The organism is Methylobacterium ajmalii, from assembly GCF_016613415.1.
Taxonomy (GTDB): domain Bacteria; phylum Pseudomonadota; class Alphaproteobacteria; order Rhizobiales; family Beijerinckiaceae; genus Methylobacterium; species Methylobacterium ajmalii.
The window spans coordinates 1-56599 of the sequence record NZ_JACWCT010000118.1 but is presented as its reverse complement, the minus strand read 5'-3'; the positions used below and the strand labels follow the sequence as shown (position 1 = coordinate 56599).

Annotated in this window: 51 protein-coding genes (1 of these 51 cut by a window edge); 33 read left to right on the top strand and 18 right to left on the bottom strand. The window is 72.0% G+C overall.

The features are described 5' to 3' along the window. Positions 1 to 919 carry the 5' portion of a CaiB/BaiF CoA transferase family protein gene (locus tag HPY23_RS22160; RefSeq protein WP_091889079.1) on the bottom strand. 206 nt of this gene lie to the left of the window's left edge, so only the first 919 of its 1125 coding nucleotides appear in the window; the start codon lies at positions 917 to 919; its stop codon lies off the left edge, out of view. Between the two features lie 213 nt (positions 920 to 1132). Between HPY23_RS22160 and HPY23_RS22155 the strand changes: the two genes are divergently transcribed. The 3 genes from HPY23_RS22155 to HPY23_RS22145 all read left to right on the top strand — a co-directional run bounded on the left by HPY23_RS22155 (position 1133) and on the right by HPY23_RS22145 (position 5899). Beyond that, positions 1133 to 1894 (top strand): SDR family NAD(P)-dependent oxidoreductase, encoded by a 762-nt coding sequence (locus HPY23_RS22155; RefSeq protein WP_091889077.1) that lies wholly within the window; start codon positions 1133 to 1135, stop codon positions 1892 to 1894. A gap of 126 nt (positions 1895 to 2020) precedes the next feature. After that, positions 2021 to 3151, top strand: a complete 1131-nt coding sequence (locus HPY23_RS22150) for an acyl-CoA dehydrogenase family protein (RefSeq protein ID WP_091889075.1) — start codon at positions 2021 to 2023, stop codon at positions 3149 to 3151. Between the two features lie 150 nt (positions 3152 to 3301). Next, positions 3302 to 5899, top strand: coding sequence for a sensor domain-containing phosphodiesterase (locus HPY23_RS22145; protein WP_091889073.1), 2598 nt, complete (start codon positions 3302 to 3304; stop codon positions 5897 to 5899). Here the strand turns inward: HPY23_RS22145 and HPY23_RS22140 are convergent. Together HPY23_RS22140 and HPY23_RS22135 are read right to left on the bottom strand one after the other, a co-directional pair. Then, a complete protein-coding gene (locus tag HPY23_RS22140; RefSeq protein WP_060850226.1) occupies positions 5862 to 6212 on the bottom strand; it encodes a hydroxyisourate hydrolase in 351 nt (116 codons plus the stop codon). The genes HPY23_RS22145 and HPY23_RS22140 overlap by 38 nt on opposite strands. Further along, a complete protein-coding gene (locus HPY23_RS22135; protein WP_091889071.1) occupies positions 6209 to 7612 on the bottom strand; it encodes an amidase in 1404 nt (467 codons plus the stop codon). The genes HPY23_RS22140 and HPY23_RS22135 overlap by 4 nt, the downstream gene beginning before the upstream one ends. Positions 7613 to 7720: 108 nt before the next feature. Between HPY23_RS22135 and HPY23_RS22130 the strand changes: the two genes are divergently transcribed. From HPY23_RS22130 to HPY23_RS22100, 7 genes are all read left to right on the top strand, one after another. Then, positions 7721 to 8830 carry an ABC transporter ATP-binding protein gene (locus HPY23_RS22130; protein ID WP_244537647.1) on the top strand — a complete coding sequence of 370 codons (1110 nt, stop codon included), beginning with the start codon at positions 7721 to 7723 and terminating at the stop codon, positions 8828 to 8830. A 26-nt stretch (positions 8831 to 8856) separates the two neighbouring features. Continuing rightward, complete coding sequence (locus HPY23_RS22125) at positions 8857 to 9900, top strand: ABC transporter substrate-binding protein (protein ID WP_060850228.1); 1044 nt, start codon at positions 8857 to 8859, stop codon at positions 9898 to 9900. A gap of 3 nt (positions 9901 to 9903) precedes the next feature. Beyond that, complete coding sequence (locus HPY23_RS22120) at positions 9904 to 10758, top strand: ABC transporter permease (protein WP_060850229.1); 855 nt, start codon at positions 9904 to 9906, stop codon at positions 10756 to 10758. A gap of 11 nt (positions 10759 to 10769) precedes the next feature. Beyond that, positions 10770 to 11582 (top strand): ABC transporter permease, encoded by an 813-nt coding sequence (locus HPY23_RS22115; protein WP_091889089.1) that lies wholly within the window; start codon positions 10770 to 10772, stop codon positions 11580 to 11582. A 50-nt stretch (positions 11583 to 11632) separates the two neighbouring features. Then, complete coding sequence (locus HPY23_RS22110; RefSeq protein ID WP_060850231.1) at positions 11633 to 12331, top strand: GntR family transcriptional regulator; 699 nt, start codon at positions 11633 to 11635, stop codon at positions 12329 to 12331. After that, positions 12328 to 12987: an aspartate racemase/maleate isomerase family protein gene (locus HPY23_RS22105; RefSeq protein WP_091889067.1), complete on the top strand. Its 660-nt coding sequence runs from the start codon at positions 12328 to 12330 to the stop codon at positions 12985 to 12987. Before HPY23_RS22110 ends, HPY23_RS22105 begins: the two co-directional genes overlap by 4 nt. Before the next feature lie 276 nt (positions 12988 to 13263). Continuing rightward, entirely contained in the window at positions 13264 to 14406 is a 1143-nt protein-coding gene (locus tag HPY23_RS22100) for an iron-containing alcohol dehydrogenase (RefSeq protein WP_091889065.1), read from the top strand. Between the two features lie 51 nt (positions 14407 to 14457). On the opposite strand, the gene msrB is transcribed toward HPY23_RS22100, so the two are convergent. From msrB to HPY23_RS22085, 3 genes are all read right to left on the bottom strand, one after another. Next, positions 14458 to 14856 (bottom strand): peptide-methionine (R)-S-oxide reductase MsrB, encoded by a 399-nt coding sequence (gene msrB, locus HPY23_RS22095; RefSeq protein WP_091889087.1) that lies wholly within the window; start codon positions 14854 to 14856, stop codon positions 14458 to 14460. 144 nt (positions 14857 to 15000) lie between these two features. Further along, positions 15001 to 16161 (bottom strand): YihY/virulence factor BrkB family protein, encoded by a 1161-nt coding sequence (locus tag HPY23_RS22090; RefSeq protein WP_060850234.1) that lies wholly within the window; start codon positions 16159 to 16161, stop codon positions 15001 to 15003. Positions 16162 to 16292: 131 nt separating this feature from the next. After that, positions 16293 to 16946 carry a GntR family transcriptional regulator gene (locus HPY23_RS22085; RefSeq protein ID WP_060850886.1) on the bottom strand — a complete coding sequence of 218 codons (654 nt, stop codon included), beginning with the start codon at positions 16944 to 16946 and terminating at the stop codon, positions 16293 to 16295. 206 nt (positions 16947 to 17152) lie between these two features. Between HPY23_RS22085 and dctP the strand changes: the two genes are divergently transcribed. From dctP to HPY23_RS22055, 6 genes are all read left to right on the top strand, one after another. Next, the gene (dctP, locus tag HPY23_RS22080) at positions 17153 to 18172 is read left to right on the top strand and encodes a TRAP transporter substrate-binding protein DctP (RefSeq protein ID WP_091889063.1); all 1020 of its coding nucleotides are present in this window, start codon (positions 17153 to 17155) and stop codon (positions 18170 to 18172) included. Then, entirely contained in the window at positions 18169 to 18819 is a 651-nt protein-coding gene (locus HPY23_RS22075) for a TRAP transporter small permease (RefSeq protein WP_091889061.1), read from the top strand. The genes dctP and HPY23_RS22075 overlap by 4 nt, the downstream gene beginning before the upstream one ends. Beyond that, a complete protein-coding gene (locus HPY23_RS22070; protein ID WP_060850237.1) occupies positions 18816 to 20168 on the top strand; it encodes a TRAP transporter large permease in 1353 nt (450 codons plus the stop codon). Before HPY23_RS22075 ends, HPY23_RS22070 begins: the two co-directional genes overlap by 4 nt. 157 nt (positions 20169 to 20325) lie before the next feature. Then, on the top strand, positions 20326 to 21732 hold the full coding sequence (locus HPY23_RS22065; protein ID WP_091889059.1) for a malonyl-CoA decarboxylase: 1407 nt from the start codon (positions 20326 to 20328) through the stop codon (positions 21730 to 21732). A gap of 160 nt (positions 21733 to 21892) precedes the next feature. Further along, entirely contained in the window at positions 21893 to 23416 is a 1524-nt protein-coding gene (locus HPY23_RS22060; RefSeq protein ID WP_091889057.1) for a malonate--CoA ligase, read from the top strand. 134 nt (positions 23417 to 23550) lie between these two features. Continuing rightward, the gene (locus HPY23_RS22055) at positions 23551 to 24402 is read left to right on the top strand and encodes a PhzF family phenazine biosynthesis protein (protein ID WP_091889055.1); all 852 of its coding nucleotides are present in this window, start codon (positions 23551 to 23553) and stop codon (positions 24400 to 24402) included. Here the strand turns inward: HPY23_RS22055 and HPY23_RS22050 are convergent. Further along, on the bottom strand, positions 24386 to 25495 hold the full coding sequence (locus HPY23_RS22050) for a branched-chain amino acid ABC transporter substrate-binding protein (protein ID WP_060850241.1): 1110 nt from the start codon (positions 25493 to 25495) through the stop codon (positions 24386 to 24388). The genes HPY23_RS22055 and HPY23_RS22050 overlap by 17 nt on opposite strands. 264 nt (positions 25496 to 25759) lie before the next feature. Here HPY23_RS22050 and HPY23_RS22045 point away from each other — a divergent pair, with 264 nt between their 5' ends. Further along, entirely contained in the window at positions 25760 to 26728 is a 969-nt protein-coding gene (locus HPY23_RS22045) for a D-2-hydroxyacid dehydrogenase family protein (protein WP_091889053.1), read from the top strand. 38 nt (positions 26729 to 26766) lie between these two features. Here the strand turns inward: HPY23_RS22045 and HPY23_RS22040 are convergent, their stop codons facing one another. Beyond that, on the bottom strand, positions 26767 to 27936 hold the full coding sequence (locus HPY23_RS22040; RefSeq protein ID WP_060850243.1) for a polysaccharide biosynthesis/export family protein: 1170 nt from the start codon (positions 27934 to 27936) through the stop codon (positions 26767 to 26769). A 263-nt stretch (positions 27937 to 28199) separates the two neighbouring features. Between HPY23_RS22040 and HPY23_RS22035 the strand changes: the two genes are divergently transcribed. Beyond that, positions 28200 to 29468: a lipase family protein gene (locus HPY23_RS22035; RefSeq protein ID WP_091889051.1), complete on the top strand. Its 1269-nt coding sequence runs from the start codon at positions 28200 to 28202 to the stop codon at positions 29466 to 29468. Positions 29469 to 29480: 12 nt separating this feature from the next. Then, a complete protein-coding gene (locus HPY23_RS22030; protein ID WP_091889049.1) occupies positions 29481 to 30293 on the top strand; it encodes a Cof-type HAD-IIB family hydrolase in 813 nt (270 codons plus the stop codon). 158 nt (positions 30294 to 30451) lie between these two features. On the opposite strand, the gene HPY23_RS22025 is transcribed toward HPY23_RS22030, so the two are convergent. Both HPY23_RS22025 and HPY23_RS22020 read right to left on the bottom strand, forming a co-directional pair. Then, positions 30452 to 30841: a hypothetical protein gene (locus tag HPY23_RS22025; RefSeq protein WP_139235010.1), complete on the bottom strand. Its 390-nt coding sequence runs from the start codon at positions 30839 to 30841 to the stop codon at positions 30452 to 30454. Positions 30842 to 31281: 440 nt separating this feature from the next. Beyond that, positions 31282 to 31860, bottom strand: coding sequence for a tyrosine phosphatase family protein (locus HPY23_RS22020; protein WP_060850247.1), 579 nt, complete (start codon positions 31858 to 31860; stop codon positions 31282 to 31284). 267 nt (positions 31861 to 32127) lie between these two features. On the opposite strand from HPY23_RS22020, the gene HPY23_RS22015 reads away from it, so the two are divergent. Further along, the gene (locus HPY23_RS22015) at positions 32128 to 33213 is read left to right on the top strand and encodes a TRAP transporter substrate-binding protein (RefSeq protein WP_060850248.1); all 1086 of its coding nucleotides are present in this window, start codon (positions 32128 to 32130) and stop codon (positions 33211 to 33213) included. 16 nt (positions 33214 to 33229) lie between these two features. Here HPY23_RS22015 and HPY23_RS22010 read toward each other — a convergent pair whose 3' ends face one another. Then, on the bottom strand, positions 33230 to 33421 hold the full coding sequence (locus HPY23_RS22010; protein WP_048429329.1) for a hypothetical protein: 192 nt from the start codon (positions 33419 to 33421) through the stop codon (positions 33230 to 33232). A 383-nt stretch (positions 33422 to 33804) separates the two neighbouring features. On the opposite strand from HPY23_RS22010, the gene HPY23_RS22005 reads away from it, so the two are divergent. From HPY23_RS22005 to HPY23_RS21985, 5 genes are all read left to right on the top strand, one after another. After that, positions 33805 to 35193, top strand: coding sequence for a deoxyribodipyrimidine photo-lyase (locus tag HPY23_RS22005; protein ID WP_091889045.1), 1389 nt, complete (start codon positions 33805 to 33807; stop codon positions 35191 to 35193). 52 nt (positions 35194 to 35245) lie between these two features. Next, positions 35246 to 35950 (top strand): tRNA (guanosine(37)-N1)-methyltransferase TrmD, encoded by a 705-nt coding sequence (gene trmD / locus HPY23_RS22000; protein WP_091889043.1) that lies wholly within the window; start codon positions 35246 to 35248, stop codon positions 35948 to 35950. Between the two features lie 145 nt (positions 35951 to 36095). Then, on the top strand, positions 36096 to 36887 hold the full coding sequence (locus tag HPY23_RS21995; protein ID WP_060850251.1) for a Crp/Fnr family transcriptional regulator: 792 nt from the start codon (positions 36096 to 36098) through the stop codon (positions 36885 to 36887). Beyond that, positions 36874 to 37155 (top strand): hypothetical protein, encoded by a 282-nt coding sequence (locus HPY23_RS21990; RefSeq protein ID WP_139235009.1) that lies wholly within the window; start codon positions 36874 to 36876, stop codon positions 37153 to 37155. Before HPY23_RS21995 ends, HPY23_RS21990 begins: the two co-directional genes overlap by 14 nt. An 80-nt stretch (positions 37156 to 37235) precedes the next feature. After that, positions 37236 to 38069: an ABC transporter substrate-binding protein gene (locus tag HPY23_RS21985; protein ID WP_407942760.1), complete on the top strand. Its 834-nt coding sequence runs from the start codon at positions 37236 to 37238 to the stop codon at positions 38067 to 38069. Here the strand turns inward: HPY23_RS21985 and HPY23_RS21980 are convergent, their stop codons facing one another. Beyond that, a complete protein-coding gene (locus tag HPY23_RS21980; RefSeq protein ID WP_091889041.1) occupies positions 38070 to 38774 on the bottom strand; it encodes an ABC transporter permease in 705 nt (234 codons plus the stop codon). 158 nt (positions 38775 to 38932) lie between these two features. Here HPY23_RS21980 and HPY23_RS21975 point away from each other — a divergent pair, with 158 nt between their 5' ends. The 3 genes from HPY23_RS21975 (at position 38933) to mtnA (ending at position 43285) form a co-directional block, all read left to right on the top strand. Beyond that, positions 38933 to 40108 carry a phosphoserine transaminase gene (locus HPY23_RS21975; protein WP_091889039.1) on the top strand — a complete coding sequence of 392 codons (1176 nt, stop codon included), beginning with the start codon at positions 38933 to 38935 and terminating at the stop codon, positions 40106 to 40108. 395 nt (positions 40109 to 40503) lie between these two features. Continuing rightward, entirely contained in the window at positions 40504 to 42102 is a 1599-nt protein-coding gene (serA, locus tag HPY23_RS21970; RefSeq protein WP_091889037.1) for a phosphoglycerate dehydrogenase, read from the top strand. A gap of 85 nt (positions 42103 to 42187) precedes the next feature. Next, on the top strand, positions 42188 to 43285 hold the full coding sequence (gene mtnA / locus HPY23_RS21965) for an S-methyl-5-thioribose-1-phosphate isomerase (RefSeq protein ID WP_091889035.1): 1098 nt from the start codon (positions 42188 to 42190) through the stop codon (positions 43283 to 43285). Positions 43286 to 43391: 106 nt separating this feature from the next. Here the strand turns inward: mtnA and HPY23_RS21960 are convergent, their stop codons facing one another. Beyond that, positions 43392 to 44504, bottom strand: a complete 1113-nt coding sequence (locus HPY23_RS21960) for a PA0069 family radical SAM protein (protein WP_091889033.1) — start codon at positions 44502 to 44504, stop codon at positions 43392 to 43394. Positions 44505 to 44623: 119 nt separating this feature from the next. Between HPY23_RS21960 and HPY23_RS21955 the strand changes: the two genes are divergently transcribed. Next, positions 44624 to 45139, top strand: a complete 516-nt coding sequence (locus HPY23_RS21955) for a hypothetical protein (protein WP_091889030.1) — start codon at positions 44624 to 44626, stop codon at positions 45137 to 45139. Here HPY23_RS21955 and moaB read toward each other — a convergent pair. From moaB to HPY23_RS21940, 3 genes are all read right to left on the bottom strand, one after another. Further along, a complete protein-coding gene (gene moaB, locus HPY23_RS21950) occupies positions 45105 to 45731 on the bottom strand; it encodes a molybdenum cofactor biosynthesis protein B (protein WP_091889028.1) in 627 nt (208 codons plus the stop codon). The two genes, HPY23_RS21955 and moaB, sit on opposite strands and share 35 nt — an antisense overlap. Beyond that, a complete protein-coding gene (ypfJ, locus tag HPY23_RS21945; protein ID WP_060850260.1) occupies positions 45731 to 46639 on the bottom strand; it encodes a KPN_02809 family neutral zinc metallopeptidase in 909 nt (302 codons plus the stop codon). Before ypfJ ends, moaB begins: the two co-directional genes overlap by 1 nt. A gap of 120 nt (positions 46640 to 46759) precedes the next feature. Further along, complete coding sequence (locus HPY23_RS21940) at positions 46760 to 47746, bottom strand: uracil-DNA glycosylase family protein (RefSeq protein ID WP_091889026.1); 987 nt, start codon at positions 47744 to 47746, stop codon at positions 46760 to 46762. Positions 47747 to 47941: 195 nt separating this feature from the next. Here HPY23_RS21940 and HPY23_RS21935 point away from each other — a divergent pair, with 195 nt between their 5' ends. After that, positions 47942 to 49606, top strand: a complete 1665-nt coding sequence (locus HPY23_RS21935) for an electron transfer flavoprotein-ubiquinone oxidoreductase (protein WP_060850262.1) — start codon at positions 47942 to 47944, stop codon at positions 49604 to 49606. A 103-nt stretch (positions 49607 to 49709) separates the two neighbouring features. Here the strand turns inward: HPY23_RS21935 and HPY23_RS32710 are convergent, their stop codons facing one another. Then, positions 49710 to 51767 (bottom strand): methyl-accepting chemotaxis protein, encoded by a 2058-nt coding sequence (locus HPY23_RS32710; protein ID WP_091889024.1) that lies wholly within the window; start codon positions 51765 to 51767, stop codon positions 49710 to 49712. Between the two features lie 260 nt (positions 51768 to 52027). On the opposite strand from HPY23_RS32710, the gene HPY23_RS21925 reads away from it, so the two are divergent. Next, the gene (locus tag HPY23_RS21925) at positions 52028 to 53893 is read left to right on the top strand and encodes a tetratricopeptide repeat protein (protein ID WP_244533625.1); all 1866 of its coding nucleotides are present in this window, start codon (positions 52028 to 52030) and stop codon (positions 53891 to 53893) included. A 101-nt stretch (positions 53894 to 53994) separates the two neighbouring features. Next, complete coding sequence (locus HPY23_RS21920; RefSeq protein ID WP_091889022.1) at positions 53995 to 54882, top strand: 4-(cytidine 5'-diphospho)-2-C-methyl-D-erythritol kinase; 888 nt, start codon at positions 53995 to 53997, stop codon at positions 54880 to 54882. 112 nt (positions 54883 to 54994) lie between these two features. Here HPY23_RS21920 and HPY23_RS21915 read toward each other — a convergent pair whose 3' ends face one another. After that, positions 54995 to 56023: a polyprenyl synthetase family protein gene (locus HPY23_RS21915; protein WP_060850265.1), complete on the bottom strand. Its 1029-nt coding sequence runs from the start codon at positions 56021 to 56023 to the stop codon at positions 54995 to 54997. Positions 56024 to 56226: 203 nt separating this feature from the next. Here HPY23_RS21915 and HPY23_RS21910 point away from each other — a divergent pair, with 203 nt between their 5' ends. Continuing rightward, entirely contained in the window at positions 56227 to 56460 is a 234-nt protein-coding gene (locus HPY23_RS21910; RefSeq protein ID WP_060850889.1) for a putative signal transducing protein, read from the top strand. Positions 56461 to 56599: the final 139 nt, after the last annotated feature.

Sequence of the window (56599 nt, the reverse complement as noted above, 5' to 3'; positions counted from 1 at the left end):
CGCAGGAATCCGTTCCTTCGAGAAGCCGGCACCACTCGTCCCGCGTCCGACCGGCGAACAGGATCTCGAGCTTGCGCCGCAGGACCGGCCACATCGCCGGATCGTCGCGCCGGTCGAAATCGGGGTCGGCGTCGAGGCCCGTCAGGCGGCGAAAGAGGGCGTAGAACTGCGGCTCGAGCGGCCCGAGGGCGACGTGGTGTCCGTCGCTGCAGGCATAGGTGCGGTACCAGGGCGCGCCGCCATCGAGGAGGTTGGCTTCGCGCCGGTCGCTCCAGCGACCCTGCGAGGCGAGCTCGGAGAACATCGCCATCAGGGACGCGGCCCCGTCGCAGATCGCGGCGTCGACCACCTGGCCCCGCCCGGTCCGCCCGGCCGAGAGCAGGCCGGCGAGAATCCCGGCGACGAGATAGAGCGCGCCGCCGCCGTAATCGCCGACGAGATTGAGCGGCGGCACCGGCCGTTCCTCGGGACCGATCGCCGCCAGCGCACCGGTCACCGCCAGATAGGTGATGTCGTGCCCCGCCGCCTTGGCGAGGGGGCCGTCCTGGCCCCAGCCGGTCATGCGGCCGTAGACGAGGCGCGGGTTGCGGGCGAGGACCGCGTCGGGCCCGAGACCGAGCCGCTCCATCACGCCGGGGCGAAACCCCTCGATCAGGGCGTCGGCCCGGGAGAGTAGCGCCAGGGTGCCGGCGAGGTCGTCCGGGTCCTTGATATCCACCGTCACGGTCGGGCGGCCCCGCGCCACCACGTTCCTGGAATAGGGGTCGGCGCCGCCGGGCCGATCGAGCCGGACGATGTCGGCGCCCATGTCGGCGAGCAGCATCGCCGCGAAGGGTCCTGGACCGATCCCGGCGAACTCGACGATGCGCAGGCCCGCGAGCGGTCCGCCCTGACCGGCCTCGTGCGACGACGGGTCCATGCGCTGCCCTCCCCCCGAATGGTTGTCGTCCGGCGCTTGTCGTCGCCTGATCCGGGGCGCCTTGACGATGGCAGGTCCGCCCCATAGCGATGGGGCCAACGATACGATCGCGTAGCAGACCGGTCCGCCCTTCGCCACGGGCGGGAGCACGGGCCGCACGCGACGGGGCTCACCCACCGGACGAGTGGGGCTTCGATCACGGGAGGATGAGGCATGAACGTCAACGGCTTAGCCGCGATCGTGACGGGCGGCGGGTCGGGCCTCGGGGCGGCGACCGGCCGGGCGCTGGCCGCGGCGGGCGCACGGGTCGCGCTCCTCGACCTCAACGAGGGCGCCGCGGCGGAGGTCGCCGCCGAGATCGGTGGGCTCGCCCTCCCCTGCGACGTCGCCGATGCGGCGAGCGCCGAGGCGGCGGTCGCCCGGGCGGCCGAGGCGCATGGCCCGGCCCGCATCCTGGTCAATTGCGCGGGCGTCGCGACCGCCGGCCGGATCGTCGGGCGCAACGGCCCCCTCGAACTCCAGGCTTACGCCAAGGTGATCCAGGTCAACCTGATCGGCAGCTTCAACCTGATGCGGCTGGTGGCGGCCGGCGCGCTCGCCCTCGACCCGCTGGAGGGGGGCGAGCGCGGCGTCATCATCTCCACCGCCTCAATCGCGGCCTACGAGGGCCAGGTGGGCCAGGCGGCCTACGCCTCCTCGAAGGCCGGTATCGTCGGGCTGACCCTGCCGGCGGCGCGGGAATTCGCGCCCTCCGGCATCCGGGTCTGCGCCATCGCGCCCGGCATCTTCGAGACGCCGATGCTGCGCGGCCTGCCGCAGGAGGTCCAGGATTCGCTCGGCGCCGCGGTGCCGTTCCCCTCCCGCCTCGGCAGGCCGGAGGAATATGCCCGGCTCGCGATGGCGATCATCGACAACCCGATGCTCAACGGCGAGGTCATCCGCCTCGACGGGGCCTTGCGCATGCAGCCCAAGTGAGGATTCCCCGCGCGGCCGAACGGACCCGTTCGACCGCGCCGGGCAAGCCCGAACGGGCGCCGGCGCCCGTGCGCCGAACGTGTTCGCATCGACGTGCCGATGCGAACACCCCCAGGAGAGAGCCGGATGCTGAGCGACGACCAGATCCTGATCCGCGACACCGCCCGCAGCTTCGCGCGCGAGCGGCTGAAGCCGTTCTCGGCCGAATGGGACCGGGAGGCGCGTTTTCCCCGCGAGGCGATCGCCGAGATGGGGGGGCTCGGCTTCATGGGCATGCTGGTGCCCGAAGAGCATGGCGGGGCCGCCGCCGACCACGTCGCCTACGCGCTCGCCATCGAGGAGGTGGCGGCCGGCGACGGCGCGGTCTCGACGGTGATGAGCGTGCACAACTCGGTCGGCTGCATGCCGATCCTGAAGTTCGGCAGCGACGAGCAGAAGGCGCGGTTCCTCGGCCCCCTCGCCCGCGGCGAGCAGCTCGGCGCCTTCTGCCTCACCGAGCCCGGCGCCGGCTCGGACGCCGCCGCGCTCAAGACCCGGGCGCGGCGCTCGGGCAATGCCTGGGTCTTGTCGGGCACCAAGCAGTTCATCACCTCGGGGGCGAATGCGGATCTGGCCATCGTGTTCGCGGTGACCGATCCGGAGGCCGGCAAGCGCGGCATCTCGGCCTTCATCGTGCCGACGAAGACCCCCGGCTACAAGGTAGCGCGCATCGAGCACAAGCTCGGGCAGCGCGCCTCGGACACCGCCCAGATCGTGTTCGAAGACATGGAGCTCACCCCGGACCTGATGCTCGGCCAGGAAGGCGAGGGGCTGAGAATCGCGCTCGCCAACCTCGAGGGCGGGCGCATCGGCATCGCCGCCCAGGCGGTCGGCATGGCCCGCGCGGCGTTCGAGGCGGCGCTCGCCTACGCGGGCGAGCGCGAGACTTTCGGCCAGAAGCTGATGGGGCACCAGGCGGTGGCCTTCCGGCTCGCCGACATGGCGACACGGATCGAGGCCGCGCGCCTCCTGGTACTGAACGCGGCGCGGCTGCGCGATGCCGGGCAGCCCTGCCTGAAGGAAGCGGCGATGGCCAAGCTCTTCGCCTCCGAGATGGCGGAGGCGGTGTGCTCCGACGCGATCCAGATCCACGGCGGCTACGGCTACCTGGCGGATTATCCGGTCGAGCAGATCTATCGCGACGTGCGGGTGTGCCAGATCTACGAGGGGACGAGCGACGTCCAACGGATCGTGATCAGCCGGGCGCTGACGGCCTGACGGGCGGTCGCGCCGCCTGCGCGGGGCGGCGGGCGGCGCGCCCCCGGCAGCCGGTGCTGCCACCCTGGTTAACGCGTCCTTAGGGTTTTCGACATTCCTGGTCTGCCCCAACGATCGCATCCCGGTGCCGGGCCGGAGAGGAGCGTCGCGATGCATCTCGTTCCGCCGCGGGAGGCCGACCGCCTTTCCAGCCTGCGCGCCCTCGGCATCCTCGATACGCCGCCGGAGGCGCATTTCGACGCGGTCTGCCGGCTCGCCCGCACGCTGTTTTCCGTTCCGCATGCCTGGATCTCGCTGGTCGACGCCGACCGGCTGTGGTGCAAGGCGGCCTCCGGCATCGCCTTCGGCCCGACCCCTCGCGGCGCGGCGTTCTGCGATCACGCCGTCATGAGCGAGGCCCCGCTGGTGGTCGAGGACGCCGCGGCCGATCCGCGGTTCCGCGACCGGGCGATCGTCACCGGGCCGTTCGCGGTGCGGTTCTACGTCGGCATCCCGCTCTCGCTCGCTACGGGCCTGCCGCTCGGAACCCTCTGCATCGCCGACACGGTGCCGCGGCGGATGCCGGATGCCGAGGTGGAGCGCCTGCGCGACCTCGGCGAGGTGGTGGTGGCCCAGCTGCGCCACTACGAGGCCCGCGTCGCCAGCGAGACCGAGGCCGCTCGCCGGCGGGCGAGCGAGGCGGCCCTGTCGGAGGCCAACCGCTACCTGACGCTCGCCGAGCAGATGGCCCATATCGGCCATTGGCGCGTCGATCTCGCCTCCGGCGTCATGACCTGGTCGGACGAGGTCTGCCGCATGCACGGGCTGGCGCCGGGCGCCCCCCCTGCCGGCGTCCAGGAGGCCCTGTCCTACTATCACCCAGACGACCGGGCGCGGGTCGCGGACCTCGTGGCCGCGGCGCGCGAGAACCGGACGGATTTCCACTTCAAGGCCCGGCTCGTGCGGCGCGACGGCGAGGAGCGGGTCGTCGTCTCGCACGGCATCTGCAACGAGGACGCGGTCGGCACCGCGACCGCCCTGTTCGGCACCGTGCAGGACGTGACCGAGATCGACCGGGCCGAGACCGAGCTGCGCGCCAGCACCGCCCTCCTCGACGCCACCCTGGCGCATATGGATCAGGGCCTCCTGATGATCGACGAGGCCGGGGCGGTACGGGTGTGCAACGAGCGCGCCCTCGCGCTCCTCGACCTGCCGCGGGAGATGATGCGGGCCGCCCCGAGCTTCGATGCGGTGCGCCGCCACCAGCTGGCGCAGGACGACTTCGCCCGGTGCGACGGCACGCTGCGCGAGGTCCTGATGCACGCCCCCCTGGCGATCCAGCCCCGCACCTACGAGCACGAGCGCGCGAACGGCACCGTGCTGGAGATCCGCACCGTGCCGCTGCCCACCGGCGGGGCGGTGCGCACCTACACCGACATCACCGCCCGCAAGGCGGCCGAGGCGCAGGTGACCCACATGGCCCGGCACGACGCCCTGACCGGGCTGCCGAACCGGGCGCTCTTCCGCGACAGCCTCGACCAGCGCCTCGCCGCCCTGCGGCGCCACGGCGGGAGCTGCGGCCTGCTCTGCCTCGACCTCGACGCCTTCAAGGCGGTCAACGACACGCTCGGCCATCTCGCCGGCGATACCCTGCTGCGCGAGGTGGCGGGGCGCATCCGCGCCTGCCTGCGCCGCGAGGACCTGCCGGCGCGCCTCGGCGGCGACGAGTTCGCGATCCTGCTCGGCGGCGAGGCGGACGATCGTTCCGCCGCCGCCACCGCGGAGCGGCTGGTCGCGGCCCTGCGCCGGCCGGTCGATCTCGGCGGGCAGGAGGCGGTGATCGGCGTCAGCATCGGCATCGCCTTCGCGCCCGAGCACGGCCTCGACGCCGACACCCTGCTCAAGCGCGGCGACCTCGCGCTCTACCGGGCGAAGTCCGAGGGCCGGAACACCTTCCGGCACTTCGCCGCCGCCATGGACCGGGCGGCGGAGGAGCGCCGGCGCAACGAATCCGATCTGCGCGAGGGCCTGCACCGCGGCGCGTTCTCCCTGCACTACCAGCCGGTCTTCGACCTCGCGAGCGTGCGGGTGACCGCGCTCGAGGCGCTGGCGCGGTGGCACCACCCGACCCGCGGCACCCTGGCGCCGGCCGCCTTCCTGCCGCTCGCCGAGGAGACCGGTCTGATCGCGCCGCTCGGCGAGTGGGTCCTGCGCACCGCGCTCGCCGAGACGCGCGAAATGCCGCCGGAGATCCGCCTGGTGGTGAACGTCGCGGGTGGGCAGCTGCGCCAGGCGGGCTTCGTGGCTGCGATCCGGGACGCGCTCCAGGCGACGGGCCAGGCCCCCGAGCGCATCGAACTCGACGTCGCCGAGGCGGCCATCGCGGCGGAGAGCGGACGGCTGAAGGACCTCGCCGCCCTCGGGATCGGGATCGCCTTCGACGCCTTCGGCGCCGGCGCATCCTCCCTCGGCGCCCTGCGGCGCCTGCCCTTCGGCCAGGTCAAGCTCGACCGGGCGCTGGCCGCCTCGATGGCGACGCCGGAGACCGCGGATTTCGTGCGGGCGGTGGTCGCCCTCGCGGGCGCGCTGGGCATGCGGGCGACCGCCAAGGGCGTCGAGACCGAAGCCCAGCTCGCCGCCCTGCGGGAGGCGGGCTGCGTCGCGGCGCAGGGATTCCTGTTCGGCCGGCCCGTGCCCTTCGGCGAGCTCGCCCCCCTGCTCTGCGGCGGGGTCAGATGCCCCGGAACACCGCGTAGCCGAAGCGCGTGAACTTCAGCGGCAGGTGGTGGTGCTCATGCGCCGCCACCACCGTGAAGCGGAACGGCACACGGTCGAGGAAGTGCGGGCCCGGCCGTCCTTGCGCGGTGAAGTAGTCGCCGAGGTGGAAGACCGCCTCGTAGGTGCCGGGCCCGATCCCGACGCCGCGCACCACCGGGTGGTCGAAGCTGCCGTCCGGCCCGATCACGCCCTCGGCGACCAGGCGCGGGCCCGCCGCCTCGATCACCGCCAGGGTGACCGCGAGGCCGAGCGCCGGGCGGCCCTCCGCCACGTCGACCGCGTGGACCGAGATGCCGCCGCTCATCGGGAGACCTCCCCGGGCAGGACCGGCCAGCGATCCGCGAAGGGCCGGCGGCTCTCCAGCGCCTCGGCCACGTCGAGGAGAAGGTCGTCGCGGCCGAACCCGGCCACGAGGTGGAGGCCGATCGGCATTCCGTCCGGCGCGGGATCGACCGGCAGGCTCACGGCCGGCAGCGCCGCGGCGTTCACCCAGCCCGAATAGACCGCATGGCCGCGCGGACCGACCGGCTGCCCGTCGATCACCTCGGGGTAGACCGCGTCCGCCGCCCAGGGCATCGCCGCGGCCGACGGCGTGACGAGGAGATCGATCTCCGCGAAGGCCACGCTCGCCGCGTTGCGCAGGGCCTGGACCCGTTCGACGATGTCGCAGAGCAGCGTCGCGGGCGCCCGCGCGCCCTCCTCCGCCATCGCCCGGTAGGGCGCGCTCGCCCGTGCCGCCAGCGCCGGATCGGCCGCGAACAGCCGGGCGATGCCGATCTTGCCGATCTCCGGCCACAGGCCGTTGAGCCCGGTGATGTCGACCGGCAGCGGGCCCTCCTCGACCGCGACCCCGATCGCCCGAAGCTCGCCGAGCGCCCGCCGGCACGACGCGGCGACGACCGGATCGAGGGGGGCCTCGCCGATGCGCTCGACGTAGCGGGCGCGCAGGGGCCGGGCGCTGCGTGGCGCGACCGCGAAGCCCGACCACAGCACCCGCGGATCGGCCCCCTGCATCAGGCGCAGCACCGCCCGGGTGTCGGCGACGGTGCGGGTGAGTGCGCCCGCGACCTCGAAATCGAGGAGCGGCGAGGGCAGACCGCCGAGCCGGGGTACCCGGCCGAGGCTGCTCTTGAGGCCGACGAGGCCGGTATGCGCCGCGGGCCGGCGCAGCGAGCCGCCGCCATCGGTGCCGAGCGCGATCGGCGCGTAGCCGGCGGCCGTCGCGGCGGCGCCCCCGCCGGTCGAGCCGCCGGGGGTGAGGGCCGGGTTCCAGGGGTTGCGGGTGACGCCGAAACGGGCAGATGCCGTAAAACCCTGCACGGCGAATTCCGGCATCGTGGTCTTGGCGAGCGTCACGAGCCCGGCCTGCCGCATGCGGGCGACCGGCAGCTCGTCCTGCGCCGCCGACGGCGCCTCGCCCGGCTCGGCATAGGTCGAGGGCATGCCCTCGGTGACCAGGAATTCCTTCACGGTCATCGGCACGCCGTCGAGGGGCGAGAGGGCCGCGCCCGCCCGCCAGCGGGCGGCGCTCGCCTCGGCCTCAGATCGAGCGCGGGGATTGTCGCGCGAGAGCGCGTTCAGGTGCGGCTCCCAAGCGGCGGCCCGGGCCTGTGCGGCCTCCAGGGCATCGACCGGCGAGGCACGTCCATCGGCGAAGAGCCGGCCGAGCTCGATGGCCGGGAGACGCCACAGCTCCGTGCTCATGCGAGACCTCGATTATGCAAGTGGTGGCTGGGCATGGGCTTTCCCGAAAATGGCATACGATTTGCGATGACCTCGGCAGCAAGATCGATGCCGCAGGAAGGCCCCACCGTGACAGCAACCGGACGACGCAGCCAGGGTCAGGCGGAGGGCCGGTCCGTCGTGCTCGACGGCATCACCCACCGGTACGGCGGCGCGGTCGCCGTGGAAAACATCAACCTCGACATCCGCGGCGGCGAGCTGATCTCGCTCTTGGGGCCCTCGGGCTGCGGCAAGACCACCTTGCTGCGCATCGTCGCCGGCTTCCTGCGCCAGACCGAGGGGCGGGTGATCGTCGCCGACGAGGTGATCGACGCCCTGCCGCCGAGCCGGCGCGCCGTCGGCATCGTCTTCCAGAACTACGCCCTCTTCCCGCACCTGACGGTGGCCGAGAACGTCGCCTACGGCCTCGCGGCCCGGGGCGCCCCGCGAGCGGAGCAGGCGGCGGAGGCCAGGCGCCTGCTCGACCTCGTGCAGCTCGGCCATGCCGGGGCGCGCACCCCGCGCCAGCTTTCCGGCGGCCAGCAGCAGCGGGTGGCGCTCGCCCGCGCGCTCGCCATCCGGCCGGCGGTGCTGCTCCTCGACGAGCCCTTCGCGGCCCTCGACAAGAACCTGCGCCTCGACATGCAGATCGAGGTGAAGCGGCTCCAGCGCGTCGCCGGGGTGACGACGCTCCTCGTCACCCACGACCAGGAGGAGGCCCTGTCGCTTTCCGACCGGGTGGCGGTGCTCTCGAACGGGCGGCTCGAGCAGTTCGCCGCCCCGACCACCGTTTACGACGCGCCGGACTCGCTGTTCGTCAACACCTTCGTGGGCTCGGCCAATGCCGTGCCGGGGGTGCTCGTCGGGCAGGACGCACGGGGCCCGCGCATCGCCCTCGATGCCGGCGGCGAGGTGGTGGCGCGCCCGCTCGCCCGCCCGATGGCGCCGGGAACGCGGGTGACCCTGTGCCTGCGGCCCGAGCACCTGCGCCTCACCGAGGGCGAGGACGGCATCGCGGGCGTCGTCGAGATGGCGCTGCCCCTCGGCCCCACCGTCGTCCACGAGGTCCGGGTGGGGGCGGGCCGCCCGCTCAAGATCGCCGAGCCGCGCCTCGGCGGCGGCACCTTGCGCGCGCCCGGCACGCCGGTGCGCATCGCCGTCGCCCCCGGCCTCGCCTCCGCCTTCCCGGCCGCCGCCTGATTTTTGCCGACCAAGGAGCCCTGTCGATGCTCGATCGCCGTACCCTCCTCACCACCGCCCTGTCGCTCGGCGCCATGGAGCTGTTTCCCGGCCTGTCCTTCGCGCAGGCGCGGCCCCTCGTCTTCGCCACCTTCACGGGGAGCTGGGAGGAGGCGCACAAGGCCGTGCTGGTGCCGGCCTTCCGAAAGGAGACGAGCAACGCGCCGATCGTCCTCGACCCGATGCTGTCGGTCGACCAGATCGCCAAGGTCTCGGCCGCCAGGGCCAACCCGCCGATCGACGTGATGCTGCACGATCCCGGCCCGGCGCTCACCGCGCTGGCCCAGGATCTGGTCGAGCCCTTCCCGGTCGAGCGCAGCGCCGCCTTCAAGGACCTGATCCCCGACGCGCAGGATCCGCACGGACCCGCGGCCTTCTTCCAGGTCGTCGGCCTGACCTACAACCCCGACACGGTGAAGACCCCGCCGACCTCCTGGGCCGACCTGTGGCGTCCCGAATACAAGGGCCGGGTCGGCATCACCAACATGAACTCGACGCTCGGCACCGGCTTCATGGTCGAGATCGCCAAGATGCATGGCGGCTCGGAAGCGAACATCGATCCCGCCTTCAAGGCGATGGAGGCGCTCAAGCCCAACCTCTCGGCGGTGGCGGCCAATCCCGGCGCGCTCGCCACCCTCTTTCAGCAGGGCCAGGTCGACATCTCGCCCGGCAACTTCAACGCGATCCAGATCCTGAAGGCCAAGGGCGTGCCGGTGGAGTTCGTGGCGCCCAAGGAGGGCGCCATCGCCTTCAAGACCGCGATCCAGATCGTCAGGAACTCGCCCAACCGCGAGCTCGCCTTCAAGCTGATCGAGGCGGCGATTTCCGAGCCGGTCCAGACCCGGCTGATGCAGGCGCCCTACCTGATCGTGCCGACCAACGCCAAGGTGAAGATGACCGGCGAGATCGCCAAGGTTCTGGCGAAGGACACCGACGACCTGAAGAAGAAGTTCGTGTTCCAGGACTGGAAGACCATCAACGCTCAGCGCCCGGCCTGGATCGAGCGGTTCAACCGCGAGATCAAGCTCTAGAGGATCTTTGCCGTGGCTCTGCCGGACGTCACCACCTACCCGCTGCGGCTGGCGAGCCCGCTCGCACTGTTCTTCGCGGCATTCTTCGCCGCGCCCCTGGTCGCGCTCCTCGGGCTGTCGCTCAAGGGCGCGGACGGGGGGATCGGCCTGTCGCAATATGCGGCCTTTCTCGGCGACGGGTTCAGCCTCGGCGTGCTCCTCGGCACGCTGTGGCTCGGGCTCAAGGTCACGGCGGCCTGCCTGGTGCTGGGCCTGCCGCTGGCGCTCGTCGCCACCCGGGCCGGGGGCTGGGTGCGCGGCCTGATCATCCTGGCGGTGCTGACGCCGCTCCTCACCAGCGTCGTCATCCGCACCTTCGCGTGGATCGTGATCCTGGGACGCCAGGGGGTGCTCAACAGCCTGCTCTCGTCCCTCGGGCTGATCGACACGCCCCTGCGGCTCCTCTACGCCGAGGGCGGCCTCGTGGCGGCGCTGGCGCAGGTCCAGATGCCCCTGATGGTGCTGCCGCTGATGACGGCGCTCTCGCGCATCGACCCGAGCCTGTGGGACGCCTCGGAGGCGCTCGGCGCCGGGCGCTGGCGCACCTTCCTCCGCGTGACCCTGCCGCTCTGCCTGCCGGGCCTCATCGCCGGCGCGGTGCTCACCTTCGCGGCGGCGATCTCGGGCTTCATCACCCAGTCGCTGATCGGCGGCGGGCAGATGCTGTTCATGCCGGGCTACATCTACCAGCAGGCCATCGCCCTGCAGAACTGGCCCTTCGCGGCGGCGATGTCGGTGATCTTCCTCGTCGCGGTGCTGGCCGTGGTGCTGTCCTTCAACGCGCTCGGGCGGCTCGCCCGCGGCTACGCCCAGGCCTGAGGTTGCTCGCGATGTCCCGTCTCTTTGCCGCCCTCGACCGCCTCAGCTTCGAGATCCTCCTGCACCTGATGGCGCTCCTCGCCGTGGTGCTGCTGCTCGCCCCCACGGTGATCGTGCTGGTGGTGTCCTTCACCGACGGGCTGTCCCTGCGCTTCCCGCCGCCGGGCTACTCCCTCCGCTGGTACGGCGAGCTGATGGAGGCCTGGCAGCTCCACTACGCGCTCAAGAACAGCCTGACGGTGGCGGTGCTGGCCACCCTCATGGCCATCGGGCTCGGGGTGCTGGCGGCGCTGGCGGTGGCGCGCTCGCCGCGCCTCTCGGCCCGCCTCCTCGACAGCTTCTTCCTCTCGCCGCTGATCCTGCCGGCGCTCGCCTTCGGCCTGTCGAGCCTGATGTTCTTCTCGCTGGTCGGCTGGCCGGTCTCGGTCTTCACGCTGGTTCTGGGTCACACGGTGGTCTGCGTGCCCTACGTGGTGCGCAACACCGTGGCGGCCCTGACCCAGCTGCAGCCCAGCCTGCTCGAGGGCTCGGCGAGCCTCGGGGCCTCGCGGTTCTACACCTTCCGCCGCATCACCCTGCCGCTGATCCGCCCCGGCATCCTGTCGGGCGGCTTCCTCGCCTTCATGGCCTCGTTCGACAACATCCCGGTGTCGCTCTTCCTGCGCGACGCCGCCACCGACATGCTGCCGATCCGGATGTGGCAGGACCTGGAGGGCCGCCTCGACGTGACCATCGCGGCGCTGTCGGGCGTGCTGATCGTCGCGACGATCGGGGGCATCGCCGTGATGGAGCGGCTGACCGGCCTGTCGCGGCGGCTGGTGTAGCGATCGTCGAAGGGCCTGATTGCAAGAGAGTGTCCCAGCAAGAGAGTGTCTTGGCTGCCCCCCGTCCCGCCTCCCCCGACGACGCGCCGCCTCGCCCGCAGCGCCCCGAGCCCTCCCTGACCGAGCAGGCCGCGGCCGCGTTGCGCCGGCTGATCCTGCTCAACCTGCTTGGCCCCGGCGAGGTGCTGAACGAGCCCGACCTCGTGGCGCGCCTCGGCGTGTCGCGCACGCCGGTGCGCGAGGCGCTGAAGCTGCTGGCCGGCGAGGGGCTGGTGACGCTCAGGCGCAACCGGGCCGCCCTGGTGACGCCGCTCGACCCCGCCGACCTCGTGCCGCTGTTCGAGCTGGAAGTGGCGCTGGAGAGCTTCTGCGCAGGCCTTGCCGCCGAGCGGATCACCGCCGCGGAACTCGACCGCCTCGCGCGGATCCAGGACGCCCTGGAGGCGGCCCACGACGACCGCGACGCCTATACGCGCCTCAACCGCCAGGCCCACCGGCTGATCGTGACCGCAGCCCGCAGCCCGGCCATCGCCGAGGCGCACGGCCGGGCCTTCCCGCGCCTCGAACGGGCCCGCAACTTCGCGCTGGCGGCCGACGGCCGCGTCGCCGAATCCCTGGCCGAGCATCGGGCGATCCTCGACGCCCTGCGGGCCCGCGAAGGCGACCGCGCCCGCGCCGTGATGCAGGCCCACGTCGCCCGCACCCAAGCCCTGATGGTGGCCCGGCTGACCGAAGGACCCGTGCGATGACCTCCCCGCTGCTCCCGGCCCTCGGGGTGATCCTGCCCTCCTCCAACCGGGTGGTCGAGCGGGCGACGGAGGCCCGCCTCGCCGGTCGCGCCGACGCCTGCTACGCCCGGGTGCCCTACCGCTCGATGCTCAAGGGCGCGGGCTACGACGAGGCCGTGTTCCTCGCCGCCGCCGACCTCCTGGCCGAGGCGGGCGTCGCCGCCCTGTGCTGGAACGCGACCCGGGGCGCCGCCCTCGGCTTCACCCCGGACGAGGACCTATGCCGGGCGGTCAAAGCCCGCACCGGCCTGCCGATGGTGACGACGGCGCTCGCCGCCCGGGACCGGATGCGCCGCGACGGGTTTCGCCGCGTCGGCCTCGTGGTCCAGGGCGATGCCGAGGAGGCCGACCTGGTGGCCGGCCGGTTCGGGGAGGCGGGGATCGGAATCGGCGCGACCGCCCATCTCGGCATCGCCGAGAACCGCGACGCCGCCACGGTCGCGCCGGCCCGCCTCGCCGCGGCGGCCTGGGAGGTGGGCGAAGGCGCCGACGCGGTGCTGATCTGGAGCACCAACCTGCCGGGCTGGCGCCTGCCGGCCGCCCTCGACGGGGTGCCGCTGCTCGACTCGACGAGCCTCGGGACGCAGGCCCTGCTGGAGGCGGCGGGCCTGGCCTAGCGCCTGACGCGGATCGGCGCGGCCGGCCTCTTGCCGCACGGCGCACCCGAGGCCCGAGCAGGCTTGCATCGGCAAACCAACGCTTCACCGGCTCGGGTTCTTGTTTCGTCGCAGATTTTTGTCGAAAAACCGGCTGCCACTTTCGCGAAATCTGCTTAGGCTCGCGGCCAACGCCCGGACGAGAGGCGCGCGGGAGGAGCGGATCGGGAGCCTTCGCGGCGCCCTCCGGTCGCTCGCGTGCGGCGAGCCGGGACCGGTCCCGACAGGCAGCCCCCCATGAGCCTCATCACCTACCTTACCCGGATCCAGTTCGAGCGCGGCGCCGTCCGGCTGCTCGGCGAGGAACTGGAGCTCCTCGGGGCGCGCCGGCCGCTGATCGTCACCGATCGCGGCGTCGTCGCGGCGGGGCTGATCGCCCGGGTGATCGAGGCCGCCGGCCTGCCGGCGGCGACTCCGGTCTTCGACGGCACGCCCGAGAACCCGACCGAGGAGGCGACGATCGAGGCCCGCGACCGCTTCAAGGCGGAGGGCTGCGACGCGGTGATCGCGGTCGGCGGCGGCTCCCCCCTCGACCTCGCCAAGGGCGTGGCGCTGCTCGCCACCCACGAGGAACCGCTGGCCACCTACGCGGCGATCCTCGGCGGCATCCCGCGTATCCGGGCCGACCGGCCTCCGGTCGTCGCGGTGCCGACCACCGCCGGCACCGGCAGCGAGGTCGGCCGCGCGGCGCTGATCACGCTCGCCGACGGGCGCAAGCTCGGCTTCATCTCGCCCCACCTGATCCCGAACGTGGCGATCTGCGATCCCGAGCTGACGCTCGGCCTGCCGGCGGGCCTCACCGCCGCCACCGGCATGGACGCGCTCACCCACTGCATCGAGACGTACCTGAGCCCGCGCCACAACCCGCCGGCCGAGGCGATCGCCCTCGACGGCCTGGGCCGCGCCGTCCGCTCGCTCGCTCGCGCGGTCCGGGACGGCGCCGACATCGAGGCCCGCGAGGACATGATGATGGCCGCGCTCGAGGGCGGGATGACCTTCCAGAAGGGGCTCGGCGCCGTCCACTCGATGTCGCATGCGCTCGGCGGGCTGAAGGCGAAGCGCCTCCATCACGGCACCCTCAACGCCGTGATCCTGCCGCACGTCCTGCGCTTCAACGCACCGGCCTGCGAGCGCAAATACGCGGTGTTGCGCCGGGCGATGGGCCTGCCCGAGGGCGCCGACCTCGCCGCCGCGATCGAAGCGCTCAACCGCGACCTCGGCCTGCCGGCCGATCTCGCCGCCATGGGGGTGACGCAGGCCGAGTGCGAGGCGCTGGTGCCGCGGGCGGTCGAGGACCACTCGACGGCGACCAACGGCCGTCCGGTCGGGGCGGAGGAGTTCCGGGAGCTGTTCCGGGTGTCGCTGCACGGGGCGGCGTAGCCCGCTGCCCCGGGACGAGCGACCGGGAGGGACGCCCCCTCCCGGTACGTCTCACTCCTGCGGCTCGAAGCCCATCGCGGCGCCGTTCATGCAGTAGCGCAGGCCGGTCGGGGCCGGGCCGTCCTCGAAGACGTGGCCGAGATGGCCTTTGCAGCGGGCACAATGCACCTCGGTGCGGGTCATGAAGAACGAGCGGTCGGTCTGCGTCTCCACCGCGCCCTCCATCGGCGCGAAGAAGCTCGGCCAGCCGGAGCCAGACTCGTACTTGGTGGCGGATTCGAACAGCGGCTGGCCGCAGCCGGCGCACACGAAGGTGCCGGCGCGCTTCTCATTGTTGAGCGGGCTGGTGCCGGCCCGCTCGGTGCCGTGCTCGCGCAGCACGCGGTACTGCTCGGGCGTCAGCTCCTGGCGCCACTCGGCCTCGGTGCGGGTCTCGGCGGTGTCGGTCATGTCGCGATGGGTCGTCTCTTGGCTGGCCACGGGCCGCTCCTCGGGGATTGCCTGATTCTCCTGATCCCCAAGATGGTGGCGCGCACTGCATCTGGCGAGGGGCTGCGGCGCCGGGAGGCCATGCGGGACCGGCGCCCGCGCCGGTTACGCCGGCGCCCCGACGGTGTCGGCCATCCGGGCGCGGCGGGTGCCCATCGGCTCCTCGGGGCCGACGGTGGTGTCGCGCGCGGTCTGGTGCTCGAGCTCGGCGTTGATTTCGCCGCCGAGCAGCACGATGGTCGATGAGATCCAGATCCAGGTCATGAAGCCGATCGCGGCGCCGAGCGAGCCGTAGGTCTCGTTGTAGCTGCCGAAATGCCCGACGTACCAGGAGAAGCCGATCGAGGCGACGAGCCAGACCACCCCGGCGGTGAGGCTGCCGGGCGTGACCCAGCGCCAGCGCGGCAGGTCGCGGCTGGGGCCGTAGCGGTAGAGCAGCGCCAGCCCGAACAGCAGCACCGCCAGCAGGGCCGGCCAGCGCAGGAGCGCCACGTACCAGGCGGTCGGGCTGATCCGGATGCCGAAATCGCCCAGGAAGTTCAGCGCCACCGGCAGCACCACGATGCCGCCGAGCGCCGCGATGACGAAGACCAGCGCCCCGAAGGTGAAGGCGAGCGAGCGCAGGTTGAGCTGGATGAAGCTGCGCTTCTCGCGCTCCTCGTAGACGATGTTGAGCGCGTCGAACATCGCCTTCATGCTGGCGTTGGCGCTCCACAGCGAGATCGCGAGGCTGGTGAAGAAGGTGATGCCGAGGGTGGTGCTGCCCTTGGCGGTGATGCGCTTGACCTGATCGCCGATGATCTCGAGCGCGCCGGAGGGCAGCACGCCCTGGAGCAGCGAGAGGTGGTCGTTGATGGTGCTCGGATCGGTGAACAGCCCGTAGAGCGAGACCAACGCCGCCACCGCCGGGAAGATGGCGAGCAGGGTGTAGAAGGTGACGCCGGCCGCCACCGACAGCACCCGGTCCTTCTGGAATTCGAGGTAGACGCGGGTGAGCACGTCCTTCCAGCCCTTGGCCGGGATGTCGGTCGGCGTGTCGGCCTTGCGGCCGCGATCGCCCTCGGTATCGGCGACCCACTGGGCCGGGCGTCCCGAATACGACTTGGCGCCGCGGCCGAGATGGCTGGTCGGGTCCGGCTCGACCTCGGCGACGCCCGCCGGCCGCCGCGCGGTGACGAGGCGCACCAGGGCGACGCCCAGGAGGGCGGTCCACAGGATCGAGGTCGCGCCGGAGGCGGCGGGACCGGGGCGGGGTTCGGACGGCATCGCGACACCGGGCTGGGGCAGGATCTCGGCAGCCCACAAGCGTGAGCGCACGAGTTCTCAACGTCGCGCCCCACGGGTCGTTCCGGTTCCGATAAAATGCCGTCGGGTCAAAGGGTTGACCTCGCGCAGGATCACGCCGCGGCGCTGCCGTCCGCCAAGTTGCGGATCAGCTCGGCGAAGCGGTCGCCCTGGACCAGGACGTGGGCGCGCAGCCGCTCGCCGGCCGCCGCCTCGTCCCCGGCCAGGATCGCCGCGACCACGCCCTCGTGCTCGGCGAGCGACTGGCGCAGCCGATGGCGGACGCGCAGCTGGATGCGCCGGAACGGCGCCAGCCGCCGGCTCAGGGTCAGCGCCTGCTCGCACAGGAAGCCGTTGCCGGACGCCCGGTAGATCACCGCGTGGAAGACCGCGTTCTCGGCGTAGTAGGCCTCGGTACCCTCCCCGGCGGCGACGCGGCAGGCGTCGAGCGCCGCCACCAGGGCGCTCTGATGCGCCTCCGTCAGGCGCCGGGCGGCGAGGCGCCCGCAGGCCGCCTCCAGCTCCGCCATGGTCTCGAACATCTCGAACAGGCGGGCCGGCTCGGGGGTGCTCACCAGCGCGCCGCGGCGCGGCTTGACCTCGATCAGGCCGGTCACCGCGAGCTGGAGCAGCGCCTCCCGGATCGGCGTGCGCGAGACGCCGAACCGAGCCGCGAGCTGGCACTCGTCGAGCCGGTCGCCGGGGCGCAGGACCCCGTCCACGATCTCGTCCTCGATGGTCTGACGCAGCCTCTGGGCGTGGTTCACGCGGGCCCGGTCCGTGCGGGTCTCGTTCATCCGGGCTTCGCTCATGGCCGGTCCCGCCTTCCCTTGCGGCGATATTATGCACCGGCGTTGACAAAATATACAAGATCGGTGTCACCTGCGTACACGAGGTGGCGGGCACACGACCGGTCCGACGCCGACAGCGCGAGACGCGAAAAAGAATCCGCGCTCCGACCGGAGGAAACGCCATGGCTCTCACCCGCCGCACCCTCGTGGCCGCCGGCCTCGCCGCGCCCGCGCTGATCGGTCTCGGCCGCGCCGCGCAGGCCGCCACGACGCTCAAGATCTCGCACCAGTTCCCCAGCGGCACGATCGACGAGGGCGACTTTCGCGATCGGATGTGCCGCAAGTTCGCCGCCGCCGTGAAGGAGCGCTCGAAGGGGGCGATCGAGGTCCAGGTCTATCCCGGCTCCTCGTTGATGAAGACGAACGCCCAGTTCAGCGCGATGCGCAAGGGCGCGCTCGACATGAGCCTCTATCCCCTGCCCTATGCCGGCGGCGAGGTGCCGGAGACCAATATCGGGCTGATGCCGGCGCTCGTGACCTCCTACCCGCAGGCGATGGCCTGGAAGTCGGCGCCGGTCGGCCGCAAGCTCACCGAGATCCTGCTCGCCAAGAACATCGTGCTGGTCTCCTGGGTCTGGCAGGCGGGCGGCGTCGCGAGCCGCGAGCGGCCTCTGGTGCGTCCCGAGGACGCCAAGGGCCTGAAGGTCCGCGGCGGCTCGCGCGAGATGGACCTGATGATGAAGGCCGCCGGCGCCGCGACGCTCAGCCTGCCCTCGAACGAATCCTACGCGGCGATGCAGACCGGCGCCTGCGACGCGGTCATCACCTCCTCGACCAGCCTGATCTCGTTCCGGCTGGAGGAGCTGTCGAAGTCCCTCACCTCGGGGCGGGGCCGCTCGTACTGGTTCATGCTCGAGCCGATCATGATGTCGAAGACCGTGTTCGACGCCCTGCCGAAGGACCAGCAGGAGCTGATCATGGCGGTCGGCGCCGAGCTCGAATCCTTCGGCCAGGAGGGGGCGCAGGCCGACGACACCCGGGTCGAGCAGATCTTCGGGAAGGCCGGCGCCAAGGTCGAGACCCTGGACGAGGCGACCCTGGGCAAGTGGCGCGACATCGCCCGCGACTCCGCCTGGAAGGACTACGCGGCGAAGTCGTCCTCCTGCGCCGAGATGCTCAAGCTCGCGGAGGCGGTCGCGTGAGCCACGCCTTCGACGCGGCCTCCGCCGCCGCGGAGCCTGAACACCGTGCCGCGCGGGCCCGGCTGCCCGGGCCGCTCGCCGCGATCGAGTCCGCGATGGGCGGCCTCAACCGGGCGATCCTGCTCCTGGGCGGCATCGCCCTCGTCGCCGCCTGCCTGGTGCTGAGCTACAGCGTCGTCGTCCGCTACCTGCTCAAGGTCCCGACGGAGTGGCAGGACGAGACCGCGGTTTTTCTGATCGTCGGCGCCACCTTCCTGTCGGCGGCGGGAGTCCAGGCCCGGCGCGGCCACGTCGCCATCGAGGCGCTGACCGGCCTCCTCTCGCCGCGGGCGAACCGCATCCGGCTCATCGTCGCCGACGTCGTCAGCCTCGGATTCGTGGCGTTCTTCGCCTGGAAGAGCTGGACGCTGCTGCACGAGGCCTGGGTCGACGGCCAGATCTCGCAATCGACCTGGGGGCCGCCGCTCTGGATCCCCTATTCGCTGATGGCGCTCGGCATGACGCTCCTGGCGCTGCAGTTCCTGCTCCAGATCGCCGAAGCCCTCGCCCGCGGGCCGGCGGCCGCCGGCTTCGCCGATCCGAAGGTCGGCCTCGGGCCCGACCTCGTCCGGGCGAAGAAGCAAGACACGAAGGATTCCGCCCGATGAGCACCGCGATCATCGGCACGCTCTACGCGGGTGCCACCCTCGGCGCGATGCTCGCCGGCATCCCGATCGCCTTCGCGCTCGGCGCGGTGGCCCTCGTCTTCATGCTGGCCTTCATGCCCGGCGCCTCCCTCGATACGGTGGCGCAGAACGTCTACGAGGAGATGGCCTCGATCACGCTGCTGTCGATCCCGCTCTTCATCCTGAAGGGCGCGGCGATCGGCCGGTCGAAGGCGGGCCAGGACCTCTACTCGGCGATGCACGCCTGGATGCACAAGATCCCCGGGGGGCTCGGCATCGCCAACGTGTTCGCCTGCGCGCTGTTCGCCGCCATGGCGGGGTCGAGCCCGGCGACCTGCTCGGCGATCGGCTCGGCCGGCATCCCGGAGATGCGCCGGCGCGGCTATTCCGGGGGGTTTGCCGCCGGCATCATCGCGGCGGGGGGCACGCTCGGCATCCTCCTGCCGCCCTCGATCACCATGATCCTCTACGCGGTGGCGGCCGAGCAGTCGCTCGGGCGGCTCTTCCTCGCCGGCATCGGCCCGGGCCTGCTGCTGGTGCTGCTCTTCGCCGGCTATTCCGCCTGGCGCTTCCGGCGCGAATTCGCCGCCGCGCGGGCGGCCTACGAGACCGGCGGGACCGCGCATCCGATCCTGGCCGAGGACCGCTACTCGATGGCGGAGCGCTTCTCGACCTTGCCGCGGGTGCTGCCCTTCGTGGTACTGCTGACCGGCGTGATGGTGGCGCTCTACGGCGGCTACGCCACGCCCTCCGAGACGGCGGGCCTCGGCGGCCTCCTGGCGCTCGCGCTCATCGCGGCGATCTACGGCGTGTGGCGGGCCGGCGACGTGAGCCCGATCCTGACGGCGACGCTGCGCGAATCCACCATGCTGATGCTGATCATCGGCATGTCGCTGCTCTACGCCTACGTGATGAGCTACCTTCACATCTCGCAGGCCGCCGCCGCCGCGATCGTGGCGATGCAGCTCTCGCCCTGGCTGCTGCTGCTGACCATCCTGCTTCTGGTGGTGGGCCTCGGCTTCTTCCTGCCGCCGGTCTCGATCATCCTGATGACCGCGCCGATCATCCTGCCGCCGCTCAAGGCCGCCGGGTTCGATCTCGTCTGGTTCGGCGTCGTGATGACGATCACCATGGAGATGGGGCTGATCCACCCGCCGGTCGGCCTCAACATCTTCGTCATCAAGAACATCGCCCCCGACATCCCGCTCTCGGACATCATCTGGGGCACCCTGCCCTTCGTGATCCTGATGGCGGTGGCAATCCTCCTGCTCTGCCTGATGCCCGGTATCGCCCTCTGGCTGCCGGATCTGCTCTTGCCCTCGACCAAGTAGGGGCGCCACCATGCAGGGACCGCCGCCGGAGCCCGTCCGCGACACCCGGCGGCGCTCCGTCCTCCCCTCCGCTGACGCAGCGGAGCCCTATCTAACGCCGGGCGGTGCGCGGGTTGCGCGCGGCCGTCCCCGGCAACCCGATGGTGAGCAAGGCTCCATGGCGGCGATCTCGTTCCTCGGCGACCTCCTCCAGAGCATCTCGGACCGGGGCCGCGGGCTGATCGCCTTCGGCCGCGACGACCCCGCCAAGGCGAGCGTCGCCGAGGTGGTGAAGCTCTGCGAGGACCTGATCTCGCGACGCGGCGAGGCCTCCGGGGTCGCGCTCGCCCGCATCATCCTCGACCGCTACGACAGCTTCGGCCGATCCGACCGGCACGACTTCCTGCGCCGGATCGCCCTCGAGTTCGGGGCCGACCACGACGCGGTCGGCAGCGCCATCGCGGCCTACGAGAAGGCGCCGTCCCGCGCCACGCTGGGCCGGCTGCACGAGGCGGCCGAGCCGCGCTCGCAGGAGCTGATCCGCCGGCTCAACCTCGCCCGCGACGGCACCATCGCGTTGGTGCGGATGCGCGAGGACCTGTTTTTGCTGCGCGACGCCGCCCGCAAGGCCGACAAGCCGGATGCGGCGCTGGCGGAGGCCGTCGACAGCCTCGATTCCGACTTCGAGCACCTGTTCGCCTCGTGGTTCAACCGCGGCTTCCTGGTGCTGCGCCGGATCGACTGGACCACCCCGGCCCACATCCTGGAAAAGATCATCCGCTACGAGGCGGTGCACGCGATCTCGGGCTGGGACGACCTGCGCCGGCGCATCGAGCCGCCGGACCGGCGCTGCTTCGCCTTCTTCCACCCGGCGCTCCTCGACGAGCCGCTGATCTTCGTCGAGGTGGCGCTCACCACCGCCATCGCGGCGGCGATCGACCCGATCCTCGCCCACGAACGCCGGCACACCGACACCCGCGAGGCGACGACCGCGATCTTCTACTCGATCTCGAACTGCCAGAAGGGGCTGGCCGGCATCACCTTCGGCAACTTCCTGATCAAGCAGGTGGTCGAGGACCTCTGCCGCGAGATGCCGGCGCTCAAGACCTTCGTGACGCTCTCGCCGGTGCCGGGCTTCCGCGCCTGGCTCGACCGCGAGCGCCGGGCCGACGCGCCGCAGGGGCTGACCCGCGAGGATGTCGAGATCCTGCGCGCCCTCGACCAGCCCGACTGGCACACCGACAAGGCCAAGGCCGACGCGGTGAAGAAGGCCCTGCTGCCGGCCGCCGCCTACTACTTCCTGCGCGCCAAGACCCCGCGCGGCAAGCCGGTCGACCCGGTGGCCCGCTTCCACCTCGGCAACGGCGCCCGGCTGGAGCGGCTGAACTTCCTGGGCGACGTCTCGCCCAAGGGCCTGTCGCAAGGCCACGGCCTGATGGTGAACTACCTCTACGACCTCGCGGCGATCGAGAAGAACCACGAGACCTACGCCAATCTCGGCACGGTCTCGGCCTCCCTCACCGTCAACCGCGAATTGCGCCAGAACCTGCCGCCGGCCCGGTCGGTGGCGCTGGCGGAAGCGTAGAGAGCATTCCCCTCTCCCGACAGATCCCTGGCGTGCCCGGGATCTGCAAACAAGCAACGAAGTCGGGCGGGCCCGACTTCGTTGCAGGGAGAGGAGACACCCCCCGTTCTTCGAGTGGACGGCGTGGCCGCCATCTCGCCGACGATTGAAGAGTCCTCCCATGTCCAACCACTTCTTCGACATCGTCCGCTCCCGTCTCCCCGCCGATCCGGCTGGAAAAACGTTCCTCGAGACACCCGAGGGCCTGCGCTGGAGCTACGCGGATCTCGTCGCCGAATCCGGCCGCTACGCCGCGGCGCTGGTCGGCCTCGGCGTCGCGCCCGGGGACCGGGTGGCGGTACAGGTCGAGAAGAGCCCGGCGGTGATCGCGCTCTATCTCGGCTGCGTGCGGGCCGGCGCGGTCTTCCTGCCGCTCAACACCGGCTACACCCCGGCCGAGATCGCCTATTTCCTCGGCGACGCCGAGCCGGCCCTGTTCGTCTGCGATCCGGGCAAGCTCGACGCGCTGAAACCCGTGGCGGAGCAGGCCGGCGTCAAGCAGGTGGGCACCCTCGACGCCGAGGGCGAGGGCACGATCGCGGCCGAGGCCGCCGGCCAGACCGGCGACTTCGCCGACGTGGCTCGCAGCCCCGACGATCTCGCGGCGATCCTCTACACGTCGGGCACCACCGGGCGCTCGAAGGGCGCGATGCTGACCCACGACAACCTGTCGTCGAACGCGCTCACGCTGGTCGAGTACTGGCGCTTCACGCCGGACGACGTGCTGATCCACGCGCTTCCGGTGTTCCACACCCACGGCCTGTTCGTCGCCACCAACACGGTGCTGATGTCGGGTGCGGCGATGATCTTTTTGCCCAAGCTCGATCCGCCGCGGATCCTGTCGCTGATGGGCCGCGCAACCGCGCTGATGGGCGTGCCGACCTTCTACACCCGCCTGCTGAAGGAACCGGGCCTGACCCGCGAGGCGGCCGCCGGCATGCGCCTGTTCGTCTCCGGCTCGGCGCCGCTGCTCGCCGAGACCCATCGCGAGTGGCAGGAGAAGACCGGCCACGCGATCCTCGAGCGCTACGGCATGACCGAGACCAACATGAGCACGTCGAACCCCTATGACGGCGACCGGGTCGCCGGCACGGTCGGGTTCCCGCTGCCGGGCGTCTCGCTGCGGGTGGTCGACCCGGAGACCGGCCGGGCGATGGAAGCCGACCAGGTCGGGATGATCGAGGTGCGCGGCCCCAACGTGTTCAAGGGCTACTGGCGCATGCCGGAGAAGACCGCCGCCGAGTTCAAGGCCGACGGGTTCTTCATCACCGGCGACCTCGGCAAGGTCGATCCGCGCGGCTACGTCCACATCGTCGGGCGCGGCAAGGACCTGATCATCACCGGCGGCTTCAACGTCTACCCGAAGGAGGTCGAGACCGAGATCGACGGGCTGCCCGGCGTGCTCGAATCGGCGGTGATCGGCGTGCCCCATCCGGATTTCGGCGAGGGCGTCACGGCGGTGGTGGTGCCGCGCGGGGCGGAAGCCCCGAGCGAGGCGGCCATCCTCTCGGCCCTCGAGAGCCGGCTCGCCAAGTTCAAGTTGCCCAAGCGCGTCATCGTTGCCGAAGAACTGCCGCGTAACACAATGGGCAAGGTGCAAAAGAACTTGCTGCGCGAGACGCACAAGGGGTTGTACGAGGGTTGATACCGGCGACCGCATCCCGAGATGTTGACGATCGGAGATCGGCTGACCCTGAAGGAGGTTCAGGGTGTGAGAGAGCGAGAGAATCGGGCAAACCGATCCGCGGCGGCACCAGCCGCCGCCCGGAGGCCCGATCCATGACCGCCCGCTTCGCCCTGATCGATGTCTTTCACGACGACGCCTTCACCGGCAACCCGCTCGCCGTGGTGAGCGGGGTCGAGCCCGACACCGCGACGATGCAGGCGATGACCCGGTGGTTCAACCTGTCGGAGACGGTCTTCCTGCTGCCGCCGACCGATCCGGGGGCCGATTACCGGGCACGCATCTTCACCCTCGCGCACGAATTGCCGTTCGCCGGCCATCCGACGCTGGGCGCCTGCCACGCCTGGCTGGCGTCCGGCGGCGTGCCGCGCCGGGATGGGCGGATCGTCCAGGAATGCGGGACCGGCCTCGTGCCGATCCGGCAGGAGGCCGGCCGCCTGGCCTTCGCGGCGCCGAAGCTCTTGCGCGAGGGGCCCGTGGACGATGCCCTGATGCGGGAGATCCTGGCGGTGCTGCGCATCGCGCCCGAGCGGGTCGTCGAGGCGCGCTGGTGCGACAACGGCCCGGGCTGGGTCGGGGTGATGCTGGCCTCGGCCGAGGAGGTGCTGGCGGTCGAGCCGGTCCGACGGATCGAGGGCCGGATCGATGTCGGCCTCGTCGGTGCCCACGCTCCGGGCGCAGACGTGGCCTGGGAGATCCGCACCCTGTTCGACGGCGGCGCCGGCGCGCTGGTCGAGGATCCGGTGACCGGCAGCTTCAACGCGGCGGTGGCGGGCTGGCTGCGCGAGACCGGCCGCGCCGCGGGGCCCTACGTCGCCGCGCAAGGTACCAAGCTCGGCCGCCGCGGCCGGATCTTCGTCGATTACGACGGCGCCGACTGGATCGGCGGCCGCACCCTCACGGTGGCGGAAGGGGTCCTCCCCCTCGACCTCAATTCGCGTAGGTGAACACGCCGTCGCGCCAGACGTAGAGCACGTAGCCGGGTGCCGTGACGTCGCCCTTCTGGTCGAAGCCGACATTGCCGAGCACCAGGGTGAAGCGCTCGGAATGGAGCGTCTCGGCAATGGCCTTCGGGTCGGTCGACTTGGCGAAGTTGCCGGCCTCGACAAGCGCCTGGAGCGCGGCGTAGCCGTAGAGGGTGAAACCGGCGGGATCGATCCCGTCGGCCTGCAGCGCCTTCACGGCGGCGGCCGCCTCGGGCTTGCGGCGCAGGTCCGGATTGAAGGTCATCAGCACGCCGTCGCTCGCCGGGCCGGCGAGCGCGCCGAACTCCTTGGTGGCGATGCCCGAGGTGCCGAACCATTGCGGGCGGAAGCCCGCTTCCGCGGCCTTGCGCACCAGCTTGCCCATCTCCTGGTAGTGGCCGCCGTAATAGACCACCTCGATCCCCGCGCCCTGCAGGCGCTTGATCAGCGCCGCGTCGTCGGTCTGCCCGGGCACGATCGCGGCGAACAGGGTCTCGTTCTGACCGATCTTGTTGAGGTTGCCCTTGGTCGACTCGGCGAGGTTCCGCGACAGCGGCGTGTCGTCGTAGAGGATCGCGATCTTCTTGTCGCGGAAGCGCTCGGCCAGGACCGTGGCCGAGAGCCGGCCCTGGTCGTCCTCCCGCCCCGAGACCCGGAAGATGGTCGGCAGGCCGCGGTCGGTCAGGCGCGCGGCGTTGGAGGCCGGGCTGATCATCACGGCGCCGGCCGCCGCGTAGACGTCGGAGGCGGCGAGCGAGGCGCTCGAGCAGACGTGCCCGATCACCAGCCGCACGCCGGCGCGCACGAAGCGCTCCGCCACCGCCATCGCCTGGCCCGGGTCGCAGGCATCGTCCTGCACGTCGAGCACGATCGGCTCGCCGCTGATGCCCCCGCGGGCGTTGGCGTCGCGCACGGCGGCCTGCACGCCCTGGAGCACCTGCTCGCCGATCCCCGCGACCGCGCCGGTGCGCGGAACCGCGACCCCGACGGTCACGTCGGCCCGGGCCGGTCCCGCCCCGGTCACGAGCGCCCCGATCGCCAGCCACAGGGCGGCGACGGCCCTGGTGCGCGTCATCCCCGGCGCTCCCGCATGCAACGACCCACTCCGACCTCCGGCTCGGCTTCCTCGGCGTCTCGCCGGCCGCTTAGCACGACCGCAGCCCCCTTGTCCGGCGAGACCGACGGGCTTGGCCGACCGCCCGCTCTATCGGGCGCGAGCCCGCGGGGGCGCAAGGGGGCCGCGACGCGTCAGGGTGCGGCGAGAAGCATAGCACGGACGGCGCGGCTGGAATGCCCGCCGGCGCCGGGATAGGGACGGATCAACAGGAGGACGCGCGCGATGACACACTCTCACGGCATCCGGGTCGCGGTGCTCGACGATTACCAGGGCGTGGCGGCGGGGCTCGCCGACTGGGCCGGCCTCGGTCCCGACGTGGCGGTGGATTTCTTTCACGAGCCGGTGCCGGCGGCGGAGGCCGCCGCGCGGCTCGCCCCCTACGACGTGCTCTGCCTGATGCGCGAGCGCATGCCGCTCGACGCGGGCCTGGCCGCCGCCCTCCCCGCCTTGAAGCTCGTGGTGTTCACCGGCGGGCGCAACCCCTCGGTCGATACCGCGGCGCTCCAGGCCCGCGGCGTCACCGTCTGCAACACACGCAACGGCGAGGGCGGGATCGCCACCGCCGAATTGACGGTCGCCCTGATGCTGGCCTGCGCCCGCGCCCTGCCGCGGGAATTCGCCAACATGGCGCAGGGGCGCTGGCAGGAGACGCTGGGCGAGGGACTGGAGGGGCGTACCCTCGGCCTCGTCGGGCTCGGGCGGATCGGCGCCCGGGTCGCGGCGGTGGGCCGCGCGCTCGGCATGCGGGTAACGGCCTGGAGCCCGAACCTGACGCCCGAGCGGGCGGAGGCCGGCGGCGCGGCGCTGGCCACCCGCGACGCTTTGTTCGCGGAGAGCGACGTGATCAGCCTGCACATGGTGCTGGCGCCCTCGACCCGCGGGATCGTCGGGCCGACTGAGATCGCCCGGATGCGCCCGGGCGCGATCCTGGTCAACACCTCGCGCGGACCGCTGATCGACGAGGCGGCGCTGGTGGCGGCCTTGGCGCAAGGCCGGATCCGGGCCGGGCTCGACGTGTTCGACCGCGAGCCGCTGCCTGCGGACCATCCGCTGCGGAGCCTGCCGAACGCGGTGCTGACCCCGCATCTCGGCTACGTCACCGACAGCACGTTCCGGATGTTCTACGAGGACACCGTCGAGGCGATCGCGGCCTGGCGGCGGGGCACGCCGGTGCGGGTCGCGACGGCCTGAACGCGAAGGGCGGGCGCCGGGCGCCCGCCCGATCGCCCTTACCGGACGCCGGCGTAGACCGAGGCGCCGGCCGAGACCGGCGCCGTGATCGTCGAGAACACGCCGAGCACCTTCTGGACTTCCGTGAAGGGGGCGTTCGAGACGTAGACGAGGTCGCGGTTGCGCATCCGGAACGCCTGGCTGACGAACAGGCTGTTGGGGTCGCGCATGTTGATCCGGTAGACCACCGGCACGAAGTTCGAGGAGAGCAGCGGGCTGTTCGGGCGCATGCGACGCACCACCGAGGCCGGCTCGAACCGGAACAGGAACACGCCGGCCGGATCGGCCTGCAGGTCCGAGAGGCCGCGGGCCTTGGCCAGCGCCTGGGCGAGCGTGATGCCCTCGGCCGAGAACGGGATCTCGGATTGCGCGCCGAGCGCACCCACCGCCAGGAAGGTCTGGGGATCGCGCACCAGGGTGAGGGTGTCGCCCGGCCGCAGGAAGATGTTCTCGCGCGGGTTGGAGACGACGGCGGTCAGCGGCACCGTCGCGGTGGTGCCGCCGCGCGACAGCCGCACGAAGGTCTCGGAGACGGCCGCGCGCACGCCGCCCGCACCCGCCACCACGTCGAGCAGGCGGTCGCCCTTGGTGGAGAGCGGCACGCGGGCGCCCGCCGTCACCTCGCCGGTCACCGTCACGGCGGTGCTGGTCGGCTGGACGACGGTGACGATGACCTGCGGCTCGATCGCCTTGCCGGCGAGCTCCTGCTCGATCTGGGTCTGGACGTCCTGGACGCGCTTGCCCGCCACCTGGATGCGGCCGGCATACGGCACCGTGATGGCGCCGTCGCGGGTCACGGTCTGGGGCGGGATGGTGGCCGATTTCGAGCCGGAGGAGAACCGGTCGATCGACAGTGAGCCGGAGAACAGGCCGCCGGTGCTGGCCTCGTAGATCGTCACCGCCACGGTGTCGCCGACGCCGATGACCGGCTCGACGGAGGGACGCCGGTCGCCGAAGGACGCGAGCAGGCTGTCGAGGGGACGGCCGCGCAGGGCCTCGACCGTCGCGGCGTTGACGTCGACGATCTCGTAGCGGGCGAGCAGGCCCTGGTCGGTCGCCACGTCGGCGCCCGTCTCCACCGCGCTCGCCGTGGGGCCGGCCGCTGGCAGGAAGTTGGAGCAGCCCGACACCGCGAGCGCGGTGCACAGGGCGATCGGGATTGCGCGCATCAGGGAGATTGCTCGTCCTTCGCTTGAGAGTGGTCCCTAGCCGAGTCGAGGACCGCTGTCCGTGGCCGGCGTGTCACAGTGGCTTCGGGAGCCCTCCCCTAGGGCCGTCTTCCCCGCTAGACACAGGGCGGCGACGGGCCGGGGCGTGTCCTTCGTCCTGTCGTCCAACCACGACACTGGTTACCAAATCACGGCTTTAGGACGGCGCGGGCACCGGCCACGGGTCAGGACGGGGCCGAGCACGAGCGGATGGCGGGACAGAGATGACCACACAGATCGGCTTCACGCCGCCGGACCTGGCGCCGCAGGCCCCCGGGCCGGTGCGGCGGCGCCACGTCGTCTACCTGCCGGGCTACGATCCCGAGGCGGGCAAGCGCTACCGTGCGCTGTTCGCCCGCGAGTTCACCCGCTACGCCAAGCGCTTCGACCTCGCGAAGCGCAGCATCACCCGGGCCGAGACCCGCCCCGACGGCCTGGTCCAGACCTGGACCGTGGAGACCGGGCGGGCCGGCACCGAGACCCACACCACCTACGAGGTCCTGCTCTGGGACGACCTCGTGCGGGCGGATTTCCGCCGGCCCTTGATCGCCTCGATGGCGCTCCTCACCGCCGGCATCCTGCACGGCGTGGCGACCGGCAAGCTCTTCCGGCTCTACGGGCTGAACTGGAAGTACGGCAACGTCATCCTCTACCCGTTCGGCATGACGCTGATCCTCGCCGCCCTCGCCGCCGTGCTGGGCCAGGGCGTCGCCCATCTCGCCGCCGGCTGGCTGCCGGGCCTCGCCGCGGGACTCGTCGGGGCGCTCGCCGGCATCGGCCTCGTGCTGGCGGCGACCCCGCTCCTCGACCGGATCTTCCTGCGCCAGCTCATCAACGACTGGGTGTTCAACTGGCAGCACAGCAACGGCTGGCGCCGGGACTACGAGGACCGCCTCGCGCTGTTTGCCGCCCACGTCGCCGGGATCCACAAGGCCGGTGCGGTCGACGAGATCCTGATCGTCGGCCATTCCTCCGGCGGGCTCACCGCCGCCGAGGTCGCCGCCCGGGTCCTGCCCGCGACCGCCGGGAGCGCGCCGGGCCCGCGCCTGTCGCTCCTCACCCTCGGGGCCGGGCTGCCCCTCGTGGCCATCAACCCGCGGGCCCGCGGCGTGCGGGCCGAACTGATGAGCCTCGTCACCACCGACCGAATGGTCTGGGCCGATTACCAGGCGCCGCAGGACTGGATGAACTTCCCGGGCTTCAACCCCGCCCGCGACCTCGGCGAGACCCCGGCCGGCCCGGTCCGCAACCCGGTGATCCGCTCGACGCAGTTTCGCGACATCATCGTGACGGAGGTCTACCGCCGGATCTCGTTCCGGCCGTTCCGCATGCATTTCCAGTTCCTGATGGCCAACGACCTGCCCGGCGAGTACGACTTCTTCGCCCTGACGCTCGGTCCGCAGGCCCTGCGCGAGCGGGTGCTCACCCCCGCCATCGTCCCGCTGCGGCCCGAGACGCCGCCCGAGCCGGTGCCGGTCCACCGGGAAATCTGAGCAGGCCCCCGCATGACGAACGCCCCCTCGCCGATCCGCCTCGTCGTCACCGACGTCGACGGCACGCTCGTCACCGGCGACAAGCGGCTGACGCCCCGTGCCATGCGGGCGATCGCCGCTCTGCGCGAGCGCGGCATCGCCTTCACGGTGGCCTCGAGCCGGCCGCCGATCGGCCTGCGCGCGCTGGTCGAGCCCCTGGGGCTCACCCTGCCGATGGGCGCCTTCAACGGCTCGACGGTGGTGCGGCCCGACCTCTCGCTCGTCGACGAGGTGCTCATCCCCGAGGCGGCGGCCCGCAAGGCCGCGGCGCGGTTCTCCGCCGAGGGCGTCGACCTCTGGGTGTTTTCCGAGGGAGCCTGGCTCCTGACCGATCCCGCCGGGGCCTACACCGATCTCGAGCGCCGCACCCTCCAGGCCGAACCGCGTGTGGTGGACGACCTCGCGCCCCATCTCGCCCGCGCCGCCAAGCTCGTCGGGGTCTCGCGCGACCACGCGGCGCTCGCCGCCCTCGAACCGCGCCTTGCGAAAGAGATCGGCGAAGGCGCCGCGGTCCACCGCTCGCAGGCCTACTATCTCGACGTCACCCCGCCCCACGTCGACAAGGGCCATTTCGTCGCCCGCCTCGCCGGGGAGCTGGACATCCCGCTGGCCCAGGTGGCGGTGCTCGGCGACATGGCGAACGACACGGCGATGTTCGCCCGCGCCGGCCTGTCGATCGCGATGGGGAACGCCAGCGAGGCGGTGCAGCGGGCGGCGACCCGCGTGACGGCGACGAACGAGGCGGAAGGGTTCGCGGAGGCGATCGAGCGGTACGTGCTCGGTTGACGGGTCCCGCGCCGCTGATGCCGGGCGATCGGCGATAGCCGTGTCCCGGGGCATTCCCCTGTCGCCGCTCGCCTTGGGACAGGCGGGAGCGGCCGCGCGTTCGGGCCGCCGTCGCTCTGGCAGCGAACCCGGAATGCTTGGACCCGATCGGCTGCCGGTCAGTGCAGCGCGACGTGGTAGTTCACCCGCCTGGCATCGCCGAGGGAATCCACGATCTCGATGGTGAACCGGTCGTCGTCCGCCGGACCGGGCGGCACGCTGTAGATCAGGCGGGTGGCCGAAGTCTTCCGCTTGTTGCAGGCCGATCGCGGGTTGCCGGGCGGGAAGCTCGAGAATTCCGGCCCCTGCTCGACCAGGATCCGACCTTTCTCGGGCGGCTCGATCAGGTTGACGGTCATCGGACCCAGCGAGCGGCATGTCGGATCGACGGAGATGAACCAGCCGATCTTCAAAGTCGTCCCGGGCCTCACGACCTTTTCAACGGTGGGAACGGGCCTCTGCCATGCGAATGCGCTTGTCGGCAGCATAGACAGGAGGCCGGCCGCCAAGAAGATGGGTCGAGCTCGCATCGAATGTATCTCGCGTGTTGCTGGGATTCGCGATCGACCAGCTGCGAGAGTCTTACCGACCGACAATAGGTGACGCAAGGACGATACAAGATATGACAGTCGAAGTATCAGAGCCTGTTTGATTGCGAGAGTGGATCCAAGGCCCTCCATCGTCATCCTGGGGCCCGGCGTAGCCGGGAACCCGGGATCCATAACCGCTGGCGAAGCAGGAAGAGACGGAACGCTGATCGCCTGATCCTCCACCGTCAGCGGTTATGGATCCCGGGTTCCGCTGCGCGGCCCCAGGATGACGAGGTGAAGCGGCAATGTCGGCGCCTGATCGACTCGAGCAGCCAATCAAACACGCTCTCAGCCTGGACGATCCGGGCTGATATTCCGTCTCGCACCCCGATGCGGGCCGACCTTCGGTGTGGGGCCGGTCAGGCCAGGGCCGCATCCACCTCCCGCCCGCGCCCCAGGCCCCGCATCAGCTCGACGAGGTTCGGGCGGATCCGCAGCTGCTCGGCGTGCAGTCGGCGCACCGCTTCGTTCAACGTGCCGTCGTAGCCCAGCGCCTCGTCCGCGAAGGCGATCATGCGGGCGTTGGGCCAGGATTTTTCGCGCAGCGCATGGACCTTTGCCACCACGGCGGCGGCGTCGAGGTCCGGATGGGCCTGGCCCAGCAGCATCGTCATCGCGGCGGTGGAGCGCGAGATGCCGGCGTGGCAATGGATGAGCAGGTGCGTCTTGCGCCGCGCGGTCTCGGCCGTCAGCTCCTCGCCGAAGCGCAGGATCGCCTCGACGTCGCGGCGCTCGGGCAGGATCTGCCCGTCCGTCGGCTCGATGATGTCGTGGAAGCGCAGGGTGATGCGGTGATGCGCGTCGTAGGTGCCGAAGGCCTCGGGCTCGGGCCAGGCCGGGTCGAGGATCGACAGGACGTGGGTGACGCCGCGGGCCGAATGGTGGCCCAGCTCCTCGAGGCCGCAGACCGTGTGCAGGGAGATCGGTTCGGGCTTCACGGTCGGGTCGCTCCGGCAGGGCCGATTAGATGCCCCGGGGCGACGAGCCCGCGGGATCGGACCCGGGAGGTAGCATAGGCCACCCGCCCGGACGAGGTCTTTCCCGGGACGGCCGGGACCCGCCCAAGGCTCCACCCCCTGCCTCCACCCCCTGCCTCCGTACCCGGCCTCGGCAGCCCCCGGTGCGCTTTCGCGCCGGATGCCCTACCTCTCGACCGGCGGGCCCGGAGCGGCCCGTCACGGGATCGATCCTCCGATGGGGAGAGCATGAAGCGTCGCGACATCCTGACGGCCGGGCTGGGCCTTGCCGGCGGCACCGCCCTCGCGGCACCGGCGGTCGCGCAGAGCGCCCCCGAGCTGCGCTGGCGCCTGCACTCCGCCTTTCCGCGCAACCTCGACGCGCTCTACGGCGCCCCCGAGCTCTTCGCCCGCCTCGTCGCCGAAGCGACCGACAACCGCTTCCAGATCGAGGTGTCGGCGGCGCCGGCGGGCGGATCGTCCGCTCTCCTTGAGGCGGTCGGCTCCGGCACCGTCGAGGCGGCGTATTCCGCCGCCGCCTATGAGGTCGGTCGCGACCCGACCTACGCGCTCGCCACCGCGGCACCGTTCGGCCTCAACGCGCGCCAGCAGAACGCCTGGATGCTCCAGGGCGGGGCGCTCGACCTGTTCAACGAGATCTTTGCGAAGAGCAAGCTCTACGCCCTGCCCGGCGGCAACACCGGCACCCAGATGGGCGGCTGGTTCCGGCGCGAGGTGAAGAGCCTCGCCGACCTCCAGGGCCTGCGCTTCCGCATCGCCGGCCTCGGCGCCCAGGTGATGGGGAAGCTCGGCGTCGCGACCCAGACCCTGCCGGGCGCCGATCTCTACGCGGCGCTGGAGGGCAAGACCCTCGATGCCGCCGAGTGGATCGGTCCCTACGACGACGAGAAGCTCGGCCTCAACAAGGTGGCGCCGTTCTACTACTATCCGGGCTTCTGGGAGGGCGGCTCCATGCTGCACTTCTGGTTCAACGCCCAGAAATGGGCCGAGCTGCCCAAGGGCTACCGGGCGATCGCGCAGGGCGCGGCGGCGACCGTCAACGGCGACCTCCAGGCCAAGTACGACGCCCGCAACCCCGCGGCCCTGCGCCGGCTCGTCGGCGGCGGCGCCCAGCTCCGGCCCTTCCCGCAGGAGGTGATGGAGGCCGCCCTCAAGGCGGCGAACGACATCTATGCCGAGATCGGCGCCAAGAACCCGGACTTCAAGCGCGTCTACGACGCGCTGAAGACGTTCCGCAACGAAGAGTACCTGTGGTTCCAGGTCGCGGAATATACCTACGACAACTTCATGATCCGGGCCCGAGCCAGGGGCTGAGCTCGGCGGGGGCCGCCTACTCGGCGGCCTCCTCGCCCGGCAGGGTGCCGCGGCCCTCCTCGCGCATCAGCGCGCGGACCACGCTCGGCACCGCCTCCAGCGCGCCGGCCAGGGTCTCGTCGGCCACGAACAGGCTCTTGATCTCCGGGCTGGTGATGCAGACCAAGCCTTCGCCGCTCTCCTCGACCCGCAACGTGAATTGCCGCATCGTTCGACCGCTCCCCTGACGCCCGGCTCCGATCCTCCCGCGATGCACGGGACGGGCCATTGCCGGAGGGGCAACGCGGAGCGCGGCCATAAGCTCCACCGCACAGCAATCGAGATCCGGTCCGCAGGCACCAGTACAAGAAAAAAGGCCACTCTCGCGAGTGGCCCGAAGTCTAGGGAGGAAACGCCCAAAGAGAGGGCTGCGGGAGCGCGACGCCATCGCGTTCCCGCACTGCAAAAAATAGAGATGCCCCGCCAGAAGGCAAGGCGACATTGGTGGCAGCGCTGCCGCTTTTCCGGGCAGCGGCGCAGCGCCGCCCTGGACCGCGCCTCGCCACGGCCTAGTTCCGCCGGTCTGGCAAGCATCGGGATCCGGGCGACGACATGGCGATTCAGGCGGGGCGGATCCGGATTCTGAAGGACGTCGAGCCGCGGGACGGCGCCTACCTGCTCTACCTGATGCAGCAGGGGATGCGCAGCCGCGACAACCCGGCCCTCGAATACGCCGTCGAGGAAGCCAACCGCCTCGGGCTGCCGGTCGTGGCGGGGTTCGGCCTCCTCGACGGCGGCGCGCATTTCCCCGAGGCCAATGCCCGGCACTACGCTTTCCTGCTGCAGGGCCTCGCCGACGCCAAGGCGGGCCTGGAGCGCCGGGGCATCGCCTTCGTGCTGCGCCGCGCCACCCCGGCGAAGGCTGCCCTGACTTTAGGCAAGAAAGCCGCGATGCTGGTCCTCGACCGCGGCTACCTGACGATCCAGAAGCAGTGGTACACCGAGATCGAGGCCGGGTTCGACGGCCGCCTGGTCCAGGTCGAGGGCGACGTGGTGGTGCCGCTCGAGGTCGCCTCGGGCAAGCACGAATTCGCCGCCCGCACCCTTCGGCCGAAGCTGCACCGGACCTGGGAACCTTATCTCGCGTCCCTGCGGGCCCGCACCGTCAAGCACTCGGCCGAAGACCTGTCCCTGAAGAGCGACATCGACGTCTCCGATCCCGACGCCGCGCTCGCCGCGATGACGCTCGATCGCGACGTGCCGCCGGTGCGGCGCTTCCGCGGCGGCGAGGTCGAGGCGCATCGCCGCCTCGCTTCCTACCTCGCCGGGCCGTTCGGCGAGTACGGCACGGTGCGCAACAAGCCCGAGGCGGGCGCGGCCTCGCACATGAGCCCCTACCTGCATTTCGGCCAGATCTCCCCGGTGGCGATCGCCCTCAAGGTGCAGGCGGCCAAGACCGGCGGCCCGGAGGACCGGGCGGCCTATCTCGAGGAGCTGATCGTCCGGCGCGAGCTGGCAATGAACCACGTCCACACCAATCCGGGCTACGCGGCCTACGATACGGCCCTGCCGGACTGGTCGCGCAAGACGCTGGCCGAGCATGCCGACGATCCCCGCCCCCACCTCTACGACGAGGACGCGCTGGCCGAGGGGCGCACCCACGACGAATACTGGAACGCCGCGATGCGCGAGATGCGCGTCACCGGCTACATGCACAACCACCTGCGCATGTACTGGGGCAAGAAGATCCTCGAATGGTCGCCCTCGCCGGAGGAAGCGTTCGCGGTGGCGCTCCGTCTCAACAACCGCTACTTCCTCGACGGGCGCGACGCGAACTCCTTCACCAACGTCGCCTGGCTGTTCGGCCTGCACGACCGGCCCTGGGGACGGCGCAAGGTTTTCGGCACCGTCCGCTACCTTGGACCGAACACCCTGAAGAAGTTCGACGCCAAGGCCTACCTGAAGACCGTCGACGAGTTGTGCCGGATCGAGGAGGCGTGAGGATGGAGCCGGGCCGGTTGACCGTCCCGCCCCTCCGGCGCCATCAACCCGCATGACCTGCGACGCCTCCCCCGCCGCGCCCTGGCGCGCCACGATCCTCACGCTCTACCCCGAGATGTTCCCCGGCCATCTCGGCCTGTCGCTCGCCGGCGACGCGCTGGCGCGGGGGGCCTGGAGCCTGGAGGCGCGCAACATCCGCGACCACGGGATCGGCCGGCACCGGGCGGTGGACGACACGCCCGCCGGCGGCGGCGCCGGGATGGTGCTGCGCTGCGACGTGCTCGCCGCGGCGATCGACGTCACCTGCGCGCCCGACGATCCCCGCCCGCGCCTGCTGATGAGCCCCCGCGGCCGCCCGCTCACGCAAGCCCGCGTCCGGGCGCTCAGCGAGGGGCCGGGCGTCGTCGTGGTCTGCGGCCGGTTCGAGGGCGTCGACGAGCGGGTGATCGCCGGGCGCGGCCTCGAGGAGGTCTCGATCGGCGACTACATCCTGTCGGGCGGCGAGCCCGCGGCGCTGGTAGTGCTCGACGCCTGCGTGCGCCTCCTGCCCGGCACGATGGGCAAGCACGCCTCCGGCGTCGAGGAGAGTTTCGAGAGCGGCGGCCTCGAATATCCGCACTACACCCGCCCGCGCGAGTGGGAGGGGCGCGAGATCCCCGAGGTGCTCACCGGCGGCAACCACGCGGCCATCGCCCGCTGGCGGGCGGCGGAGTCCGCCCGGCTCACCCGCGAGCGGCGCCCGGACCTGATCAGCTGAATCGCACGGGCCGTCCACCGGACTCTGTTCAGAACACAACGCAGGTGAATGCCGCCGCGGCCGAGGCTCCCTAGAGCCCGGATCGATCGGCGCTGTCCTTCCCGGGCGCCGCCCCTCGCGACGCACGCCGGACCCCACCGCCGCCATGCCCGATTCCGCCCGCTACATGATGCACCGGCCCGAGATCCTGGGGGCCCTGCGTCGCGGCGAGGTGGCGCTCGACCGGGTGATGGCCGGGTCCGGCCGGATCTACCCGGCCGGCCGCCTGCTGGTGGAGGCCGGCAGCCCGAACGACACGATCTTCCGCCTGCGCAAGGGCTGGGTCGGGCGCCTGCGCACCCTGGAGGACGGGCGCAGCCAGTTCATCCTCATCTTCCTGCCCGGCGACCTGTTCGCGGTCAAAAGCCTGTTTGCCACCCACAGCCCCGACGCCGTGCAGGCCCTGTCCGAGGTGATGGTCGAGCAGGTCGACCACCGGACCCTGCGCGAGGCCTACGAGCGCGACCCCGACCTCGCCACCCGCTGCATGTGGCAGGTGATCGAGGAGGAGCGCCGGCTGCACAACTGGGTCGTCGGCCTCGGCCGCGGCAGCGCCGACGAGCGCCTGGCGATGCTGCTGGTCGATTTCCGGGGCCGCCTGATCCTCTCGGGCACCATCGCCCCCGACGCGCAGGCCTACGACCTGCCGATGACCCAGGAGCAGATCGGCGACCATCTCGGCATCTCCAACGTCCACGTGAACCGGGTCCTGCGCTCGTTCCGGGAGAACGGCGTCGTCGCGATGCGCGGGCGCCGGGTGACGATCGGCGACCTCGACGCGCTCGTGCGGATCGCCGGGCCGCTCCTCGACATCTCGGAGCGCGGCCGGCCGGAATTCGTCGGCGTGCGGGAAGCCGGCGGCGGCGAGCGGACGAGCGGCGGCGATGTCGGAGCCTGAACCCGACGGGAAGCCGACCGGGATGGACCGGGTCTACGCCGCCGAGGCCCAGGCCGCCCTGATGCTGGTCGAGAGCCTGATGCTGGTCCTCGTCGAGCACGGGACGGTCCCGGCGGCGGAGCTCGTCGAGGCGGTCGAGACCGTGATCGAGACCAAGCGCCGGCTGGCGGCGGAGGGGCAGGAACCGGAGGTCGCCACCCAGGCCGCCGCCCTGCTGACGACGATCGCCAACAGCCTCGCGGCGGCAGCGGCACCCGCGAAGAGGTGATCCCCCGGCCGCGAATCGCCCTGGCGCCGCGGCCGGCCCGCGGGCTATCGCTGGCCGATACCGCCACCGGAGACCCGCCCTTGAGCCTGCCGATCTCGCGCCGCCTCGCGCTCGCCGCGCTTCTCGCCCTCGCCCCCGTCCTGCCCGCCGCCGCGCAGGAGCGGGCGATCACGCTCGCCTCCACCACCTCGACCGAGCAGTCGGGCCTGTTCGGCCACCTCCTGCCGATCTTCCAGCGCGAGACCGGCATCGCGGTGCGGGTCGTCGCGGTCGGCACCGGCCAGGCGCTCGCCATCGGCGCCAAGGGCGACGCCGACGCGCTCCTCGTCCACGACCGGGCCGGCGAGGACAAGTTCGTGACCGAGGGCCACGGCCTCGACCGCCGCGACGTGATGGCGAACGACTTCGTGATCGTCGGGCCGGCCGCCGACCCGGCCGGCATCAAGGGCGGGCGCGACGCGACCGAGGCGCTCGCCCGCATCGCCAAGGCCAAGGCACCGTTCGCCAGCCGCGGCGACGACAGCGGCACCCACCGCACCGAGCTGCGCCTGTGGAAGAAGGCCGGCATCGAGGCCCGCGGATTGGGCGCGAGCTACCGCGAGCTCGGCCAGGGCATGGGCCCGACGCTGAACGCCGCGGCCGCCATGGACGCCTACACCCTCACCGACCGGGCGACCTGGGCCAACTTCAAGAACCGCCAGAACCTCGCGATCCTGGTCCAGGGCGATACCTCGCTGTTCAACCCCTACGGCTCGATCCTGGTGAACCCGGCGAAGAACCCGCAGATCCACGCGGCCGACGCCCGGATCTGGCACGAGTGGCTGACCTCCGAGCGCGGCCGTGCGGCCATCGCCTCGTTCAAGGTCGGCGGCGAGCAGCTGTTCTTTCCGACCGGCACGATGCCGACGCAGTGATCACCCGCGAGGCGCCGCCGCCACCCGGTTGATGCCGAAGGCGGCGGCGCTGACCACCAGGGTCAGGCTGACGAGGACGAGCCCGAGGCCGAGCGCCAGCGCGAGGTCGCCGCGGCTCGTCTCGAGCGCGATGCTGGTCGTCATGGTGCGGGTGTAGCCGCGGATGTTGCCCCCCACCATCAGGATGGCGCCGACCTCCGCGATCGCCCGCCCGAACGCCGCCAGGAAGGCGGTGACGAGGGGCGCGGGCGCCATGGCGAGGAGGATCCGCGCCGCGTGCCCGGGACCGACCCCGTCGACCCGCAGCGCGTCGCCGTATTCCGCCCACAGAGCCTCGCAGGTGCGATGCGAGAGCGCCGCGACGATCGGCAGGGCGAGCGCCCCTTGCGCGATCACCATGGCGCCGGGCGTGAACAGCAGGCCGAGGCTCCCCAGCGGCCCCGAGCGCGAGACCAGCAGGTACAGCACCAGGCCCACCACCACCGGCGGCAGGCCGAGGAGCGCGTTGACGAGCACCAGCACCGCGCCGCGGCCGGGAAACCGCGTGGTGGCGAGGAGCGCGCCGAGCGGCGCGCCGAGGACGAAGCCGAGGGCCGCCGCCGTCAGGCTGACCCGCAGCGACAGGCCGACGATGGCGACGAGGTCGGCATCCCCGCGCAGGATCATCGCCACCGCCAGCCCCAGCGCGCGCCCGAACTCGTCCATGTCACCCCCGTCTCACCGGGTCTCCTCGTATCCGGGCGGACACCGGCCGGCCAGGGTGCGCCGACGGCAGGCTTGACGCGGGGGCCGGCGCGGCGCATCCCCGGCGGCGGGACACCTCTCCCCACCGAGAGGCGCCCATCTGGAAGGATGGACACAGCATGACGACGACCCGCCTCCCCGAGGCGCGCCCGCGCGCGCCCTTCTTCTCGTCCGGCCCCTGCGCCAAGCGCCCCGGCTGGACCCCTGACGCCCTCTCCGACGCGGCGCTCGGCCGCTCGCACCGGGCCAAGCTCGGCAAGGCCAAGCTCAAGCAGGCGATCGACCTGACCCGCAGCGTGCTGCAGGTGCCGGACGACTATCGCATCGGCATCGTGCCGGCCTCCGACACCGGCGCCGTCGAGATGGCGATGTGGTCGCTGCTCGGCGCCCGCCCGGTCGACATGCTGGCCTGGGAATCCTTCGGCGAGACCTGGGTCACCGACGCGATCAAGCAGCTCAAGCTCGACGCCCGCGTGATCAAGGCGCCCTATGGCCGCCTGCCCGACCTCTCGACCGTCGATACCCGCACCCGCGACGTGGTGTTCACCTGGAACGGCACCACCTCGGGCGTGCGCGTGCCGAACGCCGACTGGATCGCGGCCGACCGCGAGGGGCTGACGATCTGCGACGCCACCTCGGCGGCCTTCGCGCAGGACCTCGACTGGCCAAAGCTCGATGTCGTGACCTTCTCCTGGCAGAAGGTGCTCGGCGGCGAGGCGGCCCACGGCATGCTGATCCTCTCGCCCCGCGCCGTCGCCCGGCTGGAGAGCCACGTCCCGGCCTGGCCGATGCCGAAGATCTTTCGCATGACCAAGGGCGGCAAGCTGATCGAGGGCATCTTCCAGGGCGAGACCATCAACACGCCCTCGATGCTGGCGGTCGAGGACTACATCGACGCTCTGCTCTGGGCCGAAAAGCTCGGCGGCCTGGCCGCCCTGCGCGTCCGCGCCGACCGCAACGCCGGCGTGATCGCCGACTGGGTCGCCCGCACGCCCTGGATCGCCAACCTCGCCGAGGATCCGGCGACCGCCTCGAACACCAGCGTCTGCCTGGTGGTCGGCGATCCCGACGTGGTCGGACGCGGCCCCGAAGCGGTGGCGGCGGTGGCCAAGGGCATCACCACGGCGCTCGAGCGCGAGGGCGTCGCCCTCGACATCGGCTCCTACCGCGACGCGCCTCCGGGCCTGCGGATCTGGTGCGGCGCCACCGTCGAGGCCTCGGATCTCGAAGCCCTGACGCCGTGGCTCGACTGGGCCTTCGCCCAGGAGAAGACCCGCCTGACGAAGGCGGCCTGATCCCCGAGCCCATCATCGCCAAAAATTCGGCGCCGGAGCCCCGCGCGAGCGGGAGCCGGTGTCGGCCGAACAAGGCTGACGACAATCATACATCGCCTAATGAAGCGCGGGTTTCTCCCCTCCCCGCGGGCGGGGAGAGGGTCGCGGCCCCCCTGTCGGGGCCGTGACGAGCGCAGGCGAAAGCCGGAGCGAGGGTGAGGAAGTGTCTCCGGATGAGACTCCTCCGGCATCACCCCCTCACCCTCGGCTGCCGCCTCGCTGCGTTCCCTGAACGGGAACGCAGCCCTCTCCCCGCCCGCGGGGAGAGGAGACATGCGCGCGACCCGGTGTGACGACAGCCCCCGACCGACCCGCTCCCTTAGCGGGGCGATGGCGCGACCCCATTCGAGGCCGCCATGCCCACCCCCATCAAAAAAGTCCTGATCTCCGACACCCTCTCTCCCGCGGCGATCGCGATCTTCCGCGAGCGCGGGATCCAGGCCGATCTCCGCCCCGAGCTCGGCAAGGACAAGGAAGCCCTCGCCGCGGCGATCGGCGAGTATGACGGCCTCGCCGTCCGCTCGACCACGAAGGTCACCGCCGCGCTCCTGGAGCGCGCCAGCAACCTCACCGTGATCGGCCGGGCCGGCATCGGCGTCGACACCATCGACGTGCCGGCCGCCACCGCCCGCGGCGTGATCGTGATGAACACGCCGCACGGCAACGCCGTGACCACCGCCGAGCACGCCATCGCGCTGATGCTCTCGCTTGCCCGCCAGATCCCGCAGGCCGACGCCTCGACGCAAGCCGGCCGCTGGGAGAAGAACCGCTTCCTCGGCATCGAGCTGACCGCCAAGACGTTGGGCGTGATCGGCTGCGGCAATATCGGCGCGATCGTGGCCGATCGCGGCATCGGCCTCCGGATGCGGGTCGTCGCCTACGACCCGTTCCTCACCCCCGAGCGCGCGGTGGCGCTCGGCGTCGAGAAGGTCGAGCTCGACGAGCTGCTGCGCCGGGCCGACGTCATCACCCTGCACGTCCCGCTGACGGACAAGACACGCAACATCCTGTCGGCCGAGGCGCTGGCGCGCACGAAGCCCGGGGTGCGGATCGTCAACTGCGCCCGCGGCGGCCTCGTCGACGAGGTGGCGTTGCGCGCCGCTCTCGAATCCGGCCACGTCGCGGGCGCGGCCTTCGACGTGTTCACCGAGGAGCCGGCCAAGGACAACGTGCTGTTCGGCCACCCGAACATGGTCTGCACGCCGCATCTCGGCGCCTCGACCACCGAGGCGCAGGAGAACGTGGCGCTCCAGGTCGCCGAGCAGATGAGCGACTACCTGCTCAACGGGGCGATCCGCAACGCGGTCAACTTCCCGTCGATCTCCGCCGAGGAGGCGCCGCGGCTGCGGCCCTACGTGACGCTCGCCGAGCAGCTCGGCTCGTTTCTCGGCCAGCTCACCGAGGCGCCGATCCGCGGCATCCGCATCGTCTACGAGGGCGAGGCGGCCGGCTTGAACACCAAGGCGCTCACCGCCGCCGCGGTGACCGGCGCGCTGCGGCCGTTCCTGGAGGGCGTCAACATGGTCTCGGCGATCGAGGTGGCGCGGGCCCGCGGCATCCAGGTCGAGACCGCGACCCGCACCGCCGTCGAGGGGCCCTACGCCTCGCGCCTCCACCTCACGGTCGAGGCCGAGGACATGCCCCGCGACGCCGCCGGCACGGTGTTCGGCGACGGCCGCCCGCGCTTCGTCGAGATCCGCGGCATCGCGCTCGAGGCCGCGGTGGCGCCGCACATGCTCTACATCCGCAACGCCGACCAGCCCGGCTTCATCGGCCGCTTCGGCACGCTGATGGGCGAGGCCGGGGTCAACGTCGCCACCTTCCATCTCGGACGCGACCGGCCGGGCGGCGACGCGATCTGCTTTGCCGCCGTCGACGAGCCGGTCTCGGGCGACCTGCTGAAGGCGATCGAGGCGATCCCGCAGGTGAAGCGGGCGCGGGCGGTGAGGTTCTGAAGCGGTCGGGGGCGGGACGCGTTGCAGCGATCCCGTCCCCCCGACGCGGTCGCGCGGCGCACCGAGCTCGTGCTAAACCCTGTCCATGAAGATCGACGGCCGCCACTACCGCACCATCTTCCCCGCGCCCGACGGCGAGGGGATCTGCGTGATCGACCAGACCCGCCTCCCCTTCGCCTTCGAGACGAAGACGCTGAGGAGCGAAGCGGAGGCCGCGGTCGCGATCCGCACCATGATCGTGCGCGGCGCTCCCCTCATCGGCGCCACCGCCGCCTACGGCCTGGCGCTGGCGATGCGGGAGGACCCGTCCGACCGCAACCTCGACGGGGCGCGAACGCGGCTCGCGGCGACCCGGCCGACGGCGATCAACCTGGCTTGGGCCCTCGACCGGGTGGCAGGGATGCTGCAGCCGCTGTCGCCGGGCGAGCGCGAGGCCGCCTCCTTCGCGGAGGCCGCCCGGATCGCCGACGAGGACGTGGCGAGCTGCCGGGCGATCGGCGAGCACGGGGCGGCGCTGATCGCTGCGATCGCGCGTAAGAAATCCGGGCCGGTCAATGTGCTGACCCATTGCAATGCCGGCTGGCTCGCCACCGTCGACTGGGGTACCGCGCTGGCGCCGATCTACGTCGCCCACGATGCCGGCGTGGCGGTCCATGTCTTCGTCGACGAGACCCGCCCGCGCAACCAGGGCGCGGCGCTGACCGCCTTCGAGCTCAACGCCCACGGCGTGCCCCACACGGTCATCGCCGACAATGCCGGCGGGCACCTGATGCAGCACGGAGAGGTCGATCTCTGCATCGTCGGCTCGGACCGCACGACCTCGACCGGCGACGTCTGCAACAAGATCGGCACCTACCTGAAGGCGCTCGCCGCCCGCGATTGCGGCGTGCCGTTCTACGCCGCGCTGCCGTTCTCGACCATCGACTGGACGCTCACCGACGGCGTCGCCGGCATTCCGATCGAGGAGCGCGACGCCCGCGAGGTGACCCACCTCACCGGCCGCACCGACGACGGCGCCTTCGCGACGGTGGCGGTGGTCTCGCCGGGCAGCCCGGTGGCGAACCCGGCCTTCGACGTGACGCCGGCCCGCCTCGTCACCGGCATCATCACCGAGCGCGGCGTGGCCGAGGCGACGCCGGAGGGCCTGCTTGGACTGTATCCGGAGCGGCGAGCGGCGACGTGATGCGCGGCCGTGGATTTTTATAGAAACCTCGTTGAAAGATATGATTTGAAGACCGGAACAAGCGAAAGGATTATCAGTAAGCAGGAAATCTCACTTAGATCTGCCGTCAGAACAGGCTGTATTGCCCGCCCACCCGCACCGGCACCCGGAACAGGTCGGTTCGCAACCGCAGCCGCTCCGGCGGATAGCCGAGCCGGGCCATCGCTACGCGCATCCGCTGGTCCAGGAGATCGGCATACGGGCCCGTCCCGGTGAAGCGCCGCCCGTAGGTCGCGTCGTAGACCTTGCCGCCGCGCGCCTGCGCGAGGAGCGAGAAGGTCCGGCCGGCCCGGTCGGGATAGTGCTCGGCGAACCAGTCGCGCATCAGGTCGGCGAGCTCGTGCGGCAGGCGAAGCAATGCGCCGCCGGCCTCGCTCGCCCCGGCCTCCCGGGCGCGGGCCAGCACCGTTTCGATCTCGTGATCGTTGAGGCCCGGGATCAGCGGCGCCACCAGGACCATCGCGGGGATACCCGCTTCGGCCAGCGTCCGGATCGCCGCGAGGCGTTTTTCGGGATGCGGGGCACGGGGCTCCATCCGGCGGGCCAGGGCGGGATCGAGGGTGGTGACCGAGAGCGCCACCTTGACCAGCCCGTCCTTCGCCAAGTCGCCCAGGATGTCGAGGTCGCGCAGCACGAGGTCGGACTTGGTGACGAGGCCGACGGGGTGGCGGAAGCGCGCCAGCACCTCGAGCACCTGGCGCGTCAGGTGGTAGCGCCGCTCGATCGGCTGGTACGGGTCGGTCGCGGTGCCGAGCGCGATGGTGCGGGGCGCGTAGCCCCGGGCCGAGAGTTCCGTTTCCAGGAGCGCCGCCGCGTCCGGCTTGGCGAAGAGCTTGGTCTCGAAGTCGAGGCCCGGCGAGAGGCCGGCATAGGCGTGGTTCGGCCGGGCGAAGCAGTAGACGCAGCCATGCTCGCAGCCGCGATACGGGTTGATCGACCGGTCGAAGCCGATATCGGGCGACGTGTTGCGGGTGATGATGCTGCGCGCCCGCTCCAGGGTCACCTCGGTGCGCAGGGGCGGCAGGTCCTCGTCGATGTCCCAGCCATCCGCGAAGGCCTCCCGGTCCGCGGGCTCGAAGCGGCCGCTCGGATTGGCGGTCGCACCGCGTCCGCGGCGGGCATGCGCCGCCGGGGTCGATCCGGCGAGACGGCGCGCCTCCCCTCCGCATTCCGCTTCCATTCGAACCTCCGCCGCAACCGCGACGGAAAATCGAACATAACAAGAACAAACGCAAGGGCCGGTAAGAATGCCGTCGATCGAGGCAGGACGCGCCGTCCGCCATCCGCTATGGCGCGATCATGTTCACGGCAGCCATCCATCTCCCCGGCGCGATCGATCCCGAGCGCATCGACGTCCTCGCCGATACCCTCGCGGCCCTGGTGGCCGGGGTCGCGGCGGGGGTGGTGGGGGATGCGGTGATCGCGGCGGCGCATCCCGAGGACCCGGAGGTCGCCACCATGGCGGAGAGCACGGGAGCGGCGCTGGTGGCGCGGGGACGCAGCCCCTGGGTGGCGGCGGCCGGCCTGGCGCGCCGGCCCTGGATGCTGTGCCTGGAGGCAGGCGACGTGCCGGCGGAGGGCTGGATCCGGGTGCTCGACCGGTTCGGCGCGACGACGACGCCAGAGGCGGTCGGCCGCCTGCGGCGCCCGCATGCGCCGCTCCTCGAGCGGATCGCCGGCCGGCGCGAGGCGCTGACCGGAACCCGGCAGGTCCGGGCCGGCGACCTCGTGCGGGTCGAGGCGCTGCGGGCCGGCCTGCCGCTCCGGGCCCGCCTGCCCGTCAGGCCCCTGCGGGGGGCGCTGCTGCGGGGCTGACGCCCGCCCCGCGCTTCAGGTGCTCGTCGAGGCGCGGCATGATCTCGACGAAGTTGCACGGCCGGTGCCGGTAGTCGAGCTGGGCCGCCAGGATCCCGTCCCAGGCGTCGCGGCAGGCCCCGGGCGAGCCCGGCAGCACGAACACGTAGGTGGCGCTCACGACCCCGGCGGTCGCCCGCGACTGCAGGGTCGAGGTGCCGATCTTGTCGTAGGAGATGCGGTGGAAGATCGCCGAGAAGCCGTCCATCCGCTTCTCGAACAACGGCTCGAGCGCCTCGGGCGTCACGTCGCGCCCGGTGAAGCCGGTGCCGCCGGTGGTGATCACCACGTCCACCGCCGGATCGGCCGCCCAGGCCCGGACCCGGGCGCGGATCGCCTCGACCTCGTCCGGCACGATCCCCCGGTCGGCGAGCCGGTGGCCCGCCGCGGTCAGCCGCTCCGCCAGCGTGTCGCCGGAGCGGTCGTCGGCGGGCGTGCGGGTGTCCGAGACGGTCAGCACCGCGATGCCGAGCGGCACGAAGTCCCGGGATTGGTCGAGGCGACCTTGGTCGAGGCGACCTTGGTCGAGGCGGCCCTGGTCGGAACTTGCCATCAGAGCTGCGAGGCCCGGAAGGTGTCGCAGGACTGGGTCTGGCCGCTGCGGTAGCCGGTCTGGAACCAGCGCATGCGCTGGGCCGAGGAGCCGTGGGTGAAGGAATCGGGCACCACGTAGCCCTGGCTCTGCTTCTGCAGCTTGTCGTCGCCGATGGCGCTCGCCGCCTGCATCGCCTCCTCGATGTCGCCGGGCTCCAGCGCGTTGAAGCGGTCGTTCGAGTTCTTGGCCCAGACGCCGGCGAGGCAGTCGGCCATCAGCTCGACGCGCACCGACAGGGCGTTCGACTCGCGCTCGCCGACCTGCTGCTGCTTCTGCTGCACCTTGGGCAGGATGCCGAGCACGTCCTGGACGTGGTGGCCGACCTCGTGCGCGATCACGTAGGCGTAGGCGAAATCGCCCTTGACGTGGAACTTCTGCTCCATCTCCTTGAAGAAGGAGGTATCGAGATAGACCTTCTTGTCGAGCGGGCAGTAGAACGGGCCCATGGCGGCCCGCGCCTGGCCGCAGCCGCTGCGGGTGCCGCCGGTATACAGCACCATCGTGGTCGGGGTGTACTGGCGGCCGGTCTGGTTCGGCAGCACCGTCTTCCACACGTCCTCGGTGTTGCCGAGAATGGCGGCGGCGAACTTGCCGGTCTGGTCGCTCGGCGCGCCGGTGCGCCGGTCGGGCTGCGGCTGGCCCTGCTGCTCCTGCGGGGCGCGCTGGCGCGTCACGGTCTCGGCGCCGCCGATCAGGATCGCCGGGTTGATGCCGGTGACCCAGCCGATGATGCACAGGATCACGATGGTGCCGATGCCCAGCCCCCCGGCGCCGCCCCCGGGGAATCCGAATCCGCCACCGCCGCCGCCACCCTCGCCGCGGCGGTCTTCGACGTTGTCGGAGGTGCGAAAATCTTCCCAGCGCATGTCAGCGTCCCGTCGGCCCGTGAACCTTGGCCGCGACGGCTACGCGGCGCAGGCCTGAGGCTCAAGAGTAATCAACGGGAGCCGGCACGGTTCCGCTTTGGGCGGCCGCGCCGCACGCGCCTACTGCCCGCTCTCGTCGAGGGCGGCCCGCAGGGCCCGGAAGTCGCGCCAGGCGAGGCGCTTCTGGAGCGGCTGGCGCAGCAGGTAGGCGGGATGCAGGGTGGCGAGCAGCCGGATCTCACGCTTGGCGGTCCGGTACGGGAACCAGCGCCCGCGGGATTTCAGGATGCCGTCCTTGGTGCCGGCGAGCGCCTGGGTGGCGACGCCGCCGAGGCAGACCAGGATGTCGGGATCGGCGAGCGCGATCTGGCGCTCGACGAACGGCTTGCAGGTCGCGAGTTCCTGCGGGGTCGGGTTGCGGTTGCCGGGCGGGCGCCAAGGCACGACGTTGCCGACATAGGCGTTGGTGCGGTCGAGCCCGACCGCCGCCATCATCCGGTCGAGGAGCTGGCCCGAGCGGCCCATGAACGGCTTGCCGATCCGGTCCTCGTCGGCGCCGGGCGCCTCGCCGACGAACATCACCCGTGCCTGCGGGTTGCCGTCGGCGAAGACGAGGTTCTTGGCGGTGAAGCGCAGGGCGCAGCTCTCGAACCGGGCGAGCAGCCCTTCGAGCTCCTCCAGGCTCGCCGCGGTGGCGGCGAGTTCCCGGGCATCGCCCGCCGCCTCGCCCGGGGCGGCGGCGGCGGAACGGCCGTAGGTGGTCTGCGGTTCGGCACGCGGAACATCCGGCCGGGCCGGCGGCGGACGGACCGGCTCGTGCCGGAAGGTCTCCTGGCGAAACGTCTCCGGCCGAAATGCTTCCTGACGAGCGGCTTCCTGGCGAGCGGCTTCCTGGCCCTGCGCCCCGTGGCGCTCCATCTCGCGCGGCGGCGCGGTCTCGGCGGACGGCGCGTCGTCGGCGGCCGCCATCCGGACGGCCCGGCGCGGGGCCTCCGGCTCGGCGAAGCGGTCGTGCGGCGTCTCGTCCAGCGCGACGTCGACGCCGGCCTCGACGTGGAAGTCGAGGAAGGAGAGCAGGTCGCGGCTGTCGGGAGCGTCGGGCGTCATGGGATGAGATGTGGCGTGTCGCCCGGCTGTGGACAACCGGCGCGACAGGACGCGCACAGGCAATCTCGTGCCCCGCCCCGGACCCGGGCGCTTGCACCGGGGGACATGCCGTCGCACGGTCCCGCCGACGGAACCGCTTGAGGCGGTCCACGATAGTTTATATGTGAACTAATACGAGACAGAGGGAGAGACGGGATGGAGCTGCCGGAACGCGAGGCGATGGACTTCGACGTGGTGATCGTCGGAGCGGGCCCGGCCGGGCTGGCTGCCGCCATCCAGCTGAAGCAGCTCGCCGCGGAAGCCGGCACCGAGGTGTCGGTGGTGGTGGTCGAGAAGGGCAGCGAGGTCGGCGCGCACATCCTGTCGGGCGCGGTGATCGACCCGAGCGGGCTCGATAGCCTGGCGCCCGGCTGGCGCGAGGACCCGGACCGCCCCCTCAAGACCGAGGTGGTGAAGGACGAGTTCCTGTTCCTCGGGCCGGCGGGCGGCCTCTCGCTGCCTAACATCGCCTTCCCCAAGCTGATGAGCAACCACGGCAACTTCGTCGGCTCGCTCTCCAACGTGACCAAGTTCCTCGGCCGCAAGGCGGAAGAGCTCGGCGTCGAGATCTACCCGGGCTTCCCGGCCGCCGAGATTCTCTATGACGAGGCGGGCGCGGTCGTGGGCATCGCCACCGGCGACCTCGGCATCGCCCGCTCGGGCGACGCGCGGGACGACTTCACCCGCGGCATGGAGCTGCGCGCCAAGTACACGGTGTTCGGCGAGGGCGCCCGCGGCTCGCTGACCAAGAAGCTGATCGACCGCTACCGCCTCAACCAGCATTCCGACCACCAGAAATACGGGCTCGGCGTGAAGGAGCTGTGGCAGGTCAAGCCCGAGAAATTCCAGCCGGGGCTGGTGCGGCACTCGATGGGCTGGCCGCTGCCGAACAAGGCCGGCGGCGGCTCCTGGCTCTACCACTTCGACGACCACCTGGTCTCGGTCGGGTTCGTCACGCACCTGAACTACGAGAACCCGACCCTGTCGCCGTTCGAGGAGTTCCAGCGCTTCAAGACCCACCCGATGATCCGGGACGTGTTCGAGGGCGCCAAGCGCATCGGCTACGGCGCCCGGGCGATCATGGAGGGCGGCTGGCAGTCGGTGCCCAAGCTCGTCTTCCCGGGCGGCTGCCTCGTCGGCGACTCGGCCGGCTTCGTCAACGTGCCGCGCATCAAGGGCTCGCACAACGCGGTGCTGTCGGGCATGCAGGCCGCCGGGGCGATCCACGAGGCGCTCGCCGCCGGCCGCGCCCAGGACGAGCTGACCTCCTACGAGGAGGGCTGGCGCTCGAGCCCGATCGGTCACGACCTGAAGCGGGTGCGCAACGTCAAGCCGCTGTGGTCGAAGTACGGCACGATGGTCGGCGTGGGCTTGGGCGGCCTCGACATGTGGCTCAACGAGCTCGCCGGCGTGTCGCTGTTCGGCACGCTCAAGCATGGCAAGCCGGACTACGCCTGCACCAAGCCGCTCAAGGACGTGACGCCGATCAAGTACCCCAAGCCCGATGGGGTGCTGACCTTCGACCGGCTCTCCTCGGTCTACCTGTCGAACACCAACCACGAGGAGGACCAGCCGGTCCACCTCCAGGTGAAGGACATGGGGCTGCAGAAATCCTCCGAGCACGACGTGTTCGGCGGGCCGTCCGGCCGCTACTGCCCGGCCGGCGTCTACGAGTGGGTCGAGGAGGGCGGTGCGCCGCGCTACCAGATCAACGCGCAGAACTGCGTCCACTGCAAGACTTGCGACATCAAGGACCCGAACCAGAACATCAACTGGGTCACCCCGGAAGGCCCGGGCGGTCCGAACTACGTGAACATGTAGACCCTGTTCTCCGCTACCCGCGCTTCCGACCGAAGCGCACCTCCCCTCTCCCGTACGGGAGAGGGGAGCCCGCGACTTCTCTCTCGCGGCGAGCGCCTGATCGTCACGCCGCCCTGACCGTCGCGAGGAACCGGCCGACCTCGCCGCGCAGGTGCTCGGACTGGCGCGCCAGCTCGCTGGCGGCCGAGAGGACCTGGCTCGCCGCAGCGCCGGTCTCGTCGGCGGCGCCCGCGACCTGGACGACTCCGCCCGTCACCTCGCCGGTGCCCTTGGCCGCCTCGCCGATGTTGCGCACGATCTCCTGGGTCGCGGCGCCCTGCTCCTCCACCGCCGCCGCGACGGCGGTCGAGGCGTCGCTGATCTCGCCGATGCGCCCGGCGATGCCGCCGATCGCCGCCACGGCCTTCTCGGTCGAGCCCTGGATGCGGGTCACCTGCTCGGCGATCTCGGCGGTGGCGCGCCCGGTCTGCCCGGCGAGCGCCTTCACCTCGGCGGCCACCACCGCGAAGCCCCGTCCGGCCGCGCCGGCCCGTGCCGCCTCGATGGTGGCGTTCAGCGCCAGGAGGTTGGTCTGGTCGGCGATCGACGAGATCAGCCCGAGCACGTCGCCGATCCTGGCCGCGCCCTGCTGCAGGTCGTGGACGAGGCGGGCCGTCTCCCCGGCGGCCTCGGAGGCGGTGCGGGCCATCTCGGCCGAGGCGCCGATCCGGCGGCCGATCTCGTCCACCGAGGCGCCGAGCTGGCCGGCCGCCGCCGCCACGGTGGCGACGTTGGACGAGGCCTCCTCGGCGGCCGCCGCGACCGTGGTGCTCTGCCCGGCGGTGCGCCCGGCGATCTCGGTCATGCCGCGCGCCGTGGCCTCCATCTCCGAGGAGGCCGCAGTCACCGCGATGAGGACGCCGCCGACCGCGCCCTCGAACCGGTCGGCGAGGTCGCGCAGGGCCGCGCGGCGCTGGGCCTCCGCGCCCGCCCGGGCCAGGGCCGCCTCCTGCTCCAGGCCGGCGGCGCGGGCGAGGCCGTCGCGCAGCTGCGCCATCGCGCTCGCCATGGCGCCGATCTCGCTGCGGGACGAGGCGGACGGGATCGCGACGGCGAGGTCGCCGGCGGTGAGGCGGCGCATCGCCTCGATCATCCGGGCGAGCGGGCCGGTGACGCCCCGCACCAGCAGCAGGGCGCCGCCGGCAACCGTGGCGACGGCGAGGGCGAGGATCGCCAGGGCCGAGACGAGCCAGCCCTCGCTCGCCCGGATCTCCTCGGCCACGACGGCGCCGAGCGCCGCGGTGGCGGCGGCCCGGGCCTGGCCGAAACCCGAGATCACCTCGGTCGCTTGGCGGAACCACTCCTCGGCGGTCACCGGATAGGGCTCGCGGGCGGCACCGGCGCGGAACACGGCGGCACGGGTCGCCTCGAACGCCTCGGCCCGGCGGGAGGCGGCGGACAGCGCGTCCCGGACGCCGTCGCCGAGCACGTCCCCGGAGGCGCGGGCGGCGGCGAGCGCGCCCTCGATGCGCCCGGCGAAGGCGGACAGGCCGCGGATCTGGTCGACGGCGAGAGGCTGGCGCCCGGAGATCGCGCCGTTGAGGCGCCCGCGCTCGCGCCCGGCATATTCGCCGGCCTCCCACAGCGCCCGCTTCACGTCGAGGCCGTGATGGATCGGGCCCGGCACCGCGCCGGCGATCCCGGCCCGCACCGCGTCGAACAGGGCGAGCTCGCGGGTGATCACGCCCGTGGCGGCGGGGAACCAGGCGGCGGCGAGGTCGGCATCCGGCGTGCCGGACAGGACCCGGTCGACCCGCCGGCGCAGGGCGTCGAGGTCGCGGCGCGCCTCGTCGAGGGCGGCCGCGGCCCGGGTCACGGCCGCGTCCCGGCGCAGGCCATCGAGGGCGCCTGCGAGCTGGCGGTCCCCCTCCTCCCGCAATCGGGCGAGCGCCGGGTGCTCCGAGGCGGCCGGAGGCTTGGCGAGCCAGCCGTTCGTCAACCCGCGCTCGGCCGCGAGCGCGGCGGCGGCGGCGGAGAATCCGTCGGTCGCGCGGTTGGCGTCGGCCGCCCGCCGCATGACGTCGGCCTGCCGCCACGCCTCGGCGACCTGATAACCGGAGAGCCAGACCAGAAGGCAGCCGACCGAACCCAAGATGACGAAAATTTGTGCACGCAACGACATGCCCGGCGGCTCCGAAGAGGCACCCTCGATTGATGCCGTGTCGTGTTATGGCTTCGAATGCTTAAAATCGATCTTACAGGTTGCACTGCAACCGAGATCACGGTTAGCCGCGGCGGCGCCCGCCGGGCGGGCAAGCCGCCGCCCACCCCGACACATCGCCGCCGCCCTTTGGTCTTGCCGCTGCCCCGCGCAGGGTCCAATGTCGCGCCGATTTCGCGTGCCGGCGCCGCGGCCGGCGCGACCACGGAGCCACGAGTTTGGTGCTCAAGACCCGAATCCCCGCCCCCCGCCGCGGACATGCGCTCGCCGCGCTGGCCCTGCTCCTCGCCGCCTCGACGGCGCCGGCCAACGCCGCGCGGCTTCCGATGCGGGAGGTGGCGGCGCCGCAATCCTACGAGCCGGCCGATTCGCTGGAGGGCAACTTCCTCGCCGCCTACATCGCCGGCGCCTCCCGCGACACGGCCGCCGCCGCCACCTACTACCGCGAGGCGGTGAAGGGCGATCCGCGCAACGCGGAACTCCTGGAGCGCTCCTTCGTGGCGCTGCTCGCCGACGGCTCGCTGCCGGAGGCGTTCCGCGCCGCCGAGAAGCTGACGCAGCGCGACGGGGCCAACGGCCTCGCCCAGCTCGCGCTCGGCGTGCAGAAGATCAAGGCCAAGCAATTCGCCGCGGCGCGCCAGAACCTGCAGCGCGGCGGCAAGGGCGCGGCCGCCGACCTGACCTCGACGCTGCTCACCGCCTGGTCCTATGCCGGGACCGGCGAGGGCAAGAAGGCGCAGGAGACGATCAACAAGCTCAAGGGCGAGCGCTACTACAACGTCTTCCGCGACTACCACGCGGGCCTGATCGCCGCGCTCGTCGGCGACAAGGTCGAGGCGGAGCGCCGGTTGAAATCGGCCTACGATTCCGATCGCAACACCCTGCGCATCGTCGACGCCTACGGGCGCTTCGAGGCCGAGTCGGGCCGGCCCGACCTCGCGGTGGCGGCCTACCAGGAATTCGACAACGTCCTGCCGCGCCACCCGATCGTGCGCGACGCCCTCGACAAGCTGAAGGCCGGAAAGCCGCTCACCCCCCTGATCAACTCGGCCCAGGAGGGCGCCGCCGAGGTGCTCTACGGTCTCGGCTCGGCCGGGACCTCGCAGGGCGACGAGCTGCCGGCGGTGGTGTACCTGCGCCTCGCCCTCTACCTCGCGCCCGAGCATTCCCTGGCGCTGCTGACGCTGGCCGACACGCTGGAGCGGATGAAGGCGCCCGACCGGGCGAACGAGGTCTTCGCCCGCATGCCGGCGAGCTCGCCGCTCAAGCTCAACGCCGACATCCAGATCGGGCTCAACCTCGAGCAGATGGGCAAGGGCGAGGAGGCGCTCGCCCATCTCGACCAGGTCGCCAAGACCTACCCGAACGACATCGACGTGATCTCGGCGCTCGGCAACGTGCAGCGCTCGCGCAAGAAGTACATCGAGTCGACCCAGACCTACACCAAGGCGATCGACCTGATCGGCGACCAGCCGGCACGCAACTACTGGACCCTGTACTACTTCCGCGGTACGTCCTACGAGCGGGCCAAGGATTGGCCGAAGGCCGAGGCCGACCTGAAGAAGGCGCTGGAGCTGGTGCCGGCGACGCAGCCGAACGGCCGCGCCCAGGTGCTGAACTACCTGGCCTATTCCTGGGTCGACCAGAACATGAACATCGACGAGGCCTTCCGCATGCTGAAGCAGGCGGTCGACCTCCAACCGCGCGACGGCATGATCATCGACAGCCTGGGCTGGGCCTATTACCGCCTCGGCCGCTGGGACGACGCGGTGCGCGAGCTCGAGAAGGCGATCGAGCTGAAGCCGGGCGATCCCACGATCAACGATCACCTCGGGGACGCCTACTGGCGCTCCGGCCGGCGGCTCGAGGGCAAGTTCCAGTGGCAGCACGCCAAGGACCTGAACCCCGAGCCGGAGGACCTGGCGAAGATCGAGGCGAAGCTCAAGGACGGGCTGCCGGAGCTGGAAAAACCGGCCGCCACCGCCGAGAGCCAGCCCGCCCCGGCGCCCCAGCCCGAGATGCCGAAGGGCGCCCCGGCGCCGACCGAGCCGCCGGCGATGGGCACCGAGACGAAGAGCGGGGGCTGAGGCCCCTCCTCTCCTCCATCGGAATTACGACCGCGGGCGCGGTGCCGGACAGGCACCGCGCCCCTTCGCCGTTGAAGACCTGCCGTTCGAGAGACGTCGCCGTGCTCCCCCTCGCCACCCGCGCGCCCGCCAAGATCAACCTGACCCTGCACGTCCTCGGCCGGCGCCCCGGCGACGGCTACCACGCCCTGGAGAGCCTGGTGGTCTTCGCCGGCTCCTCCGCGGGCGACCTCCTGAGCCTGGAGCCGGGACCGGCGCTCGATCTCGCGGTCACCGGTCCGACCGCGGGTCCGGCCGGTCCGCTCGACGACAACCTCGTGGTGCGGGCGGCCCGCCACCTCGCCGCCGAAGTGCCGGGCCTGACGGTCGGACGCTTCCACCTCGTCAAGCGGCTGCCGGTGGCGGCGGGGATCGGCGGCGGCTCGTCGGATGCGGCGGCGGCGCTGCGGCTGCTGGGCCGCCTCAACGGCCTCTCGCCCGACCACCCGGCCCTGATGGCGGCGGCGCGCCGCACCGGCGCCGACGTGCCGGTCTGCCTCGATCCGCGGGCCCGGATGATGCGGGGCGCCGGCGAGGCGGTGGGCCCCGCCCTCCCCCTGCCGCCGATGCCGGCGGTGCTGATCAATCCGGGCGTCCCGGTCGAGACGGCGCCGGTCTTCCGCGCCCTCGGGCTCAAGGTCGGCGAGGCGCATCCCCTGGCCGCCGAGACCCATCCGGCGGTCGACGGGCTGTCCGGTCTCGACGCCGTGATCGCCCGCATCGCGCCGGCCCGCAACGACCTCGAAGCCCCGGCCCTGACGGTCGCCCCGGTGATCGGCGACACGCTCGCGGCCCTGCGCGACCAGGCGGATTGCCGGCTCGCCCGGATGTCGGGCTCGGGGGCGACGGTGTTCGGGTTGTTCGGCCACCGCTCGGCGGCGGTCCGGGCGGCGCGCACCATCACGGCGGCGCAGCCGGGCTGGTGGGTGCGGGCGACGCTGCTGCGGTAGGATCCGAATTCGCGCGCCGCCGGCGGAGCGCGCGGACCGGGACGGCAGGCGGCGAGCCTCGCCGTTCCGGCTTGCGCCGCGTCCCAGGTCGTTCCGAGCGACGAGCGGGCGGCTACCGCGCCCGAGCGATGCAGAAATCCACGGCTTCGAGCAGGGCCCGCCTCATCGGCGAATCCGGGAAGATCGCCAGCGCGTCCTTGGCCATGGCGCCGTAATGCCGGGCGCGCTCGATCGTGTCCTCCAGGGCGCGGTGGCGGCGCATAATCGCGAGCGCCTCGTCGAGGTCGCGGGGCTCCTCGATCTCCTGGCGCTCCAGGGTGCGGCGCCAGAACGCCCGCTCCTCGTCGCTGCCGCGGCGGAACGACAGCACCACCGGCAGGGTGATCTTGCCCTCGCGGAAATCGTCGCCGACGTTCTTGCCGAGGTCGGCGCTGGTGCCGCCGTAATCGAGGGCGTCGTCGACGAGCTGGAAGGCGATGCCGAGATTCATGCCGTAGCTGCGGCAGGCGGCCATCTCGGCCTTCGGGCGCTCGGCGATGACCGGGCCGACCTCGCAGGCGGCGGCGAACAGCTCGGCGGTCTTCGCCCGGATGACCGCGAGGTACTCGTCCTCGGTGGTCTCGGTCGAGCGGGCGGCGGTGAGCTGCATCACCTCGCCCTCGGCGATCACCGAGGCGGCGGAGGACAGGATGTCGAGGGCGCGCAGCGAGCCGACCTCGACCATCATCTTGAAGGCCTGGCCAAGCAGGAAGTCGCCGACGAGGACGCTGGCCTCGTTGCCCCACTTGATCCGGGCCGCGACCTTGCCGCGGCGCATGTCGCTCTCGTCGACCACGTCGTCGTGCAGGAGCGTCGCGGTGTGCATGAACTCGACGCTGGCGGCGAGCTTGACGTCGCCGTCGCGCGCCGGGTCGTACCCGGTGAGCGCGGCGGTCGCGAGGGTCAGGATCGGACGCAGCCGCTTGCCGCCGGAGGAGATCAGATGGTTGGCGACCTCCGGGATCATCGTCACGTCGGAGCCGGTGCGCGACAGGATCATCGCGTTGACGCGCTCCATCCCGCCCGCCACGAGCCCCACCAGGGCCTCGAGGCCGGCCTCCGGATCGGAGGGTCTCTCGTGAAGGGGAAGTACGACGCCCACGCCCGCGCGATCTCCTGAGAGCCGCCCCGGATACCGGGGCACCTCGGTCCATTCACGCCCCCTTTGGCACGCGAGCGCCCCCGGCGGCAACACGCAAGCTGCCGCAAGGCCTGCAACCGGCCCGGCGCGCTGGGGATGCGGAGCAACCGGACGGGAGGTGTGGTATGGCCGCCGCGATCCGAGACAGGACCCCGCACGTCACCATGATCGAGCTCATCCGCACCAACGACCTCGTCCTGATCGGCTTCGCGGAATCGCTCCTGGCCGGGGCCGACATCCCGGTTCTCGTCGCCGACAACCACATCAGCGTGATGGAGGGGATGATCGGCGCCTTCCCGCGCCGGCTGCTGGTGCCGGAAGACCATGCCCGCCAGGCGAGGCGCCTCCTGGTCGATGCCGGCCTCGCCCACGAGCTGCGCGATGAACCCCGCCCCTGAGCCGGATTCCCGGCCGGATCACTGGCTCGGCGGCCGGCTCGTCCTGCGCCAGCCGGCGCGCGGCGGCCACCGGGCCGGCACCGACGCGGTGCTGCTCGCCGCGACCGCCGGCGCGCGGGCCGGCGAGACCGTGTGCGAC

Coding starts and splice junctions, on each gene's coding strand:
- moaB (WP_091889028.1), bottom strand. CDS start 45,731: ATGGCAAGTTCCGACCAGGGCCGCCTCGACCAAGGTCGCCTCGACCAA.
- HPY23_RS22140 (WP_060850226.1), bottom strand. CDS start 6,212: ATGAGCGGCGGCATCTCGGTCCACGCGGTCGACGTGGCGGAGGGCCGC.
- HPY23_RS21960 (WP_091889033.1), bottom strand. CDS start 44,504: ATGGAAGCGGAATGCGGAGGGGAGGCGCGCCGTCTCGCCGGATCGACC.
- HPY23_RS22035 (WP_091889051.1), top strand. CDS start 28,200: ATGACCACACAGATCGGCTTCACGCCGCCGGACCTGGCGCCGCAGGCC.
- HPY23_RS22050 (WP_060850241.1), bottom strand. CDS start 25,495: ATGACGCGCACCAGGGCCGTCGCCGCCCTGTGGCTGGCGATCGGGGCG.
- HPY23_RS22010 (WP_048429329.1), bottom strand. CDS start 33,421: ATGCGGCAATTCACGTTGCGGGTCGAGGAGAGCGGCGAAGGCTTGGTC.
- HPY23_RS22040 (WP_060850243.1), bottom strand. CDS start 27,936: ATGCGCGCAATCCCGATCGCCCTGTGCACCGCGCTCGCGGTGTCGGGC.
- HPY23_RS22150 (WP_091889075.1), top strand. CDS start 2,021: ATGCTGAGCGACGACCAGATCCTGATCCGCGACACCGCCCGCAGCTTC.
- HPY23_RS22060 (WP_091889057.1), top strand. CDS start 21,893: ATGTCCAACCACTTCTTCGACATCGTCCGCTCCCGTCTCCCCGCCGAT.
- HPY23_RS21935 (WP_060850262.1), top strand. CDS start 47,942: ATGGAGCTGCCGGAACGCGAGGCGATGGACTTCGACGTGGTGATCGTC.
- HPY23_RS21940 (WP_091889026.1), bottom strand. CDS start 47,746: ATGACGCCCGACGCTCCCGACAGCCGCGACCTGCTCTCCTTCCTCGAC.
- HPY23_RS22115 (WP_091889089.1), top strand. CDS start 10,770: ATGTCCCGTCTCTTTGCCGCCCTCGACCGCCTCAGCTTCGAGATCCTC.
- HPY23_RS21910 (WP_060850889.1), top strand. CDS start 56,227: ATGATCGAGCTCATCCGCACCAACGACCTCGTCCTGATCGGCTTCGCG.
- HPY23_RS22135 (WP_091889071.1), bottom strand. CDS start 7,612: ATGAGCACGGAGCTGTGGCGTCTCCCGGCCATCGAGCTCGGCCGGCTC.
- HPY23_RS21980 (WP_091889041.1), bottom strand. CDS start 38,774: ATGGACGAGTTCGGGCGCGCGCTGGGGCTGGCGGTGGCGATGATCCTG.
- HPY23_RS22030 (WP_091889049.1), top strand. CDS start 29,481: ATGACGAACGCCCCCTCGCCGATCCGCCTCGTCGTCACCGACGTCGAC.
- HPY23_RS21990 (WP_139235009.1), top strand. CDS start 36,874: ATGTCGGAGCCTGAACCCGACGGGAAGCCGACCGGGATGGACCGGGTC.
- HPY23_RS22125 (WP_060850228.1), top strand. CDS start 8,857: ATGCTCGATCGCCGTACCCTCCTCACCACCGCCCTGTCGCTCGGCGCC.
- HPY23_RS21955 (WP_091889030.1), top strand. CDS start 44,624: ATGTTCACGGCAGCCATCCATCTCCCCGGCGCGATCGATCCCGAGCGC.
- trmD (WP_091889043.1), top strand. CDS start 35,246: ATGACCTGCGACGCCTCCCCCGCCGCGCCCTGGCGCGCCACGATCCTC.
- HPY23_RS22100 (WP_091889065.1), top strand. CDS start 13,264: ATGAGCCTCATCACCTACCTTACCCGGATCCAGTTCGAGCGCGGCGCC.
- ypfJ (WP_060850260.1), bottom strand. CDS start 46,639: ATGCGCTGGGAAGATTTTCGCACCTCCGACAACGTCGAAGACCGCCGC.
- msrB (WP_091889087.1), bottom strand. CDS start 14,856: ATGACCGACACCGCCGAGACCCGCACCGAGGCCGAGTGGCGCCAGGAG.
- HPY23_RS22065 (WP_091889059.1), top strand. CDS start 20,326: ATGGCGGCGATCTCGTTCCTCGGCGACCTCCTCCAGAGCATCTCGGAC.
- HPY23_RS22145 (WP_091889073.1), top strand. CDS start 3,302: ATGCATCTCGTTCCGCCGCGGGAGGCCGACCGCCTTTCCAGCCTGCGC.
- HPY23_RS22015 (WP_060850248.1), top strand. CDS start 32,128: ATGAAGCGTCGCGACATCCTGACGGCCGGGCTGGGCCTTGCCGGCGGC.
- serA (WP_091889037.1), top strand. CDS start 40,504: ATGCCCACCCCCATCAAAAAAGTCCTGATCTCCGACACCCTCTCTCCC.
- HPY23_RS22090 (WP_060850234.1), bottom strand. CDS start 16,161: ATGCCGTCCGAACCCCGCCCCGGTCCCGCCGCCTCCGGCGCGACCTCG.
- HPY23_RS21995 (WP_060850251.1), top strand. CDS start 36,096: ATGCCCGATTCCGCCCGCTACATGATGCACCGGCCCGAGATCCTGGGG.
- HPY23_RS22155 (WP_091889077.1), top strand. CDS start 1,133: ATGAACGTCAACGGCTTAGCCGCGATCGTGACGGGCGGCGGGTCGGGC.
- HPY23_RS22105 (WP_091889067.1), top strand. CDS start 12,328: ATGACCTCCCCGCTGCTCCCGGCCCTCGGGGTGATCCTGCCCTCCTCC.
- HPY23_RS21975 (WP_091889039.1), top strand. CDS start 38,933: ATGACGACGACCCGCCTCCCCGAGGCGCGCCCGCGCGCGCCCTTCTTC.
- mtnA (WP_091889035.1), top strand. CDS start 42,188: ATGAAGATCGACGGCCGCCACTACCGCACCATCTTCCCCGCGCCCGAC.
- HPY23_RS22045 (WP_091889053.1), top strand. CDS start 25,760: ATGACACACTCTCACGGCATCCGGGTCGCGGTGCTCGACGATTACCAG.
- HPY23_RS22070 (WP_060850237.1), top strand. CDS start 18,816: ATGAGCACCGCGATCATCGGCACGCTCTACGCGGGTGCCACCCTCGGC.
- HPY23_RS22055 (WP_091889055.1), top strand. CDS start 23,551: ATGACCGCCCGCTTCGCCCTGATCGATGTCTTTCACGACGACGCCTTC.
- dctP (WP_091889063.1), top strand. CDS start 17,153: ATGGCTCTCACCCGCCGCACCCTCGTGGCCGCCGGCCTCGCCGCGCCC.
- HPY23_RS22005 (WP_091889045.1), top strand. CDS start 33,805: ATGGCGATTCAGGCGGGGCGGATCCGGATTCTGAAGGACGTCGAGCCG.
- HPY23_RS32710 (WP_091889024.1), bottom strand. CDS start 51,767: ATGTCGTTGCGTGCACAAATTTTCGTCATCTTGGGTTCGGTCGGCTGC.